This window comes from Ruegeria sp. ANG-R (assembly GCF_000813985.1).
In the GTDB taxonomy this organism is placed as follows: Bacteria; Pseudomonadota; Alphaproteobacteria; order Rhodobacterales; family Rhodobacteraceae; genus Ruegeria.
In genome coordinates, this window is sequence record NZ_JWLJ01000004.1 from 115,344 (window position 1) to 173,014 (window position 57,671).

The window sequence follows — 57,671 nt, forward strand, 5'->3', positions numbered from 1 at the left end:
GAACTGGGTGAGGTGGAGCAAAGCACCATCGCCAACGAGGCCTGCCTGCTGCTGCCCAGCCTTACGCGTATTCTGCGCACAATGGAGGCCGACGGGCAGGTCACGCGTCGCCAGGATAGCCGGGACAAGCGGCGCACTATGGTGATGATCACCGATGCGGGCCGCGAGATTCTAAAGGTAAATCTGGCAACGTCTCTGGCGATTTCCAATAGTATCGAGGCGCAGATGGGCCGGGAGAAACTGGACAAACTGCTGGATTTGCTGGACGAGTTGCAGGCCATTAAAGTCTGACCCCACCTTTGGAAGGCAGGGCCATCACAGTATCTACAGACCGGCCAATCCGGCATCCAGAGCCGACAAAATCTTGGCGACATCTTCGGATGTAACAACCAGAGGCGGCGACAGAATGATGTTGTTGCCGGACACGCGGACCATCACACCGTTTTCATAAGCCACTTTCTGCACCTGCAATGGCAGATGCTTGGCGATGGGCGCCTTGGTTTCACGATCCGAGACCAACTCCAGTGCGCACATCAGGCCCTCGCCCCCGCGCACATCGCCGATCACGTCGTACTTATCAGCCAGCCTCTTCAAACCCTCGAACAACTCATCCCCGCGGGCTGCAGCATTCTCCCAGATTCGCAGGCGATTGATTTCCGAGAGCGCGGCCAGCGCCGCCGCTGCACCCACAGGATGGCCTGAATAGGTATAACCCTGATCGACCGAGGCCTTGCCCGAGGTGTCATTTTCAAACACCTCCGCCACCGATCCCGAAATCATCGCTGCGCCGAATGGAAAATAGCCGTTGGTGATCGCTTTGGCCGTGGTCATGATGTCGGGCTGAACGCCCCAATGCCGCGCACCGCTTTCGCTGCCGGTGCGACCAAACGCGGTGATGATCTCGTCCGAGATCAGCAGAATGCCGTGTTTCGAACAGACTTCACGAACCATGGGCATGAAGCTCTTGTGTGGCGGGATCACCCCGCCCGCACCCAGAATCGGTTCCATAATGAAGGCGGCGACCGTGTTTGCGCCCTGAAACGCAATCTCGGCTTCAAGCGCTTTGACGCACAGCTGAGCCAGACGTTCGGGATCTGTCTCGTCAAACGGGTTGCGATAGGTCCACGGGGCGGGCACGTGGAAACAGCCCGGCATCATCGGTTCGTAGGCTGCGCGGAACTTCTGGTTGCCATTGACCGAAGCGGCCGCAAAATGGGTGCCATGATACCCCTGCTTCAGACTGATGAATTTGGTTCGTCCGGCTTCGCCGCGCACCTTGTGATACTGACGCGACAGTTTCAGTGCGATCTCAACCGAATCTGACCCGCCCGAGGTGAAAAAGGCGCGGGTTAACCCATCAGGGGCAAAGAACTGCGCCAGTTCGTAGGACAACTCGATGGCCTTGTCGTTACTCGTTCCACGGAACGTCGAATAATAGGGCAGCGCATTTAACTGGTCGGTGATCGCCTGCTTGACCGGCTCGCAGGAATAACCAAGATTGACGTTCCACAACCCGCCCACGGCATCGATGGCCCTGTGGCCATCCACATCGACGATGCTTACTCCTTCGCCGCCTGTCAGAATAGTCGGCGGATTGTTCCTGCTGTCCGCCGGATGCGCCATCGGATGCCAGAAATGACGGGCGTTGTTTTCCTTCAGGAAGTTTGAGTCTTTCATGTCACGTTTCTCCGGGGAAATGTCCACCGCCAATCAAGGGTGGAACTCGGTTGGAAAAGTCTCGGGCATCTGGCCGCCGAAATTTGCGGTCAGATCGCGCGAGAGGGATTGAAGTGATTTCAGGATCACGGGCAGCCGTTCACTGGTCGCGCGAATATCGGGAACGGCAATTGAGATCGTCCCGAGCGCAACTTGACTAATGCCGAAGATTGGGGCGGCAAATCCGAAAACACCCTCTTCGTAGCTGCCGTTGCTGTTGGCCCACCCCGCCCGCCGGATCAGCGCCACCTTCTCTTTGATCAGATCCGGATCTGTCAGCGTGGCATCGGTGAAACGTTCCTGCTCTTCCTGATCCAGACGGCTCAGAAGAAAAGAGGGGCCAAATCCGAGCATACAAAGCCCCGAGGCGGTCGCATTGATCGGAATAACCTCACTGGGGTCGAGACTGACGCGAACACTGTGCTGCGTCGTCTCTACAACCACAGCCGTTTGCAGAGTGTCCTTTTCGAGCAAGGTGAGATGCAGGCTTTCGCCGACGTCCAGCATCGCTGCCTGCATTTTCTGCCGCGCGCCTTCAAGACCGGGCTTGGCGATCTCACGAAGCGCCGCAAGCCGCAGCGCTGCCGGTCCGATGGTGTAGGTTTTTGTCTGCGGATTTTGTTCGATCAACCCGAATTCCTCAAGCGCACGCAGGTGACGCAGAGCCGTCGCCTTGTTCAATCCGGACAAACGCGAAATCTGACTCAGGCCGATTTCGGCCAGAGAGTTTGAGAACAGGTCTAGCATTTTCAAGGCATTAAGTGCTGTACCCATGCGATTTTCTTCCTTCCGTTGAGGTTATACTTGACAGAATGAACTTAACAAAGCAAGATTATTATTGTTAACACGGTTCAAATAATGAACCACTTACCGGGAGGTGTAAATGAAAAAGTTTTTTGCGGCAGCCCTGATGGCTGCTTCTGCAACCGCCGCAATGGCAGAGTATCCCGAGAAGCCGGTATCCTTTGTGGTTCCGTGGCCTCCGGGCGATCTGGAGGACGTTCTGACCCGGATGATCGCGGATGAGTTCCAGGCGATGTACGGTGTTCCTGCCGCGGTGGTGAACAAGCCCGGCGGCGGCGGCGGCCCCTTCCCCGGCGCAGTGGAAGTCGCGACCGCACCGGCAGATGGGTATACGGTCGGTTCCTTCGTAACAGATGTTCCGATTGGCGGGCCGGAAATCGGCATTCCAGAGCTCAGCCCGAACCCGTTCGAGCCGATTGGCATCTTCATGACCTACCCGTTCGTGATTGCAGCCAGCAAGGATGCACCATTCCAAACATGGGATGAACTGGTCTCTTACGGCAAGGAAAATGACGTGGCGCTGGGTCACTTTGGTTCGTTCCTGCCACCCACGCAGGTAACCTTCACTGCAGCGATCCAGTCGGACTTCGACTTCGCCAGCGAAGCCGCTTTTGACGCGCTGGATTGCAACACCCTGGCCTCGGGCGATGTGGACGTCATCAATACCACGTTGCAGTTGATCCTGCCCTGCATGGACAAAGTGAACGTTCTGGCCACCATCGGCAACGAACGGATCAGCCTGACGCCCGACTCCCCAACCGTAGCCGAAATTCACCCCGAACTGAATCTTGCGCTGTGGAATGGCCTGTTTGTCCACAAGGACGTACCAGCCGATGCACGCGAAAAGATCTCGGCCGCGGCCCAGAAGGCATTGCAGTCGGAGAAGGCACAGAACCTGATCGGTGAAACCGGTGTTCTGATCTACTGGCAGGACGCTGATGAGGCCCAGGCGCAGATCGAAGCCGATACGCAGACGATCGGCAAGATCACGGAAATTCTGGGCGAATAACGTTCGGTCCGGGGCGCGGAAAGAAGTTTCCGCGCCTTTTTGTCGGGTAGGGAGGAAGAGATGATCGCAAAGACGCTACAGGATATGTTCAAGCGGTATCGCCGACCGGGCGATATTGTATTTGCCGTGCTGTTCCTCGCCTTTTCGGTGTTTCTGCTCTCGCAACTTGGCGAACAGACCCAGGTGGTCAAACGGACCAAGTGGTTTGCGCAACCAGGATTGTGGCCCACAATCGCTGTGTGGTGCATGGTCGCCTTCGGCTTTCTGCACTGGCTCAGCTCGGCCATCTCCGACCGGATCGACGGCCGTTGGGTCGAGGTCGGGTTCTGGGTCCGTTCATTGGAATATGTTGCCTATTTTCTGATCTACGTACTGCTGGTGCCACAGCTTGGCTATCTGCTCTCCACTATATTGTTCGCAGTTTTCCTGACGCTGCGCTCGGGGTTTCGCGGTGCGGGCGCAATCGGCATCGCGGCACTATTCGGCTTTATCGTCACGATCGTATTCAGAGGGTTTCTGCAGGTGAAAATCCCTGCCGGTGCAATCTATGAATATCTTCCGGACTCAGTTCGCGCCTTTGCGCTGACCTATCTGTGAGGGGGCTGTCATGGAAACGCTTCTTTCCGGTGTTTCGATCCTGCTGCAATGGCAGGTCATCGTTGCCCTTCTGATTGGGTCAATCGGCGGCGTCATCATCGGTGCACTGCCCGGTGTGGGTGCTGCGGTTGCTATCGCCATCCTGTTGCCCGCCACATTTGCTTTCGAGCCCATTGTTGGCCTGACTTTGCTGTTGGGGATTTATGGATCATCCATGTATGGCGGGGCGATCCCGGCTATCCTGATCAACACGCCGGGTACCGCGGTCAATGCGCTAACCACCTATGATGGCTACCCCATGACAAAGCGCGGCCAAGGTCACAGGGCGTTGTCACTCGCCTATACGGCCTCATTTTTCGGAGGCGTATTTGCAATCATCTGCCTGATGGTGCTGTCGCCGGTTCTGGCTATGATCGCACCGCATTTCGGCAGCCGAGAGATTTTCCTGGCCGCGCTGTTAGGTATTGTTCTTGTCGTATTGGCGCATCGGGGGCAGATTTTCGCTGCCGGAATGCTGGCAGCGTTTGGCATGTTTCTGAATACGGTAGGGCTCGAACCCGTCAAATACACCCGCCGGTACACCTTCGATCAAAGCTGGCTGGCCTCGGGCATTGATCTGATCGTGGTGGTGCTGGGTCTGTTTGCGCTCAGCCAGGCCTTTCTTTTGCTTCTGGAAAAGAACCACGCTCCGAAGGATACCCATGTCAGCGGAAGTATCTTTGGCGGCTTAAAGGAGCTGCTGGGCCTGAAACGGGTCGCCACCGTATCCTCTAGCATTGGCGTTCTTATGGGTATGGTGCCGGGAACGGGCGAGTTCACCTCGCAGTTTCTGTCCTATACCTATGCCCAGAAAACGTCGAAAGACCCCGACAAGTTCGGGGATGGTTCACCCGAGGGCCTCGTGGCATCCGAGGCGGCAAACAATGCCGTTCCGGGCGCGGCGATGATCCCCCTGCTCGCTCTTGGCATCCCCGGCGAGGCCCTTACGGCGATGATGTTGTCGGTCTTCTATGTTCACAACGTGATCCCCGGCCCGCAGTTGTTCGAGAACCAGATGGATTTCGTCATGGCTCTGTACATGGCGCTGATCATTCTGAACGTGATCGTTCTGGTGTTCCTGCTGTTTTCGACAAATCTGCTTCTCAAGATCATCCAGATTCCAACGCGCTTCCTGGGTGTGATGATCCTGATTTTGGCTTTCGTCGGCGTCTACAGCCTGCGCAACTCGATTACCGACTGCGCCATAGCGGCCGGTTTCGGAGTATTTGGCCTGATCCTCAAGCGGCTTGATCTACCCATCGTGCCGATCATCCTTGGCATGGTGCTGGGCGGCATCATGGAAACCAAGCTGCGCAGCGCCATGGCGCGGGTCAAGACGCCACTGGATTTCATCGACCGGCCTATCGCAGCAATTCTGTTCGGCCTGATCGTGCTGATCCTGATCCTGCATTTCCGCACGCTGTACTTTGAGTTCAAGAACAAGCTCAGACCCGAGCCTCACGTGCCAGCCGTGGATTCCGACCACCCGAACCAACAAGGATAACTTACATGGATCAGTCTTCCATCGATGCCTTGCGCGCGCAGGAGATTGCCCCACGCGGCCACTTTATCAACGGCGCATTTCAGGCTGGGGAAACCGGTGCTCTGCACGAGGTGCAGTCGCCCATCAATGGCCAGCCTCTGACGCAAATCGCCGAGGGCAGCCCTGCGGATGTCGGCGCTGCCGTACGCTCTGCACGGACAGCCTTCGAAGATGGCCGATGGTCCCGCATGTCCCCTGCAGGACGTAAGAAGGTTCTGCTGAAGCTGGCCAATCTGATCGAATCCCGCGCGCTTGAAATCGCGGTGCTGGGTGTGCGCGACAATGGTACCGAGATCAACATGGCCTATAAGGCTGAGGCGCTCTCGGCTGCTGCCACCTTCCGGTACTATGCCGAAGCCATCGACAAGATTTACGGGCAGGTCGCTCCGACCAGCCATGATGTTCTGGGCCTGGTGCATCATGCGCCTGTCGGAGTGGTCGGAGCGATCGTCCCATGGAATTTCCCCCTGATGATTGGCAGTTGGAAAATCGCCCCTGCCCTTGCGGCGGGCAATTCCATCGTGCTGAAACCGGCGGAAAGTGCCTCGCTCAGCCTTCTGAAAATCGCCGAGCTGGCCGCCGAAGCCGGCATTCCCGACGGCGTGTTCAACGTGGTGACCGGGCGTGGCTCGGTCGTGGGCGAAGCGCTGGCCCTGTCCATGGATGTAGACATCATGGTGTTCACCGGATCGGGTGCGACGGGTCGGCGTCTGCTGGAGTATTCCGCGCGATCCAACCTTAAGCGCTGCTATCTGGAACTGGGCGGCAAGTCTCCGAATATCGTTTTTGCTGATGCCCCCGACCTTGCCGAAGCCGCCAAGGTCTCGGCGGCGGGGATTTACCGCAATTCAGGGCAGGTCTGCGTCGCGGGTTCCCGCCTGCTGGTGCAACAGGACATCTATGAGGATTTCGTAGCAGAGATCACACGCCATGCCGAAAGCTTCCGGGTCGGCGATCCGCTGGACCTGAACAGCCAGATTGGCGCAGTGCACAGCCTGCCCGAACTCGACGCCAATCTGGATTTCGTCAAAAAGGCCGAAGCCGAAGGCGCCGAACGTCGCACCGGCGGTGAACGTATACTGACGGAAACCGGCGGCTACTACATGTCACCCACCGTAATGGCCGGGGTTAAAGAAACAGATAACCTGTTCCAGAACGAGGTCTTCGGTCCGGTTCTGGCCGTAACCCCTTTCAAGGACGAGGCTGAGGCGGTCCGACTGGCCAACGCCACCGTCTATGGGCTGGCAGGAGGCGTCTGGACCTCAAACCTCAGCCGGGCGCATCGCATGGTGGCCGAGGTGAGGACCGGGGTCATGCATGTCAACACCTATGGCGGCGCGGATCTGACAGTACCGCTGGGCGGTGTACGCCAGTCCGGGAACGGGCATGACAAATCTTTGCACGCGCTCGAGAAATATTTCGATCTGAAAACCGCTTGGATAAAGCTCTGATCAGGGGATGGCCGCATGACGCTTCCTTCAAAATCCGTCGAACTTATGGAACGCAGGACCAGGCTGCTGGGGCCCAATGTCTCGACGTTCTACGACGAACCGGTGCATTTCGTGAAAGGCGAAGGTGTCTGGTTGTGGGATGCCCAGGGGCGCAAATATCTGGATTGCTACAATAACGTTCCCCATGTCGGTCATTGCAATCCGCGCGTGGTCGACGCGATCCATCGACAGGCGTCAACTTTGAATACTCACACGCGGTATCTGCACGACGGCATTCTGGACTATGTCGAGAAGCTGACCGGAACCATGGATGCGTCACTGGATACGGCCATTCTGACCTGTACCGGGTCCGAGGCAAACGACATCGCGCTGCGCATGGCCGAAGGGATGACCGGCAAACGGGGCATCATCGCCACTGACGCGACGTATCACGGCAACACCGCACTTGTCAGCCAGTTGAGCAAGTCGAATGTGCCGACCGTCGGATTTGGACTGGACCAATATTTCCGGTTTGTGGAGGCCCCCGACAGCTATCGCAATCCTGATCCGGATGGGGCGAAGTTTGCCGAAGCCGTCGCGGAACGGATCGCCGAGCATGAAAAGGCCGGAACAGGCTTTGCCGCCCTGATCGTCTGTCCCTATTTCCTGAACGAAGGCTTCCCCGATCATCCCGACGGCTGGCTGAAACCTGTAGCCGAGGTTGTGCGCAAGGCTGGTGGCCTTCTGATCTGTGACGAGGTCCAGTCGGGATTTGGTCGCACCGGCACACATATGTGGGCGCATCAGAAGATGGGCGTCGTGCCGGATATCATGACCATGGGCAAACCTATGGCGAACGGCCATCCCGTAGGCGGCGTGGCAACGCGGCATGAAATTCTTGCGACCTTCCGCAAGGGGTACCGTTACTTCAACACCTTCGGTGGCAACCCTGTATCATGCGCCGCGGCGATGGCTGTGTTGCGGGAAATCGAAGACAGGGATTTAGTCACACATGCGAAAACCGTTGGGGATCATGCCCGATCCCGGTTGGATATGCTAAAGCAGAAATATGATTTCATCGGAGACGTGCGCGGATCGGGTCTCATTTTCGGGGCCGAAATGGTTCTGGATCGCGACAGCAAAGAGCCAGCCAGCGAATTCACCGATCGGGTCATCAACGCGATGCGCCATCGTGGTATCATTCACTCCAAACTGGGGCGCCACAAAAACACTCTCAAGATCCGTCCACCTATGCCGTTCTCGGTCGAAAACGCTGATCTCCTGTTCGATACGCTGGACGACGTGCTGGCGACTACACCGCTGACCACATGAAGCAGATCGTAGAACAGGCTCTGGAACTTTGGGGGTTGGACGATGCCGCATGGTCGCTCGCGGCGGCTCGGGAGAACCACGTCTACCGGATTGAAACGCAAGCGGCCACGTACGCGCTGCGCCTGCATCGCGAGGGGCTCCGTACCGATGCAGAGCTTCGGTCAGAACTGCAATGGATGGCCGCAGTCAGAGAAAATGGTGTCCGCGTTCCTACGCCAGTGCCAACCACAAAGGGCCTTTACCTGCAGGTGATGGGCGGCATTCAGGTCGACATGCTCAACTGGTTGCCGGGTCACCCGCTGGGAGCGACGGGATCTGGTATCGACCACAAAGACCGTCTGGGGATCTTTCATACGATTGGCCGAGAAATGGCGCGGTTGCACAGGATCAGCGATGACTGGGTGCCTCCCGATGGCTTTTCACGCTGGTCGTGGGACCGGCCCGGCTTACTGGGGGATACGCCCCTTTGGGATCGCTTTTGGGAAAACCCGACCCTCAAGGCTGAGGATCGTAAATTGTTTCTCGCGTTCCGGGAGGTTGCGGATGGTGATCTGCGACAGCTGGAAAGCGGACTGGATTACGGGCTGATCCATGCCGATCTTGTCCGCGAAAATGTCATGGTTGATGAGGACCGGGTGTGGCTGATCGATTTCGATGATGCCGGATTTGGGTTCCGTCTGTTTGACATAGCAACAACGCTGCTCAAAAATCTGCGCGAACCGGATTACGATCTGCTTCACGACGCGCTGCTGGCCGGATACCGATCCGAACGGCAAATCTGCACCGACCATCTTGAGTTGTTTATGGCCCTGCGTGCCGCGACATATGTCGGCTGGATTTCATCCCGTCTGCACGAAGATGGATCTGACCTGCGCAACACAAGGTTCGTCGACACCGCCCGAGATTTATTGACCCGATACCTCGAATAGCTCGCCTGAATGGGAGGAACCAATGACCACAAAGACAATCCTGCTGATTGGCACTTACGATACCAAGGAACCTGAGATGCGGTTCATCGAAGAGGCGATCAAGGCGCAGGGTGCAGATGTGCTGACGATGGATGTTTCTGTGTTGGGCGACCCCTCCGAACCAACCGACATCTCAAAGCACGACGTTGCCGACGCGGGTGGAATGACCATCAACGAAGTTATCGCCCAGGGCGATGAAAACAAAGCCTTTCGCGTGATGTCAGCCGGTGCGGCGAAAGCCGTCGCGCAGGCATATGCCGAGGGACGTTTTGACGGGATGCAGGCAACCGGTGGCACCATGGGTACCGACCTTGCTCTGGACTGTGCGCAGTCTCTGCCTATGGGGGTGCCGAAATACATCGTGTCCACCGTCAGCTTCTCTCCGCTGATCCCACCGCACCGGTTGGCTCCGGATATTCAGATGATCCTCTGGGCCGGCGGATTGTACGGTATGAACTCGATTTGTCGGTCCTCGCTGCTGCAAGCGGCCGGGGCTGTTGTCGGGGCCGCAAAGGCTGCCGTTGCACCGGATCGCAGCAAACCGCTGATCGGAATGACCAGCCTTGGATCTTCCTGTCTTCGCTATATGAAAACCCTCAAACCGGCGCTGGAAGAGCGTGGTTTCGAAGTTGCCGTGTTTCATTCAACAGGTATGGGCGGCATGGCATTTGAGAAACTGGCGGGTGAAGGCGCGTTTGCCTGCGTCATGGATTTTTGCATGCAGGAGTTCGGCAACCTGATGGCGGGTTCCGTGGTCTCCAGCGGTGTAGACCGCGTTACCAATGCCGGACGGGTGGGCACACCGCAGCTGGTCGCCCCGGGTGCGCTGGATCTTCTTGATTTTGCCGGCTGGCAGGACATCCCCGACCGATATGCTGACCGGCCATTTCATGAGCATAACCGCTTGATAAAAAGCTCGGTCTTCAATGGCGATGAGCGCCGCGCCTGGATACGAGAACTTGCCAACCGGCTGGAGGCCGCGACTGGCCCCGTTCACTTCTTCCTTCCGGTTCGCGGGATCGAAGCCTGGGACAAAGAAGGGGAAGAGGCGCACAATCCCGAAGCGCTCGCTGATATGGTAGATGAGGTTCGCAAAGTCATGCCAGGTCGGGTTCCGACAACCGAGATGGACGCTCATATCAACGATGCGGAATTTTGCGAACGAGTTCTGGCCCAGTTCGATAAATGGGTCACGGAGGGTGTTGTCGCTAAATCGAGCTAGCCTGCAGCGCCGACTTGTTATGAGATAGACTTGGGCTGGACGCATCCACGGTGAGATCTGGTGTCAGGCCCATTCTGGCACGCACCATATACCTGCCGCAAAGTCGTTGATCACCCGCCCATTGAACAGAGTTAAATCGGGCTCTGCGGTCCGAATTCTATGAGGGTCAACTCCCCTAACCCCGGAATTGAGCCTGCAACCTAATTGCGAAATCCATCTTCCACCTCTAAGCAGCCCGGCTCATCGGGCTGAATCACAGCCAATAAGATAAACACAATTATTAAAACTAGTAGACCGCGCTCCGTCATCATGGAACTATGTCTATCGTTAGCGTTTGTATCGATTTCGTCGGCCAGCAAGGATACCATTCGATACAGTGGGTATGACATTGAAAACTGGCGATTCGACGTCAAAAATTGTAGTAGTGAGAACACCAGATATGTCCGAGAGTGCGTTTCCCATAAATTCCGAATCTCTTACCATTCCGACCGCGACCGCGAAGGAAATCGGCGCCCGCTACGCTGATGACTACCAATCAGGCAAGCCATACCATCATATTTGCATCGACAATTTTCTGCCAATGGACGTGATCGAGAAAGTGCGTGCAGATATCGCCTCGCTACCGGAAGCTGACCTTGCGTTCGACAATGCCGAGGAAAAGCTCAAGTCGCAATATAACCCCGACCGGCTGCCCAGTTACTCGAGACACCTGTTCCAAGCCTTCAATTCGCGGCCCTTCCTGCTGTTTCTGGAGGAGATGACCGGGATCAAGAAACTTATTCCCGACCCCTACTTCATGGGTGCTGGGATTCACAAGACACTCAATGGTGGACACCTCAACATCCATGCCGATTTCAACCTTCACTCGCATATGAATGTGGAGCGGCGGCTCAATGTTCTGATCTACCTTAATCCGCCCTGGAAAGAAGAATGGGGCGGTTCTTTTGAGATTTGGGACAACGACATGACCCGGAAGGTGGCGGGTTTTACGCCCACAGAAAACCGTATGGTGTGTTTCTCCACCGGATCGAACACATTTCATGGCAACCCAGAGCCGGTTAACCACCCCGAGGGCCTGCCACGACAGTCGATCGCTCTTTATTACTACACGGCGACCTGGGACGATACGCGAGTTTCACACGGCACAATCTTCAAACCGCGCCCTGGCTCCAACGACGCTTCGGATAAGCGAGATCGGCGGCGGCGGCTTTTGCATGATGTTCTCCCACCGGTTCTGCATCGTCGCATCGCTCCGCGCCTAAGACGCCTAGGTTTCTGATCCACCATATGTGATGCAAAAAAATATGAGAGTTGATGAAACTAACCTTGCGGGTATCGTGATTCTGACACCCCGCCGGTTCGGCGACGAGCGAGGGTTCTTCTCAGAAAGCTGGAATCGCCAGCGTATGATAGACGCTGGGCTCGATATCGATTGGGTGCAGGATAATCACTCCCTGTCTGCCGCTCCTGGCACAATTCGCGGCCTGCATTATCAGGCGCCTCCATATGCGCAATCCAAGCTGGTTCGCTGTGGGCGAGGTGGCCTCCTTGACGTGGTCGTGGATATCCGCAAAGGCTCAGAAACCTACGGGCACTGGCTGGGTGTCGAGTTGAGCTTCGAGAACGGTCGACAACTCTTGGTGCCCGACGGCTTTCTGCATGGCTTCGTCACTCTACAACCCAATACCGAAGTCATTTACAAGTGCTCTTGCTACTATTCTCCGGAAGCCGAAGGTGCAGTGCGATGGGACAGTTGCGGTATCGACTGGAACTTGGGCGACACAACTCCGATCCTTTCGGAAAAAGACGCTGCTGCGCCTTCGTTTTCGGAGTTCGAGAGTCCTTTTTAGTCTGATTTCCCTGCTAGCTTGGAACGCATCCAGGAGCCAACAGGCTTTTCAATCAGACGATGAGCTGCAAGCGCAAGACCAATGCTGAGAAATACATATACAGGCATAAGCCAAGCGCTGTCTGCGAATGCGCGACTACCGTTCAAGAAAAGGTCTGCTGCTAGTAGCAAAGTAATCTGTAAGGGGACATGTACTAGATAAACGGAATAGCTGATATCCCCTAACACGCGCAGGTGCCCCCCAATCGACGGCAGCATCAGATCACACGCTGCCAGAAAAAGAATCAAAGAAACACTGATGAGAATAGCCCGCACGACGTCGTTCAGCGCATCCCAAGAAATTATCACCGTGCCGCAGGCTGCAGCACAAAGCCCGAGCAAGTACACTACTTTCCAGTCCAGCCGCGCGCAAAGACCATAAAGAACTGTTCCAGCAAAGAAGTATCCTGCACACGTGAAGATAGCGAGGCGAACAATCGGCAAGCCCGGTCCGATCGCACCCATTGAAAAACCAACAATACTGCACATCAACGGAACAAGCACTGGAAGCCGTCGGATGCCTGTGAGCGCAATAAAAAAGAACGCGTATGCCGCCAGTTCCATTGAGACCGACCAGATCGGTCCATTGAAGCTCAAACCACGGCTTTGAGTGGTGAGGTTGGTAGCCATGAAAAGGTTAAGTAAGAAATGACGCAGATCGTTGTTGCCATAGACCTGCCAGTGACCCAGGGTAAAAAGGGACGCAAGTTGAAGGGTTGCAACATAAAAAAGGGTGATGGCATGCAGGGGATACAGCCGCGCGACACGCGCAGTAACGAATTCGCGTAGCGTAGCTTTTCGCGGAAGGTAGACATGAGCAAAGACAAATCCCGAAATTATCCAAAACAGCTCCACTGCCCAGTAACCGTGATCGAAGAAGATCTGCAGTATGTTTGCGAAGGGAAAGTCTTTAGTATCCGGTAGTGATGATCGATCAGCGTGATCTGCAAGATAGAAGTGGTGATAGTGGAAAATAACAATAATCAGCGCGGCAGCACCCCGCATCCCATCAATCCACTGAAAATAAGCAGGGACGGGTGACCCGGAAACTTTCGCCATGAAATCGTATCCTTATACGCGCACCAAAAAATCTTCTTCCAGCGTTAGCTCACTAACACCGTATTGCAAGTTCTTCACGGTAGCCATGTTGCGCCGTAAGATCTTTTGTGGCTCTATCCAGTTGGTTTGAGGTAAATTCCAGAGATCTCAGGCAAAACAGGAAGGCGGAAAGTATGAGTCTTTTGGCGATCCAACTGCGTGGAGATGTGGCCAGGGCACCCGCTTTCCAATCCGATGCTGCGCCTATTACAGTGAGCCAGTTATTTAACAGTAGATTAGCAGAACGACGCGAGGGAATTGTGAAAGCCGATAAGATCAACTGTTTCTTACGGGCGCGTGATAATGACCATCTCTGCAACTGAACCGGATTGGGCACGGGAAAAGCATCGCTGGGCATGGGACCCATCCCGCAGGCTTCTGGGTGCAATTCGTGCTTATCAGAAAGGCGGTGCTATACGGCGGCGTGTCGCCATCCTACGCTACCGCCTCTGGTCGACCATCACTGGCGCCGATATTCCGCTCAATACCCGGATCGGGGGCGGATTGTTATTGCCACATCCAAATGGCGTGGTGATTCACCCGAGTACGGAGATCGGGGTAAATTGCACTATTTTTCAGCAGGTCACATTGGGGGTAAACCGCAATCAGAAAGGTGCCCCAAGAATTGAGGGGCATGTGGATATCGGCCCGGGTGCGCGCATCATTGGGCCGGTGAAAATAGGAAAGCACGCCGTGATTGGTGCGAATGCAGTTGTGCTGAGCGATGTGCCTGCTGGGTCAACTGCAGTTGGTGTGCCTGCACGCATTATAAAGCACAAGGACCCATCATGAGACTTCTTGTTACGGGTGGAGCAGGCTTTATCGGATCGGCGGTGGTGCGACTGGCTGTGGCACGAGGTTATGAAGTGATCAATCTTGATGCTTTGACCTATGCCGCCTGTCTCAGCAACGTCGCAGAGGTCAAAGACAATCCGCTTTACACCTTCATAGAGGCCGACATACGCGATCATGTTGCGTTGGATCGCGCCTTTGCAAATCACGCGCCTGACGCGATTATGCATCTGGCTGCAGAAAGCCATGTGGACCGCTCCATTGACGGCCCCGGTACATTCATTGAAACCAATATCACTGGGACCTACACCCTGCTGGAGGCCACGCGAAGATACTGGGAAGAAACTGGGAGACCGGAGACCTTCCGCTTTCATCACATTTCGACCGATGAAGTCTTTGGCTCTCTTGGACCCACCGGACAGTTCACTGAAAAAAGCCCCTATGATCCACGCAGCCCCTACTCGGCCTCTAAGGCCGCATCTGATCACTTGGTTCGCGCATGGCACGAAACATTTGGCTTTCCTGTATTGCTGACTAATTGCTCTAACAACTACGGTCCATACCACTTTCCCGAAAAGCTGATCCCGGTAGTCATTCTGAATGCACTGGCAGGTAAATCCCTGCCGATCTATGGCGATGGGCTCAACATACGTGACTGGCTTTATGTCGAGGATCATGCCGACGCCCTGCTACTGGTTCTTGAGAAAGGCAAGTTGGGCAGGTCATACAATATCGGCGGTGAAAACGAGCGTTCCAACCTTGAACTGGTAAAGACACTCTGTTCTATCCTCGATGAATTGCGTCCTAAGGCACAAGGCTCGTACGCCGATCAGATCACCTTTGTCGCCGACCGCCCTGGCCACGATGCGCGCTACGCGATCGATCCGACCCGTATTCGCGAGGAGCTGGGCTGGCGGCCATCAGTCACGGTCGAAGAAGGGCTGCGCCTTACTGCTCAGTGGTATTTGGATAACGAACCTTGGTGGCGTGCGTTACAAGATCGCCAAGGTGTGGGCGAAAGGCTGGGAGACCAGTCATGACAGTTCTGGTTTTTGGGAAAACCGGTCAGGTCGCACAGGCCCTCGCCGCGCAAGCACGTGATGCGGTTTTCCTCGGCCGCGATACCGCTGATTTGTCGGATGCGACCTCCTGTTCGGCCGCAATCAAAAAATACTCACCTCAGGCAGTGATCAATGCCGCAGCTTACACCGCGGTGGATCGCGCTGAACAAGAAGAAAGACTGGCGACGGCGATTAACGGAGAAGCACCGGGCGCCATGGCTGCAACCTGCGTCGAGCTGGGCATACCATTCGTGCATATCTCTTCCGATTATGTCTTCAACGGGATTGGCGATACTCCGTTCTCACCTGAAGCGTCGACCGCGCCTCTTGGAGCCTATGGTCGGTCCAAATTGGCTGGTGAAACTGCTGTCAAAGCCGCAGGTGGTACTTATGCAATATTGCGGACGTCCTGGGTTTTTTCTGCTAGTGGCAGCAACTTTTTGAAGACCATGCTCCGGCTGTCCGAAACTCGTGACAGCCTAACCGTGGTTGCCGACCAAGTGGGCGGGCCAACACCTGCCAGTGCCATCGCCAAAACCTGCCTTGTGCTTGCGCATAGGCTGACGCCGGATAAATCTGGTATCTATCATTACTCCGGTGCTCCAGACACCAGTTGGGCTGGGTTTGCGCGCTTCATTTTTTCCAGCGCAGGTCGGGATATCGACATCCTCGACGTTTCTACTGCCGATTACCCTACCGCAGCAGAACGCCCCCTCAACTCGCGCCTGGATTGCTCGGATTTAGAGAAACAATTCGGCATTTCACGCCCTGATTGGAAGACTGCAGCAGCACAGATTGTGGATGTTCTGACCTAGGAACAACGACACAGTTTCTACCCGGGTCGGCTCACGTTACGATCCGATGGGACAACTTGTTTGAAAGGTGGATTGCATGAGCACGCGCAAAGGCATCATATTAGCCGGCGGATCAGGCACGCGGCTTTACCCAATTACGATGGGAGTATCCAAGCAACTTCTTCCTGTCTTTGACAAACCAATGATTCACTACCCGCTGAGTGTCCTGATGCTGGCGGATATTCGTGAGATCGCGGTGATTACAACGCCCGAAGACCAGTCGCAATTTCAGCGGCTGATGGGAGATGGCAGCCAATGGGGGGTTTCGTTCACGTGGATTGTTCAACCCTCACCGGATGGGTTGGCACAAGCATACCTTCTGGCAGAGGATTTCCTAGCTGGTGCCCCGTCGGCAATGGTGCTGGGTGACAACATTTTTTTTGGCCATGGCCTGCCAGAAATTCTGGCAAGCGCCAATGCAAAAGAGACCGGTGGCACGGTTTTTGGCTATCAGGTAACCGACCCGGAACGCTATGGGGTAGTTAGCTTTGATGCGGCCGGACGCGCGGTGGATATCATTGAAAAGCCCGAAAAACCGGCATCAGATTATGCTGTGACCGGTCTGTATTTCCTTGATGGCAGTGCACCGGAGCGCGCGCGGGGTGTACAGCCCTCAGCACGGGGCGAGCTGGAAATCACGTCGTTGCTGGAAACATACCTCAGGGATGAGACCCTTGCGGTCGAGCGAATGGGACGTGGTTATGCCTGGCTCGATACCGGGACGCATGGTTCGTTGTTGGACGCGGGGAATTTCGTGCGCACCCTTCAAGACAGGCAGGGGCTGCAGATTTCGGCACCCGAGGAAATCGCCTTTCGGCAAGGCTGGATCAATCGCGATAACTTGTTGGAGCACGCCCAGATCTTCGGGAAGTCCCGCTATGGTGATTTTCTGAAAAAACTTGCTGGAGAAGAACAGGGTTGAAAAACGAGCATACGTTGCGCTTCGCAAAAGCGGGCCCTGCCGATGACTGGCAAAACGTCACTAATGCGATCAGCGGAAAGGATCGCGGTAGATACCCAGCATCTGTTTAAGTATCGCCCAGAGGAAGGGTGGCTCGTGGATGATGTAGCGGTGAAAGCGTGCGCGCGGCTCCTTCGCCAATCGATAAAGCCACTCAAATCCCCAACTGGTTATCCAGGTCGGAGGTCTTTCAAAGGTACCGGATTCATAGTCGATGGTTCCACCAAGCGGTAACCACAGCTTAATGCCAGGCATTCGGTCGCGGTATTTTAGAATGAATTTTTCTTGCCGCGCACCGGCCAGACCCACAAGGCAGACGGTGGCGCCGCTGTCATTGATCGCCGCGATCATGCGTTCAATCTCTTCGGGATTTTTGTCGAAATCGAAGGCAGGACTGTCGGCCCCCACGATCATATTGCGACCGACCTTGGCATTGATATTCTCGGCGGCCTTTTCGGCGACGCCCGGTTTGCCACCGCACAAAAACACGGTCACGGAAGGATCGTCGGCGTAACGAGTGTAGAACTTCGGAAAGTAATCACTCCCCGACACCCTCTCCTGAACTGGTTTTCTCAGCCAGTGTGTGGCGAAATACATAATCTGGCTGTCGCAGGTGATCACGTCGAACTCAGGTAGCAGATCATAGAATTCCCGGTCCTGCTGCAGCTTCATTATCATGTCGACATGCAAAGTTAGCATAACGCCTTCGCGGAAGTGTTCGACGATATCGTCCATCGCTACATCATGCACCCAGGCATTAAGCATGGGCACACGTTTCATTTCACCCAGACCCGGCAGAGCGTCCACGTTGCTTCCATCCGCCATCACACAGGCCCCCCCATGTATTTGTCGACAAGCGCCTTGGTACCATTGATATTTCCTGCGGACGAAGCCCCGAAAACGATGGCTTCTACGCCCGGTAATTCGGAAATCCAGTGGATAGCCTCGTCCGCAGGAATGGCTCCACTTGCATAGACTGACATTGCCACAGCCCGTACACGGCCTGATTGAAGCGCCTCAAGATATGAGTCAAAGCCACCCGACATCCGAAAGCCGATCTTGTTGATGTTCGAACAGATAATAGGCCTTTCGATGCCTCCTCTTTCCAGCGCCTCCAGCAACATCGGCATATTCATGGTTATATAGGCAGGCTCCGCCCCATATTTTTCACGAATGTGATCATCAAAAATACGAAATGCGCGGGTAAAGCCCATGCCAAGCAGAAGGTCGGTAAAGACATTCTGGATGAAGACCACAGGTGCTTTTGTGCCCGCAAACATCTTCATTTCCATGTCGATGAGTACTTTTGCGATGCCTTCAACTTCTTTGGTAGCGAGGGCCGTTGCTCCGGTGAGCGCTGTGGCCAGCAGCCCGCCCGATGGCATGAATTCCCGCAGCGCACCTACCATCCCGTGCTCGGTGACCGCATTGGCGTATTTATGTGCGTAGGGCATGCAAGGGTAGAACTGAAAATCCGCGTACCGCGCCGGCTCTGCTTTGACCCGGTCGGCCACTTCGGCAATGCGATCATGCGTTGTGCACATGAAGGTGTGAATCCCCGCATCATAGGCGGTATCGAGCACCTGCATAACCGCATCGGTGCGCTGAAAGCGCATGGCTTGGGCGCGGGCCTTTTCTTCAGACATGTGATTGATGCCAAAGAACTGGTTGTCGCCAAACAGAAGCTTATCCATCTCTGTCTCCTTCAGCGTCCAAACCAGCTGCGTTTTTTTGCCGCCTGAGGGGCGGCAGCGCGGGCTTCGCCTACCGGTTGTCCAGTTTCGGCGTTATCGATAATCATACGCATAGTCTTGTCGGTCTCAGTAGCACTGGCAAAGCCATTTTGCGTCGCAGCTGTCTTGCCATCGCGCACCGCCAAGATAAACTCGTCAAGCTGAGCAGAATACTCCTCACCTCGCAAATAGAACCAACGGTCTTCGGTCAACTCTGTAGTGTACTTCACTGTCCAACCCGGACCATAGCCCTCAAGCCCCTCAACCGGCTTGCGCAGAAACGCCTGACATTCCTGCCGGTCGGCAAAAAGCCTGCCGTTTGTACCGATGAGGTTAATCTTGGCGGACATTTTGCGGTGACTCTCGTCCGACCAATTCACGGACAGTTGTGCCGTCGGCCCGTCATTCCAACGAAGCGTAGAGAACACCTCGTCATCTGTACTTTCAGAAAAGACTTGGCCCAGATGCGAACCGATTACCTGATCCGGTGTGCCAAAGAACCAGTTCAGGAGGTTGAGTGGGTGTGCAGCATAGTCGTAGAGGCACCCTCCCCCTTCGGATTTATCGGTGCGCCAAGTGGTCCGTTTGGGGCGCAGAACCACAGGCCCATAGGCTTCGGCCAGCACATGGGTGATCCGCCCAATTGCACCGGCTGCGATCAGGCGCTGCATTTCGGCAAAGGCACCCACATAGCGATAGTGATAACCCACCTGTGCCACCAATCCTTTTTCGGCGGCTAGCGCTGTCAGCCGTTCGCTGTCAACCCAATCAAGGCAGAAGGGTTTCTCGCAAAACACGTGAAGCCCCTTGTTCAGAGCTGCTTCAACCATTGGAGCATGTAGGCGCGAAGGGGTGGCGATTATAACTGCATCAAGCACAGTTTGCGCCAGCATCTCGTCGTAGTCTTTGTAAATGGGTGCGGAGATGTTCTTGCTAAGCACATCCACCATGAAGCCAGCCCCATCGCAGGCGATGGCTTCCACGTCAGGATGAGCATTAACCATTGCAAAGTGGCTGAGACCCATCTTTCCCAACCCCACGACGGCGATTTTTAACTTACTCAAAACTGTTAAACCCTTATCAAAATCCCGTATCAAATATAGGCGCTTGCGGGGCTCGGAACCCTAGCATTGTATTTGCCACACAAGATGCAAGCTTAATAGCGCAGAAATATGGCAGAACGCCTTTATTGTGCGCAAAATCGAAACAACAAATTATAACCGCGACTGACTGCGCCCTTTCGACTATGGAATCAGATCTAGGAACCGATCAGCAAACAGATCGTCCACACGAGGTCTGTAATGTCCGTCGGGGAGGAAACCCGACGCATCCCGGGGGTCGAAGTGCTCGGCGGTTGCCAGATAGGCAATGTTTTCGGCCTCCAACACCGGGCGTGTAATTGCGAGTATGTCGGCGTCTCGGGGATCACGTGACTGAATTAACATAACGATGGGTATCTGGTCCTCTTCACGTGCAGTCCTCGCGAACTCAGACACCATTCGGCGCAATACCGTGTCATATGGATAATGTGTTCCCGCGAGAATTTCGGCCTCTGTCTTTGCTACATGTGAAGTGCCGACTGATCGGCGCACGAGGCGCAGGAACGGCGAAGCGTCGAGTGCCCGGCCACCGAAAGTAGAGTACGCGTGAAATAGATCTTCGGACGCGAGTTGATCCCGCCATGCGGCCTGCAGCGTGGGATTGTCTGAGAGCGCGCGTTGCGCGTCGGCGCTATTGATGAGCGGCTCGACCCGGCGGAGCCCCTCACCCTCTGGCCAATAAACCGGGTAAGTGAAGGGTGCAGGCTGTTCAAAGACCCAGGTTCTGTTGCTCAGCGCCGCCATGGCAGGCACCGAAGAAGATAAGATGCCTAAAACCACAATGTCGCCCGGGCGTCTGTTTTGCCGATCATCTTGGAAAAGCGCATAAGTAAAATTAGGAGGTGCACCGGGGCCGGCATGGGAATCAGAGATCAGCCCGGGACGTTTTTCCACTGCCCGTTTGATGATGTTGTTCACAAAGGACATGCCGTAGCTGCGTATGGTCGGGGAATTATCTGCGGACCCGTCAGCGAACTTCGACACTGATTCATCAAGGATCGCTGAGCGCCAGGATACATCAAACAGATTACCACGCAGCGTCGGGTTATCCTGCCAGCGGGCCAGTTTACCGGGAACAGACCGACCATACTCGAAAAACGCGACAAGAGAGCCCAAGCGTCCGGAGGCCTCGGCATGGCGCAGAACCGCATGTACACTTAGGTCAATCAGCGCCAGAAACACCAAGGTAAGACCAATTATAAGCGCTGTTTTCTTCACCGTTAAACCCTCAGAACTGAAAATAGATGAAGGCGGATGTTTGGGTCGTGGCCCCAAATGCAAGCAGATATATCATTCCGGCATACAGTCCCGCTCGGATGATCGGATGCCAACTTGCATAGAATTTAACATTACCCGAAAGCTCAATGCACAAATCCCAGATCAGCAGAAACCCCAAGCCTACAAGCGCCGGAAAAGGTGGCTCTGGAATTGTCAAACCCGGTGGGCCATAGAAGATGCGTCTTGTGAAGTCCACGATCTGCCCGAATGACGAGGCTCGAAACAACAACCAGCCATAGCTGACGACCTGAAAGAAAAGCACGATTGCTACTATTCGTAGAACCCAACCCAAAGCGCTGCGCCGCGCACCTTCACCCACGCGCCTGTGGGGCCCTACAAAGGCACGATGGAACGCGAGCAATCCGCCCTGATACAACCCCCAAGCTACGAAGTTCCAAGCCGCTCCGTGCCAGAGGCCGCCCAGTGTCATGGTGGCCATCAGATTGCGATAGGTCTTCCAGTGCCCGCCACGATTTCCACCCAAACTGATGTAGAGATAATCGCGCAGCCAAGTTGAAAGAGATATGTGCCATCGCCTCCAGAATTCCTGAGGGTCGGCAGCAAAGTAAGGTTGTGCGAAATTCCGCATCAAACGGAACCCCAGCATCTTGGCAACCCCGCGCGCAATATCCGTATAGCCCGAGAAGTCACAATATATCTGTATCGCAAACAGCCAGGTCGCAAAAATGACATCCAGCCTTGTCGGACCCGGGCTGGCATAGATGGCATCTACCGACGGCGCGAGACCGTCCGCTATGACGACTTTCTTGATAAGTCCGATCAAACACAGCACCACACCGCGCCCGGCGCTTTCCCAACTTAAAACACGCGGCGCTGTAATATTGGGCAGCAGGTTTCTGGCGCGTTCGATAGGCCCCGCAACCAGTTGCGGGAAGAACGCTACAAACAGGGCAAAATCCAGAAAATCGCGAACCGGCTTTAGCTCACGCCTGTAGATGTCGATCGTGTAACTTAGGGTTTGGAAAGTATAAAACGAAATACCGACCGGCAGAATGATCGACAGCGTGAAAGGATCAGCCACATAGCCAAAACCCGCAAGCATGTTCTGAAAACTATTGACGAAGAAACCCAGATACTTAAAGACCGCCAACATACCAAGATTGACCGCAAGTGACACGAACAAGAGCCAACGACGTCGGGTCTCTTGCACTGTGCTGTGCATCCTGAGACCGATCAGGTAGTCAACAACGGTGCTGAGCATGATCAGGCTAAGAAAACGCCAGTCCCACGCGCCATAAAACACGTAGCTGGCCACCAGAAGCATCCGGTTCTGCACCCTATGCGGCAATATTACATATGCTAAAGAGACGACCGCGAAGAAGGCCCAGAATTTCGGTTCTGTAAAAAGCATCTACTACGCCCTATACTAAAATTAGTTTGCTCAAAACATTTAATCTGTGCTTGAGTACATGCTCGATCCCGCCAGTCTGCAGAGCTTACGGTGTTAAAGTTCAGGTTAATAATGATTTTGACAAGTTCTGGCGGCTACGTGAGTTTTCTAAGCCCACCGACAAACAATAGGGCTTATGCTTACGCAAGCCTACATGTCATTCCAAGTACTTAACGGTTTCAAAACATGTTGCATCGTCTCAAACGCAAATCCACCGCATTGCTCCTTACACTGGTCTCGGCCTGCGGACTGTCTGCCCGCTGTGGCTTACCCGATCCGATAGCCCGAGAAGATTTCGATGCACTTTATGCAACACCACTCTCCCCGCCTGAGTCACCGTTAAAAGTCTATCATCTCGGGCATTCGCTTGTAGGCAAGGACATGCCAGCAATGGTCGCGCAACTGGCCGGCGCCGGACACAGCTATAACAGTCAGCTAGGCTGGGGCGCCAACCTGCGCGAACACTGGGAACCCGATGTCCCGGTCAGCGGCTTCGATCAGGAAAACACCCATCGAGAATTTCGTGATCCTCACGAAGCCTTGGCTTCCGGGGAATACGATGCTGTCATATTGACAGAGGCACTACCTATTCGCAGCGCGATCAAATATCAGGACCCGCAGAACTATTTGCACAAATGGGCAACCGCCGCCTGGGCTGGCGACCCTGATACACGGGTGTACTTTTACGAGAGTTGGCATGAGCTTGATGTTGAAGAAGGCTGGATCGTACGACTGGATCAAGATCTGGAACGCTATTGGGAGGGTGAGATCCTGCGACGGGCTCTCGCCCATGACGACATCAGTCAACCCATATATGTGATCCCGGTAGGCCAAGTTATGGCCGCGTTTGCCCGCCGCGTCAAAGAAAACAACGTTATCGGACCCATTCACAGTCATCAGGATTTGTTTTCCGACAAAATTCACTTTAACGACTATGGGGCGTATCTTGTCGCTTTGACACATTACGCGGTTCTATATGGCCGCTCTCCCGAAGGGTTACCGTATACCCTAAGGAGGGCCGACGGCACGGCCGCAGCCTCACCAGGACCGGAAGCGGCGCTTGCGATGCAGCAAACCGTCTGGGACGTTGTTAAGGCGTATCCACCGAGTGGTGTCACAGACGCCAACCCCTGAGCTTCTCGATCCTGTCACAGCGCGGGTCTTGGCGGAGACCCAGAGATTCGAACAGCAGCGCTCGTGAGTTCTTGATGAACGCGCCGGTTTAATATGAAACCGCGACAAGTCGCCTTTTGGGCTTCGACTGATCCGCGCGGATATACAGTTGGGGAAACTGCCGGTGCCGCATAGGCGCACGCGTATCTTTCAGAGAAACGCTGCTTCTTTGCTGGCAGGGCGCGAGGTGTAAAGCTCAGCCCTGTTCGGGTCATCCAGTCCATTCTGCGCCGCATCGATCCCGACAAAGGCTGTGCGCCGGTCTGGCGCTCCTCGTTATGGTTTTCTCGTTTGAAGAGAACTGGATGGGTCAGGCGCCCCAGTTTCTTGATAATCTAAATGTACTTATCTGCCAAACTCACGATAAGAACTTCATATCAACCCGTGCCTTTCAGCCCGGTCCTGATCACGTAAACCAATGCTGCCGCGAACAGGGCTGCCATGGCGTACCAGGTCAGCGCATAGGCGAGATGAGAGTTACGGAAGCTGATCACAGTCATCCCTCCTCGCGGCCAGTCACCCGGTCCGGTCAGAGGATCGGCGTCAAGGAAGTACGGCAAAGCACCATCAAGCCCACGAGCGGCTGACATGGCCTGCGTGTCACGCGATACCCAACGATCTGCATCGGGCCTGTTGCGCTCCATCACGGTGCCGCCGGGGGCATCGGGCCGCAACAAGCCTTCGACCGGCGTCGCCGGTGCAGCCCATTGACCGGGGTCTTTGAGATCGGGTGGCACATAACCCCGATTCACCCAGAGGATGCCAGCCTCGACCTTCATCGGGGACATGACCCAATACCCCGGTCCGATCTCAGTGACGGCTTTGACCAGTATCGGGGCCACATCCAGAAAATCTCCATCCACTGAGACCCGGAGGTAGGCGTGCCGCTCAGGATCAAACTGCGCCGGGAGGTCCGCCGGGTCGCCGAACGCTCGTTCATCGACTGCTGTTATCAGGTCCTGCTTCCATGCCAAACGACGTATCTGCCAGTTGCCCAGCAGTAAGAATACGGCAATCAGTGCTACCGAAAGACCCAGCAGCACGACCGTGATCCAGAGAGGCCGCCGAGCCGCAGGGTCTTCGCTCATGGCAGGTTGCGGACCCGCTCGATCTGCTCATGGGCCGGCATCATGTTCTCATCAAGATTGAACATCACCCAGATAGACCCCGCCATGACGATGACCAAAAGTAACACCGTCAGACCCAGAGACATCACTTGCCAACCAGCCTCGACCTTCAGCGAGACGTGCAGGAAATAATGGATGTGAACCAGCATCTGCGTCGCACCCAGTGTGAAGATGATGGCTATGGCCCAGCCCGTGCTGTCCATAACATCACCCAACACGATCCAGAACGGGATGAGGGTCAGGACCACCGACAACAGAAAGCCAACCATGTAGGATTTGAGAGTGCCGTGGCCACCTTGTGCATGATCGCTCATAGCAGGACCCCCGTCAGGTAAACCAAGGAAAAGACACCGATCCAGATCAGATCCAGGAAGTGCCAGAACAACGACAGGCACATGACCCGGCGTTTGTTTTCATGTGACAAACCATGCTGCCCCAACTGGATCAGCAGCACGATCAGCCAGATACTGCCACCCAGAACGTGCAGACCGTGCGTTCCGACCAGCACAAAGAATGAAGACAGGAACGCACTGGCCATCGGCGTGGCACCGATGTGCCACAGATGGGTGAACTCTTTGAGTTCCAAGTACAGAAACCCTGCCCCGAACAATCCGGTGATGATCATCCAAAGTATCGTGCCACGCAGATCGTTCATGTCCATTCGCAACACAGCGAAGCCGAACGTGATCGACGAAAACAACAGTGCGAAGGTCGCGACCAGGATCAACTCGATCTCGAACAGATCCGCCGGGGCGGGCCCCGCTGCATAGTTCTGACCCAACACCGCATATGTGGCGAAGAGGATACCAAAAATCAGGCAGTCGCTCATCAGATAAATCCAGAACCCCAGCATGGTCCCGGTTTCGTGGTGATGCTCTCCGTGGTCGTCCCCATGATGCGGGTCTTCGATCACGAAGAACTCTTTTGGCGTATCGCTAGATGTACCCGTCATTATTCCGCAGCCCCCGCCAGCTGTTGAGTCCGCTGGTTCTCGATCTCGCGCACCTCATCCGCAGGGACGTAATAGTCGCGGTTATAGTTGAACGTGTGCCCGATGCCATAAAGCAGCGTCGCAGCAAAGCTGAGGGCAGCAAGCCACCAGACATGCCAGACCAGCGCAAAGCCCATGACAGTCAGCAACCCGGCCATGACGACACCCGTAGCCGTATAGCGCGGCATGTGGATCGGCACATATCCTTCGGTCGGTCGCACATACCCTTCACGCTTCATCTGGGCGAACGCATCCAGATCGTGAACGCGCGGGGTGAAGGCAAAGTTGTAATAGGGCGGCGGCGATGAGGTCGACCATTCCAGCGTCCGCCCGTTCCAGGGGTCGCCCGTGGTATCTCGCAGCTGATCCCGTTTTTTGATCGAGACAAGGATTTGAACGATGAAAGCTCCGATCCCAGCGGCGACAAACAGAGCGCCCACAAGGGCGACGATGAAATAGACGGAATAGAACGTCGTTTCGAACTGGCTCAGACGGCGGGTCACACCCATCAGACCCAGTACGTAGAGCGGCATGAAGGCAAGGTAGAAGCCAATCAGCCAGCACCAGAAGCTAACCTTGCCCCAGAACGGTTCCAGCTTGAAACCAAATGCCTTGGGCCACCAGTAGATGATGCCCGCAAAGATACCGAACACCACACCGCCGATAATCACGTTATGGAAATGCGCGATCAGGAACAGCGAGTTATGCAGGACGTAATCCGCAGGCGGTACCGCGAGCAGAACGCCCGTCATACCCCCGATCACGAAGGTCAGCATGAAGCCCATGACCCACAGCATCGGAGTCTCGAACCGGATGCGGCCCTTATACATGGTGAACAGCCAGTTGAATATCTTGGCCCCGGTCGGGATCGAGATGATCATCGTGGTGATCCCAAAGAAGGCGTTCACGTTGGCCCCTGCCCCCATGGTGAAGAAATGGTGCAGCCAGACGATATAGCTGAGCACCATGATCACGCAGGTCGCATAGACCATCGATGTGTAGCCAAACAGCCGCTTGCCGGTGAAGGTGGGGACAATCTCGGAAAAGATGCCGAAGATCGGCAATACCAGAATGTATACTTCGGGATGTCCCCATATCCAGATGAGGTTCACATACATCATCGGATTGCCACCCAGATCGTTGGTAAAGAAATGGGTGCCCAAATAGCGGTCAGCGGTCAGCAGCGCCAGTGTGGCTGCCAGCACCGGAAAGGTCGCGACGATCAGGATATTTGTGCACAGCGAGGTCCAGACGAAGACCGGCATCTTCATCAGGGTCATCCCCGGTGCACGCATCTTGATGATGGTGACGACTAGGTTGATCCCGGACAGCGTCGTCCCGATCCCGGCAATGTTCAGCGACCACAGGTAGTAGTCCATTCCCACACTGGGGCTGTATTCCAATCCCGAATACGGGGCATAGGCCAGCCAACCAGCGGTCGAGAATTCGCCCACGAACAACGACAACATGACAAGTATTGCGCCCGAAACCGTCAGCCAGAAGCTGAGGTTATTGAGAAACGGAAACGCCACATCGCGGGCGCCGATCTGCAACGGCATGACATAGTTCATGAAACCGGTGACGAAGGGCATCGCCACGAAAAAGATCATGATAACGCCGTGGGCGGTGAAAATCTGATCGTAGTGGTGGGCGTTCAGGTAACCTTCGCCCCCGCTGGCGGCAATGGCCTGTTGGCCCCGCATCATCAGCGCATCAGCGAAACCACGCAGCAGCATGATCAGACCCAGAACCATATACATGATCCCGATCTTCTTGTGATCGATGCTGGTAAACCACTCCTTCCACAGATAGCCCCATAGCCGGAAATAGGTCAGCGCTCCAACGACGGCCAGACCTCCCAGAGCGACCACAATGAAGGTGTAAAGGATGATCGGTTCGTAAAAGGGAAACACGCCCCAGGACAGCTTGCCAAAAACCGGATCGACGCCCGAGACGTGGGCGATACCATCAGCAGCTTCATGAGATAGCGACATCGCGTTATCTTTCCGTTTCTTATTCGTTTCAGATCAATTTGCAGCCGCCGGGGGCACCAGCGTCATTGCCGTAATGATTTCATCCTCGCGGATGCGCATTTCGGGGCGGATCATCGCCATCAAGGCACCCGGATCGTCAGCCGAACAGATGCCGCGGAACAGTTCGCGGTTCCACAACCCTTCAAGGCCACCTCCGCCAAGCGCATCCACCATCATCATGTCATTGAGACACAGCGAGTCGTCATCGATACAAAGATTGACGATCTTATCCCAAAGGCCGTCTTCGACCGAGTCGTAATACGTTACGGGATGCGCGATGCTGGGCTGGTTCAACTCGGCGATGGTCTCGCGATCCAGAGCGGTGCCCTGCGCACGTACCTGCCCAACCCAGCTGTCAAAATCCGCCTCATCCATCCCGTGAAACTTGAAGTGCATCTGCGAGAAGCCCGCGCCGCTATAGTTGGCCGAGAAGCCCTTGTAGACACCCGGTTCGTTGATGATGGCATTCAACTCGGTCTGCATCCCGGACATCGCATAAATCTGACCTGCCAGCGCAGGTACAAAGAACGAGTTCATCACGGTGGTCGAGGTAATTTCAAACTTGATCGGCCGGTCTACAATGGCGGCGACTTCGTTGACCGTGGCAATCCCCTGTTCAGGATAGATAAACAGCCATTTCCAATCCATGGCTGACACCTGAATGACCATGGGTTCGACGCTCGGATCAATCTCCTGCCCATCGGATAGACGCCGGAGCGGTTCAAACGGGTCGAGCCGATGAGTCGCAACATAGGTCAGCCCGGCAAGGCAGATGATGATGGCAAGCGGCACGGACCAGATGATGATCTCAAGGCTGGTAGAGTGATCCCAGTCAGGCTCGTAGGACGCGTTCTTGTTCGATTCGCGATATTTCCAAGCGAAGAACACGGTAAGTGCCATGACGGGCACAATGATGATGAGCATCAGGACCGTCGAATAAAGAATCAAATCCGCCTGTTGGGCCGCAACATCGCCAGACGGATTCAGAACAACCAAATCGCACCCGGACAGGGCAAAAAGTGATAACAGGGCTGTAACGGGCATCAAACGCTTCATTGTTTTGCGTCTCTTCGCTCGGTTTTTGACTGAAAAATTGCTAGGCTGGCGAGACAAATTACATACCTCCGCGTGCGCGGCCTCTTGTGCAGGTTTTTCTTCCGTGCTGCAATGCGACAAAAGATGACCCACGCAAATACCTTTGGCCTGACGCTCCGGAAACCATGGGTCGAAACAGGAGTATAGCATGTCCAGCGTTGACAACCCACAGCGGCATACCGCGACAATCGACGAAGTCATAACCACGGTCGTTATGGCGCGAGTAACTGATTTCTTTGGTTTTTTTGTCTATGCTATCGCGTCAGCACTGGTATTTCCAAAATTGTTTTTTCCGATGCTCGATCCGCTGAGCGGCACTCTGGCATCATTTGCGATCTTCTCACTGGCCTTTCTGGCGCGCCCTGTTGCAAGCCTTGCGGGCCGGACCTTGCAATATAAAATCGGCCGTGTCGGCAAAGTCACCCTGGCGCTTTTTCTGCTGGGCACATCCACCGTCGCTATCGGCTTGCTGCCCGGATACGAAAAAATCGGCTGGCTTGCGCCTGTATTTCTGGCGGTGTTGCGTATCCTTCAGGGTCTGGGGCTGGGCGGCGCCTGGGACGGGCTGACGCTGCAACTCCAAAACGCGGCGCCTGAGAACCGCAAAGGTCTCTATGCGATGGTGCCTCAACTGGGCGGCCCCATTGGTTTTGTGGTCGCCGCATCCATCTTTTTCGTGCTGAACGGCTTTCTGACCGATGAGGAATTCCTGAAATGGGGATGGCGCTTTGCCTTCTTCGCCGTGATGGCGGTGAATGTGGTCTCGCTATACGCTCGTGTCCGGCTGTTGAATGCGGATCTGGGTGTCGATCCCGAGGTGATTACCTCGGCCCCCCTGCCCGAGCTGGTAAGGAATGAGGGCGGAACCATCTTCCTGTCAGCCTGTCTGCCATTGGCCAGCTACGCACTATTCCACATGGTCACTGTCTTTCCACTGGCTTTCGCCGCGATCTATGAGCGGTTCGAGGTCACCGAGGTTCTGACAATCCAGCTGATCGGTGGCGCGCTGGCGATTCTGGCTGTGATTGCTTCGGGCCTGCTGGCCGACCGCTTCAACCGTCGCGCGGTAATTGGGGCCAGCACCCTGCTGATCGCGATCCTGAGCCTGATGATCGGAACACTGGCCCACCATCCGTACATCTTTATTCTGTTTGGCTTCATGATCCTCGGGCTGGCATATGGCCAAGCGGGCGCCGTGGTTCCAAAACGCTTTCCCAAGAAATACCGGTATTCAGGCTCGGCAATGGCAACCAATCTGTCATGGATTATCGGGGCGGCCTTCGCACCATTGGTCGGTATCGGCCTGACAGCGCTGCTGGGATTGTGGGCAGCAGGGCTTTATCTGCTGTCCGGGGCGGTCGTCACATTTTCCGCGCTGTACCTGCTGAACCGGCGCGGCTTGATGGAACACGCCGACTAGAACAATCGCATGGGCCGGTCCGCCGGATCGGCGACCGGCCCGATGCCTTTAAAAATGTGCGGAGTTGGTGTTCGCGGGTTTGGCTGCGGGTGGCGCAAACCGGGTCAGATCAATCCCTTCGACCGCGGCCTTGTATTCTTCCATTCGGGGAGTACGCCCAAGAATGGCGGAAAGCACCACGACGGGCGTTGACGCCAGCAGCGATTCACCTTTCTTTTCCTCGGAATCCTCGACGACACGGCCCTGGAACAGACGGGTAGATGTCGCCAGAACGGTATCGCCTTTTTCGGCCTTTTCCTGGTTGCCCATGCACAGGTTGCAGCCCGGACGCTCCAGATACAAAGTGTTCTCATACTCGGTTCGGGCCGCTGTCTTGGGGAACAGATCATCGAACTCAAAGCCCGAATACTCCTGAAGAATGCTCCACTCACCCTCTTCCTTCAACTCGTCGACGATGTTGTAGGTCGGAGCCGCAACAACCAAAGGCGCTTTGAATTCGACCTTGCCGTTTTGCTTTTCGAGGTTTTTCAGCATCTGCGACACAATGATCAGATCGCCCTTGTGAACCATGCAGGACCCGACAAAGCCCAGATCCACCTTCTTCTCGCCTTTGTAGTAAGAAACGGGCCGGATCGTGTCATGCGTATAGCGTTTTGAGACGTCCGCATTGTTAACATCCGGATCGGCAATCATGGGTTCGTTGATCTCGTCCAGATCAACCACCAGCTCGGCGAAATATTCAGCATTATCATCGGGTCGCAGCGCAGGCACCGCGCCGGATCTGACCTCGGCAATGCGCGCATCAGCTTTGTCGATCAGACCCTGCAGCGTTTGCGCCTCGTTATCCATACCCTTTTCGATCATGATCTGAATGCGGCTTTTGGCGATTTCCAGAGACTCGATCAGAGTATCGTCTTCGGAAATACAGATCGACGCTTTCGCCTTCATCTCGGCGGTCCAGTCGGTAAAGGTGAACGCCTGATCCGCCAAAAGGGTTCCGATATGCACCTCGATTATGCGCCCCTGAAACACGTTATCGCCGAATTTCCGCAACATCTGCGCCTGGGTCGCATGAACGACATCGCGGAAATCCATGTGATCGGCCATCTGACCTTTGAAGGTAACCTTCACGGATTCAGGAATTGGCATGGTCGCCTCACCCGTGGCCAGAGCCAGGGCAACAGTGCCCGAATCCGCCCCGAAGGCGACGCCTTTGGACATACGTGTATGCGAGTCACCTCCGATGATGATCGCACGGTCATCCACGGTGATGTCGTTCAGAACCTTGTGAATCACATCCGTCATCGAGTGATAGACGCCCTTGGGATCACGCGCGGTGATCAGACCAAAATTATTCATGAACGCCATCAGCTTCGGGATGTTGGCCTGCGCCTTCTTGTCCCAGACCGAGGCGGTATGACAGCCGGATTGATAGGCGCCGTCCACAGTCGGAGAAATAATGGTCGCCGCCATCGATTCCAGCTCCTGAGAGGTCATCAAACCGGTCGTGTCCTGCGACCCCACAATGTTCACCTTGACCCGAACATCAGAGCCGGCGTGCAGAACAGTTCCATCAGCCACGCCTACGGCATTCCTGTTAAAGATTTTTTCGACCGCTGTCAGACCCTGCCCTTCACGTGAAATCTCTTTGGACGGTGCAAAAGCGGATTTCAGTTCAACTCCCAGCGTCTGCGCCGCAAATGTTTGAAGCTTCTTGCCAAACACGATGGCATAGGACCCACCGGCCTTGATGAACTCGACCTTCTGCGGGGTGAATGAGGACGCGATCTCGACCAGTTCGTTATCGCCCGAAGCGTCATAGAGCTTTTTGTCCTTGGTGTTAATCGTCAGAACCGTCCCGGTTTCAACCGAGTACTTCTGTTCAAGGATCGGGCTGTCATCATTGTTGAGGATCGGATTGCCCTGTGAATCGACCTTCTTGATCCAATTCTTCAGATCGATCCCGATCCCACCGGTTACCCCGACGGTGGTCAGAAAGATCGGGGAAATACCATTCGTGCCCGCCACGATCGGGGCAATGTTTACGAAAGGCACATAGGGGCTGGCTTGTTTACCTGTCCAAAGCGCCACGTTGTTGACGCCCGACATCCGGGACGAGCCGACGCCCATCGTACCTTTCTCTGCAATCAGCATCACGCGTTTGTCCGGATGCTGGCGCTGCAGTTCCTGAATCTCGTCCTGAGCTTGCTTCGAGATCAGGCACTTGCCGTGCAATTCCCGGTCCGAGCGTGAGTGCGCCTGATTGCCCGGCGACAACAAATCGGTCGAAATGTCGCCTTCGGCGGCGACATAGGTTACGACTTTGATCTCTTCGTCGATATCGGGCAGCTTGGTGAAGAATTCGGCCTTGGCATAGCTTTCCAGGATATCGCGCGCGATGGGATTGCCCGCAGCGAAGGCCTCTTGCAGGCGACCCGTATCAGCTTCGTACAAGAAGACCTGCGTTTTCAGCACCTCAGCTGCCTGTGCCGCAATCCCCGGATTGTCACCCAAAGCCAGATCAAGGAGAACCTCGACCGAAGGGCCGCCTTTCATGTGCGACAACAGCTCAAAAGCAAACGGCACCGATATCTCTTCGACCGTTGCATCGCCGAGAATGATTTCTTTAAGGAAACGCGCCTTCTCACCGGCAGCGCTGGTTGTGCCGGGCAGCGTGTTATAGATGAAATAATTAAGTGAATCCGCCCGATGCGCATGATCGACGTCCTTGATCTGCGCAACGATTTCCTTGACAAGCGCACCGTCATCAATCGGCTTGGGGTGCAGGCCTTGAGTTTTACGGGATTCAATTTCATCAAGATATTCAGTGTACAGGCTCATGGCTCATTCCGGCATTTTGTTGCTCGATTGCTAGGGTTCTGCGATGGGTTGAACACCCGACAATCCTGTTTGTATGCGGCGGTATACTATAACTGAAAAACTTGCAAGCCTTACACCTGTGGCGGGATGTCCCGCCCTGTGCGGATGCATTACCAAAGGCAATAGCCTCAGCGCTATACCGGCCTCAGCAACACAATCGGCTATCTCATGTGGTCGGGTGAGTGATCAAAGGTTACGAAACATATGAATTGACCACAATACGAGATCAGCTAGCTCTAAGCAGCCTTATATCTATGTTTTAGGTTTCTTTTCTGACATCGCCCAGCCCATACCGGAATCACCGGCGCCCACCGTAGCGCTCACCTTTGGGCCGTGCCGTTGGTCCCCGACCACCACCACCTCGCACCAGTCTTTCAGCGGAAAGCTTCGCCTAGTTTCGGGCCAGCTTTGTCAGCGGAAGGTGCATTACGACTGATCAGCTTGGTGGGCTTCGGGACCATCTGGGAAGAAACAACCCAGACTAAACCGACATTCCCCATTTTGAAACGGATCACGTCAAATAGAACATCCTCCACCATTCACATGCAGAACCCAGCGACGCCTAGCAGTCGATAGAGTGCCCTGCGTTGGGCGATGGACACTCGAACTCGGTCTGTCGCAGACGTGGATGTGTGACGTGCTTTGCTGTGGAAGCGACTACCTAAAAATTCGGGATGCCGTTACCGAATGGTAGCAGACGACAGCCTGAAACCCGGTGTGTCCTTGACGGGGGCGGGCTCTCGATCATCTGACAAACTGACCGAATGAGGGGCCAGCCGCGCGGCCACCTCATTCAGGCCTGGCGCAAAGCACCTTCTGGCGCTGCAGTTTCAGCCTCAATCGCACGGTCCAATACGCGTCTGAACATTTTGGCACCTGCATCCAGACCCAGATCGATATGCGGCGTCCGGGCGTTTTTCATGCCCTTATGCACGTCTTCCAGCACATACTTGTCCTCAAGAAACGCCATCCGGGCGCCGTCATTCATGAACTTCGAAACCTCCGCATTGTTCGGATCAGAGTTGCGGTGCTGGAACCAGAAGTATCTGGTCTGATCCTCGTTGATAGGGGTCATAAAATTGTACGAGATGTTTACGAAGGTTTCGTCAACCGGGTCCTTCTCATAGCCACCGGTGCCGACAGGCGTGTATACGGATTTATTCAACCCGATTGCGGGAAGACACATCTCGTAGTGCTGCAAGCGGTCGCAATCTCCATCAAACGCGACCAGTTTGGAATAGTAGGGCGACGGCGGTTTATTCTCGATCCAGCGCGAAACGATCACACCTCGACCCGTCTTTTCAACATTCAGCGGCTCCTCATCCGTCCCCGCCCCAGCAAATGAGGAGACGTGGACCCAGGCCACGTGGCTGGGATCGAGCAGGTTGTCGCAAACCCAAAGGTAATGGCAATCAATATCCATCACCCCGCCATCCGTCAGGCCCCAGCTGGCGTCATCAAAGTTGTCGATCGGGAAAATCAGGTCCGGATCGGCCAGTGCGGGATCTCCCATCCAGATCCAAAGCAAGCGATAGCGGTCGACGACGGGGTAGGACTTCACCACCGCGCGCCGCGGGGTCATCCCACGCTGGGTCGGACTGTCGATACACTTGCCCGAGCAGTCGAATGTCAGCCCATGATAACCGCATTCAACCAGATCACCCTTCAGGTTGCCCTTGGAAAGCGGGAGCTTGCGATGCGGACAGGCATCCTCAAGCGCCACGGGCGTGCCGTCCTGCCGCCGATAGAGCACAATGTTCTCGCCCAGATAGGTCTCGGGCTTCAGTTCGCGCCCGACATCTGTGCTCCAGGCGGCAACATACCAGCAATTCCTGAGGTACATGATTTGCTCTCCTATTTAACCAGGTGGCTGGGGCCATTATGGCAGGGTCAGGACAATACGCCATGTTGGTTTTGTAATGATATATATAAGGCAGGCTAATTCGGCTGCTCCGCCGGTGGCGGCAGATCGGGCTGCGACATAGCCTCGGCCTTGATCCATTTCAGGAACTCGTTGACTTTCTGGCTGTCTTTGGCCTCAGGGCGTCGCACCAGCCAGTACGATAGCGGCGATTGCGTCAGTTGCCGGAACGGGCGCACCAATCGGCCGTCGCACAGCGCATCGATAACCAATGGTTCACGCCCCAGCGCAACACCCAACCCTTCTATCGCAGCCTGTATAACCATATTCGCCTGGCCCAGACGGCGCGTACGTATTCCGGATGGCAGGATCAAGTTGGTCCGACGTGCCCAAAACTCCCACGTTGGGCTCGATGCGCCATGGTGCAGGTTTTCATCGACCAGCAGGGTGTGCTTCGAAAGATCCCCGATGTCCTGCAATTGAGGCAACAGCGCAGGTGCACATACAGGAAACAGCCTTTCCTGCATGAGCAAATCCACCTCAAGCCCAGGGTATTCACCAAGGCCGTACCGAATGCCGATATCGGATTCCGCGCCGGAAAACGGATAGAATCCGGTATCTGTCGCAATCGAAATGGACAAGTCCGGATTGGCCAGATCAAAGCTCAAGAGCCTCGGGAACAGCCAGTTGAACGCAAAGCCAGGCAGGCAAGAAATCACGATCGTCCGGTCGGTTCGCGTTCGGTCGCGCAGTTGAGCACACACATCCGAAATGCGTCCCAATCCATCTGCGATTGCCAACGCCAGTTGTTCACCGTCACGGGTTGGCCGTGAACGTCGCGCACCGCGCACCAGCAAATCCCGACCCAGCCATTCCTCCAACGACCTTACGTGCTGACTGACCGCACTTTGACTGACCCCCAATTCCTCGGCAGCCGGAGAAAAACCAGAATGGCGCACGACCGCCTCGAAGGCGCGCAACGCGGAATACGGCAGGTTCAGGATCATATTAGTCACCCTAATGTCAGCCATTATTACTTTCAAATGGATTAGCAGCAGACACGGGCCGTAAATTTGAAAAACCAGACACTCGGGAGATGTCGATGTCCGACATGACGCCAGAGCGGGGCGCTTACAATCTGTTGGTCAATTGCGCCCGCGCGACAGCGGGTGACAAGCTGTTGATTGCCTATGAACCACCTGAGTTTGGTTACTTCGATGCCGACAGCGTGGATGTTGTCAGCCGTGCCGCCGGTCAACTGGGACTACGGGTCGATACCATCGACGTGGGCTTCACCCCCGACAATCCGCATTTGTCGCCCGAGCTTCTCGCCCGGTTCGACGCTGCCGACATCATACTTTTTCTCGCCCGGCTTGGAGACCAGTTGCGTTTCGCTGACATGCCGCAGGGTAAAAAAGTCATTGTCAGCTTTGCACTGACCAAAGAGATGCTGGGGTCGGGCTTTTCCAATGGGCACCACGCCGCGTTCATGGAGCTTAAGGCCGGCATCAACGCAATACTGGATGCATCCGAGGGCGTAAGGATCACCTGCCCGCTGGGCACCGATGTTCGCGGTCGCCCGGTGATGAACCTGCAACCATCTGGCGACACTTCGATCCTGCGCTTTCCGATGTCCGTCTTCACGCCGGTTCCGGCCCACAGTTTTTCCGGCCGGGTGGCAATCAGTTTCCTGACGGGAGCAGGTTCGAAATATTACGATGACTATACGATCGAATTCGATCGCCCCGTTTTCGCGATAATGGAGAACGGCCGGTTGCTCCGGTTCGATGGCGATCCCATCAACGCCGCCCGGGCCGAAGCGCACTACGACCGGGTTGCCGGACAATTTGGTATCGACCGCAATTTCGTGCACTCCTGGCACGCAGGTATACATCCGGGTTGTGGTTACCCATGGGACATGCGCGACAATTATGAGCGCTGGGGCGGGTCCGCTTTCGGCAACCCGCGCATCCTTCATTTTCATACCTGCGGCGCTTATGCACCCGGCGAAATCAGCTGGAATGTCATCGACCCGACTATTGTGATCGATGAAGAGACTTATTGGAACACCGGTGTATTCCACGCTGAACAGCTACCCGGTGGGCGGTCAATTCTGGATCGACACCCCTGCGCGGCCACTTTGTTTGAAAACCCCGATCTGGATATCGGGCTCCGCGCGGTAGGCTGATCATTCCCAACTTGATCGAACCGCACTCTGTCAAAATAGTCCTGTGTTAATAGGATCTGTCCGAGTTGATCCTATGGTGTGGAGCACTCCCGTCTCCGGCGCCGGGATATGCGAAGACGGACAGTTCTTCGCACCGCTGGACGGTCAGATTGATATTCTTGAGGGCATGAACTTATCCGGCTTGGTGACCTCGTCATTCGGGCAGGCTGGGTCACGCCGAACCTGTCGTTACGCCGGTCAAACCTGATGGCTGACCTTTGGAGTTATGCGCGCACCGCATGAACAAGGAAAATGTGCCTAGATGTTATGCGAGTGCCCTCATACACAACCCGTCATCATGCACACATAGACATGAGGCAGTCAGCTGGAACTTCGACAGGGTGGAGTGAACTGGCAAAGCTTCGGCCTTCTCACATCCGTTGCTCGCCATTCAATCTGGTTGCTTAATGTGCAATATTCGTAAATGAAAAACTCGACAGGCAGCTTCATGCCGCCAGAAGTCTGAACAACAAATGTGAGAGGAATGTGAATGTCCGCCTGGATTCGGATGATATCTGACGAAGATGCCGACGAGAACCTGAAGGCTACTCTGGATCTGGCACGAACACCGCACGGAACCGTGGACAATGTGATGCGTGTGCATTCGCTGCGGCCCAACACCATGAAAGGCCACGTCATTTTGTATCGGGCTTGCCTGCACGACGAGGCCAATTCGGTGCCCGTGTGGTTTCAGGAAGTCATCAGCTCTTATGTATCCACGCTGAACGCCTGCCCCTACTCCTATGCCAACCACTGGGCCAACGCCCGGCATCTGATCGGTGATGACGAACGCGCCGATGCCGTCGAGGCCGCGCTGAAAACGCATCGTCCGCAAGATGCGTTTGAAGATGCCCAGTTGGCGGCGCTGAATTACGCGGAAAAGCTGACGCGGTCACCGGGCGCTATGACAGAGTCTGATGTAAGCGCCCTGAAAGATGCGGGCTGGGAAGATGGTGAAATCCTCGAAATCAACCAGATCGTGGGGTATTTCAACTATGCCAACCGATTGTTGAATGGTCTGGGTGTCACAACAGACGGAGACATCGTGGGTTACTACGCCGACGAATAACAGGATGTATACATGCAGGATGAAACGCCGGGCAGACAGATTGACCGCGCAATCGGCGCCTCGCTGAGAGAACTGCGCCAGAGCCGGAAACAATCCGCCCGTAGACTGGCCGAGCAGTCCGGCATTTCGGCGGCCATGGTAAGCCGCATCGAAAACGGGCTGGTCTCTCCTTCCATTGACACACTGGCCGCCCTGTCCGAGGCGCTCGAAGTGCCCATCGTTTCCCTGTTTCGCGAAGCGCGAACGGATCACACGGACTATACCCTCGTGCGACATGGGCAAGGGCTGAAATCCACGCGACTGGCGAGCGGGCATTCGCACGACTACGTAAACCTTGCGTTGCATTCACGCAAAGATCTGCGCTTTCAGGCCCGCCGCGTAACTTTGCTGCGGGATGAAGGGCGCCCGCCTACCTATGTCGGCCACGGCGTCGTTTTTGTTCAGGTTCTCGAAGGACAGGCCATCTATCGTTACGGCGAATCCCGGTTCACCTTGTCGGTAGGCGACAGCATCAGCGTCGATGCCGAACTGAACCACGGCTTCGAAGAGGTTTTGACCCCCGAGTTCGTCTTTCTGACCGTTCAAGCCGAGCGCCCTTAAGGGTTCGATGACATGGCCATCCCGACCGAAATTGATCTGACACGCGGACCGATCTCAAGCCATTTTCGAACGTTGGCAATACCCGGTGCGGTCGGGATGCTCTTCAATACGCTCTATAATGTCGTCGACATGTTCTTCGCCGGGCTTCTCTCGACCAGTGCTCAGGCGGGGCTGGCGCTTGGATTTCAGGCGTTCTTCATTGCCATATCGGTCGGTGTCGGACTGGGCGCGGCAATGAGCGCGCTTGTCGGTAACGCTCTGGGAGCCGGAGATAATCGTGCAGCGCGGCGGTTTGCGGCGCAAGGGATGATCTACGGTTTCATCGCAGCATGTTTATTGGCGCTGGCCGGGCTCTGGTATGGTCCGGCGCTGATACATCTGGTTTCGGAACCGGGGCCGTACCGTGACGCAGGCTTGCGCTATTTCTACTGGCTGTTGCTGGCGCTGCCTGGCTTCCTGCTGGCCTTCGGGTGCAATGGCATTCTCCAGGCACATGGAGATGCCGTCTCGATGCAACGCGCACTGATTGTTGCATTCTTCGCCAATATCGGCCTGAACCCCCTGTTGATCTACGGAATTCCGGGCCTGATCCCCGGCATCGGTTTTGACGGCCTCGCTGTATCGACGGTGATCAGTCAGACAGGCGTAATGGTGTTTCTGGTCAGACAGGTCCTGAGGCGCCGCAGGATGAGGCGAATGCGGATTCGAAACTTCATCCCCCGCCTGTGGCGGTTCAGGGAAATCTCGGTCCAGGTCCTGCCTACGGCCACATCGTTCATCGTGATGCTGCTGTCAGGTTTCGTCATGCAGTTCGCATTGAAAATCTTCGGAGAGCACGCAATCGCAGGCTTCGGAGTCGCCATTCGCCTCGAGCAGATTCTGCTGCTGCCAGTTTTGGGGGTCACAGGTGCCCTGCTTCCTATCGCGTCTCAGAATTTCGGAGCGCGCAATTACGAAAGAGTACGTGAGGCCCTGTTTTATTGCTGGAAAATCGGGTTTGTCATGACCGCCATCGCGGCACCCATCTTGTGGGGTTTCGGGCGTCCTTTGCTGGCCTTGTTCACAGACGATCCCGAAGTCATCCGAGTGGGGCTCAGCTATCTTCGCGTCGACAGTCTGATCCTCCCGTTCTACATGATGCTGTTTTCGATCAATTCGTTGCTGCAAGCCCTCAAGCGACCAATCTGGACCGTATGGATCAGCCTTTACCGTCAGGGCTTTGGCGTTGCGTTCTTCGTCTGGGTTTTTGTGGGTCTGCTCGGATTCAACGAAATCGGTGTCTGGTTTGGAACGGCTTGCGCCGTTATTACCGGCTGGATAATCGGACTTCTGGTGGCCTCTTATGTTGCCCAGAAAGAGTTGGGCGGACTTTGGCTCAGGTCGAGAACCGATCCGGGCTGAAAGTTTGAATATCGATGTCCGGCATCCTTCCCGCGATCACGTCCGCAATCAACCGGGCTGTTGTGGACCCCAGTGTCAGGCCCAGCTGCCCGTGGCCCGTAGCGAAAGTGACATTGGCCAGACGCCTGCTGCGGCCAATGATCGGGCGCGTGTCCGGCGTAAACGGGCGGCGGCCCATACGACGTTCGGCCCGCTCAGCCCTCAGACCAGGCAACACCCGGTGCGCGCGCCCAACCAGCACATCCGCACGGTTCCAGTTGGGCTTTGCACCCAGATCCGCAAACTCCACCGTGCCAGCCACGGCCAACGCATCTTGGTAGGGTGTGATACCGAACCCGCCCTTGGCATAGAACACCGTGTGACGCAGATCGACCCCGCTGTCTTTTAGCGCGGTCGAGTATCCAATCACCCCTTCCATCCGCAGAGGAACACCCAGCTTGTCTGCCAACGACTTCGAATGCGTTCCGGCCGCGATGACGAAATCATCGGCACTGATCATGCGCCCGTCCCGAAGTCCTACGCTTTTGACCTGCTGACCGTCACGCACAAAGTCGACCGCTTCTCCCGATTCAATCGTTCCGCCCCGGCTAGAGAAGGTTTGCATCATGGTTTCGACCAACAGCCTTGGATCAGTCACAAAACTCCAGTCCCGCAACAGGGCGGCATGTCTGAAGTCGGACGCGATAGCAGGGTCGATCTCATGCGCTTCCTGACCTGTTACTTCGTCGATGGTACATCCCAGTTCGCGCGCCAGATCAAATGCCCCGCGCATCGTCGCTCGGTCGTTATCGTCATCGAACAGCTTAATCACGGGCCGCTCGACCAGAAGTTCCGGGTGGCCGATATCTGCAAGCTGAGCCTTGAAATCAGCCGTGGCCGCAAAGGTGAGGCGCGCCAGATCAGATGCAATCGCACGCATTCTCGAACGGCGCGCATTGGCGGCAAACCGTGCAAACCAGGGCAGCAACTTGACCGCAGAGCCCGGGCGTACTGACAGCGGCGCCTCGGCATCCAGCAACCAGCCCGGGACCTTCATCAGCATCCCCGGTTGCGACAAAGGCACGATCTCACCCACCGCGATACATCCGCAGGACGCCCAGCTCGCGCCCTCTCCTACCGGCCCCGGCTCCACGACCGTGACCTCGTGCCCCTGAGACTGCAACGTCAACGCACAGGATATTCCGACAATGCCCCCGCCGATCACAACGACCTGAGTCATTCCCGGAACCTCTAGACCAGTTCGCGCAGTTGCGCCATCAAGTCGGCAGTGACGCGAACACCATCCGCCTGTGTGGCGGCGCGGTTCTGCAATCGGCCATCCCCCGGCACGCGAGCATTCCCATTGCCTTCAATTTCAGCGCAGACGCGCTGGACATAGTCCTCGAACGCAGCATTGCCGAAACGCGCCGGGTCAATCGCGATGAGCGTGTTGCCGCCCTTGATATTCAACGCACCATGAGCTTCGCGGCTGGCGTTGTCGACCGACAAAGTTCCACCAGCCAGAGCCGCCCCGAGAATTTCGATCAGGAATGCAATCGCTGCGCCCTTGTGTTCACCGAATGGCAGCAAGCTGCGGGTTTCCAGAATGGCGCTGGGGTCTTGGGTCGGTTGCCCGTCCGGATCGAGCCCGGCGGGGCGAGGCAAATCATGCCCCTCCGCGGCAGCCATCCTGATATCCATCAGGGCAACCATTGACGACGCCTGATCCCAAACAACCGGCTCAGCCCCCGGACGCGGGCAGGCAAACGACATCGGGTTGGTGCCAAAAACCGGCCGAATACCACCTTGCGGAACCACCATAGAGAGTGAATTAACAACGCCCAGTGCCACCAGCCCGGCCTCGGCCAACGGACCGGTATCGAAGCGTAATGCCCCCAGATGGTGGCAATTGGCGCAAGTGAACGCCGCGATCCCGTTTTCGCGCACCATCGCGATCAGTTCATCCCGAGCCTTTGCCGCCGTGATCTGGTAGTACCCGTTGTCGCCATCCCCACGCAGAACACCCGGCGCGACCCGCTCGATCCTCGGGTCGGCTGTGGGATTGGCATAACCGGACGAAAAGCTCTGTGCATACACCGGGAGCATTCTTAATCCGTGGCTGCGCGGCCCGTCGCGTTCGGTCATCCGCACAAGCTCGGCCATGACCTCGCTACCTTGCTCACCCATACCCGCCGCGACAAAGACGGATCTGGCCAACTCCTTTACCTCGTCGAGCGAGAGCGTAGTCGTCGCGTTGTCAGTCATCTGCTTGATCCTGTCCTTGGGGTGCGGCGACGGGCACGTCAGCGCCCGCGTTCCGATCTGCTCAGGCGCTGTATTCTACCCGCTTTTTAGCGACGAACTCATCCAACGCGCCCCGTTGATCGTCTGGCATCGACGGCTGTACGTAGGTGTTCAGCATACGCTGCGCCTCTTCCGTACCGACGGTTTCTGCGGTTTTCGAGCCTTCTGCCTCCCACTGTTCAAAACTGTCGTTGTTCTGCAAGTGGTTCATATGCATCGGGTTCTCGCGTGTGTGGTCGGTGCCCAGAAAATGCCCGCCGGGACCGATTTGGTCAATGTCGCCCAGCAGCGCATCAAGGTTTTCGTCCTGCAGGCCGCTGAAGAAGCGATGGAAATTCTCCAACTGCAGCGTGTCCTGCACCCATTTCGAGTAGCTGACCCCCAGCGCGCCCTCCAGAAAGCCTGCAGAATGCACGATGTAGTTCGCCCCGCCCAGCAGCACCGGCCACATGGTATTTGCGGTATCGAACGCGGCTTGCATGTCGGGCGATTTTGATCCCGTCCACATGGTGCAGGTCCGCCAAGGCACGCCGTAGAACCGCGCCATCTGGCCCACCAGGAGGTTCATCAAACCCGGTTCGGGAGATCCCATCATCGGTGCGCCTGTCTTCATCGACACACCCATGATCGCCACGCCCAGCACCATCGGTGCGCCACGGCGGATGATCTGACTATAGGCCATTCCGGCAAGGCTCTCGGCAATCAGCAACGCAACCCCGCCTTGCGGGCTGGCGGGTGTGCTGGCCCCGGCCAGAACAAAGGGCGACAGCAGGCAGGGCTGGTTGGCGGCGGCATAAACGCGCAGGCTTTGCAGCATGGTCTCGTCCCAGACCAGCGGCGTGTTGCAGTTCAGCAGGGCTGCCATCACCACATTGTTGTCGACAAATTCCTCGCCAAACACGATCCGTGTCATTTCAACCGAGTCTCGTGCCGCCTGTTCTGAGAGAACCGAACCTTTGATCGGTTTATCGGTCAGTGTCAGCGCGGCATGAACCAACTCCAGATGGCGTTGCGGGACGGGAACATCCTGCGGCTCAACCGGCAAAATACCCGGCACCATCATCGACTGGCTCATCTGACTGAGTTTGAAGAAGTTATGCGCATCCTCAAGCATCGAGGGGCGGCGCACGCCATCCAGACCGTAGACAAACGGCGCACCATACGCGTTGGCAAACACCGAATGCTGATTGCCCACCCGAAGCGAGCGTTCCGGATTGCGTGCAGCATAGCCCCACTCTGAGGGCACGGCCGAGATCAGGTCCATCAGCATCTCGCGTCCGATGCGCACCCGTTCACCCTGCACATCCGCGCCGTATTTCTTCCAATCCGCCAAGGCGACGGGATCGCGGAACTCGATCCCTGTGGTTTCAAGTATCGTCATGGCCGCGTTGTGGATTTTCTCAATACCTTCCGGGCCGAGCAGATCAATCGGACCGACTTTGCGGTTCAGCGTCGACAAATAGACAGGGGGCGGGTTGGTACGAGCCTTGACCCGCGCGGCACGTCCTCCGCCACGACCTGATCGTGCTTTCACTTCTGCCATCTCAAATCCTCCGGATCAGGCGCGCGCACGGGCGCTGGTGGGGTCAACGGCGCAGGTATCGATCACTTCGGCCTCGCGCATTTCGTTGTGGATGAGCACCTGCATTTTGGTGCCGGGTGCCGTCATGCTCTGCGGCACCAACGCCATCGCAATGTCGTGGTTGCAGTAATAGGAGAATCCGCCCGATGTGACCCGCCCGATCAGCTTGCCGTCGGCATAGACACCTTCGTCGAACATCACCGAGGTGTCGCAGAATGGGAGCTTCAGCGTGACCAGTGTGCTGTATCCGCCCTCTTCCTGCTGCTTCTGCAGGGCAGCTTTGCCGATAAAATCGCGTTCGGCTACTTGCCCGCCGATCTTTTCGGACATAACCACGAACCGGCCCAGATCGGCCTCATAGGGCGTCATGTCTTTGCAAATCTCGCGATTGATGGCGCGATAGGATTTTTCAAGGCGCATCGATTCCAGCGCTTCAAGACCAAACGGCTTCACACCGGCCTTCAAAAGCAAATCGACGAGGTGGCGATTGTATCCGACCGGGTGATGCAGTTCCCATCCCAACTCACCGGTATATGAGACGCGTAGCAGATGCACACCTTTGGCATACCCCACTTCACCCATCTGCGCCGACAGCCACGGGAAAGCCTCGTTCGATAGATCGTTATCGGTCAGCGGTTGCAGGATGTCCCGCGCCTTAGGCCCGGCCAGGGCGATGACACCAAGGTGCTCTGAGATATCTTCCAGAATGACCGAACCATCCTTCGGCAGCACGCGCTGCAACTGATCCCAGTTATAGGCGCGCCAGTTCGGAGTGGAGATCAGGTAGAAATCGTTCTCGGCATAGCGCACGATGGTGTATTCCGCATCCATGCCCCCCTTGTCGTTCAACATCAGCGAGAGGGTCATACGACCGATCTTCGGCAATTTGTTCGCCATCAGGCTATCCAGCCACTTTGCGGCACCCGGTCCACGCACGGTGAATTTGGTCATCGGAGACATCTCGATGAAACCAGCCTCTTCGCGGGTGCGGCGCACCTCTTCCTGCACCAGTTCCATATGGTCGGTCCGGCGGAAAGAGTGTTCGGGGATCGCCTCGGCTGGCGATTTGGCAAACCAGCGCGGGAATTCGTAGCCGTTGAAACTGGTCCAGACTGCGCCATGGGCGGTCAGCAGATCATAGGACCCCACGGTTTTCATCGGGCGCGCCTCGGGGAAGTCTTCACCTGGAACATGTGCATCCATGTGGGTGCCCCAGGTTTCGCGCACCTTGTCCATGGTCCAGCGTTTGGACGCGTAATCCGAGAACCGGCGCGGATCGAGTTCCGACATATCCATCCCCGGATCGCCATCAACAATCCATTTGGCCAGACGGTTGCCAACGGTGCCACCCCACAGGATGCCGCCCGGCATCCCTTCGGCCAGCCACAGGTTCTCGTGCCCTGGTGCGGGACCGGCCAGAGGCAGCTCGTCCGGTGTCATCTGGAATGGGCCACGAGTATTGGCCTTGATCCCGACCTCGCCCAAGGTCGGCACCCGCTCGATGGCGCGCTCCCATTGGGTTTCCACGGCATCGAAATCCTCGGGCAACAGATCAGCACCGAATTCCGGCGGCACGCGGTCTTCGGCGAACAGTTTTAGGTCCTTGGTGAATTCATACGGCCCGAACTGGATACCGCCCACATCTTCGCGGAGATAAGCCCCGTAGTCCTCGTCCCGCAGGATCGGGAATTCGGGCAGGCCCTGCGCGCGGCGCTCTTTCAGCAGCGGCACGGTCTCGGTCGTCCAATACTGGTGAACGATCGGAATACAGGGCAGATCCAGCCCCACGCGGCGGGCATTCTCACGCGCATAGTTTCCGGTCGCAAAGATCAGGTGCTCACATGTGATCTCACCCTGGTTGGTCGTCACTTTCCAATGGCCATTGTCCAGTTTCTCATAAGCCTGCGCCTCGGTGTTCTGATAAACCTTGGCACCTGCATCACGGGCGAGTTTGGCCAACGCCATGGTGATATCGGCCGGATTCACATAGCCATCTTCGGTATGCAGAATTCCGCCGCGAATGTCTTCGGATTGGTTCAAAAGGGGATGAACTTCGGCGATCTCTTCCGGCGTCAGCAGTTTGCACGGCACCCCGGCGGCTTCAGCGATCGAGATGTAGGACTGGAACTCGTCCCAGCGCTTTTCGGTATTGGCAACCCGTAACTGACCAACTTTGCGCAGGCCAACCGAGGCACCCATCTTTTCCTCAACCTCGGTGTAGATGCGAATTGTCTCCATCGTCATCTTTGACACATTGTGCGAGCGTACGAATGTCACCAGCAGTCCAGCCGCGTGCCACGTGGAGCCCGATGTCAGAGTCGTGCGTTCCAGCATGACCGCATCAGAGCATCCATGTTCCGTCAGCCCGTACAGGATCGATGCCCCAACGCACCCGCCCCCGACAACCACGACCTTCGCATGTGACTTCATTCTGCAACTCCTTCTGTTCGCGCCGCGATCAACCGGGGATCGATGTGTATGACTGTAGGTCGAAACGTGGGGTTTGCGCTATCCGGCACTAAGGGCCCGGCTTTTCCTATCACTGGCACCCCGCTCACGTCTCAAACGGTTGTCGCGCATTTTCACCGGGAACCGCTGGCAAGCAATTGCAAAAAGATTCACGCTGCATAAGATGAACTAATCCAAATATGCATGAACAGCGCGTATATTATCGACCATTTACAACACTGGGGGTCAAACCATCTTGCTCAACCGGCCATACGACCTTCCTCCCGTAAGCTCTCTGATCAGCTTTGAAGCCGCTGCGCGGCATGTCAGCTTCAAGACCGCTGCCGAAGAGCTCAACGTCACCCCTGCCGCTATCAGCCATCAGGTCAAGGCATTGGAGAACGAGCTGCAATGCGCGCTGTTTCTGCGTCATCATCGCGGCGTGGAGTTGACCGAAAGCGGCGCCTATCTTCTGGTGGCGCTACAACGTGGTTTCGAGGGCATCAGCGAGGCCCTTGGACAGTTGCGCCGTCAATACGACAGAAAAGGGGTAACAATCCGCTCGACAACAGCGGTCAGCTCGCTCTGGCTTACCCCTCGTTTGGCCCAGTTCTGGAAGCAATACGGGCACGTTTCCGTAACGCAGGTTGTAACGGATCTTGGGGTCGACACTTCGAAATGCGATCTGAGCATTCATTACGGCGATACCAGCCGCGAAACGGGCATCTTCAAGACACTATTCCACGACAATATCATGGCCCTCTGCAGCCCGAGGTTTGCCGAGAAGAACCCCATTGAGCGGGTCGAGGATATTGCAAGGGTGCCTCTGATCCACCTGGACGCCCCGGATACCGGCTGGACGGACTGGCGGGCGTGGACCCACAAACTGGGGTATGAGGGACCGTTGAACTCTGCGCATCGGGTGAACAATTACACAATTGCCCTTCAGGCCGCGCAAGACGACATGGGGGCGGTTCTGGGGTGGGAGGGATTGACCTCGGAACTGATCGCTTCGGGAAAACTGGTCAGGTTGTTACCGCAGGCCATTTCCTCGCAATTGGACTTCTATGTAAAGTTGCACAACACCTCATCCGACCGGGCAAAACTTGTGTTCAAATGGCTCGGCGAGGCAGCCGACGGAAGGGTTTGAAGATCGTTTTCATCTGATCTGGTACGATCAAACGTCCAAGCATTCCACCCTATCGCTGTGTTTTTGCAGTTCTGAAAAGAAGCAGGAACACAAAAACTGACCCGATTGACGTCGTCACGATCCCGACCGGCAACTCCTGCGGCGCAAGAAGAAGCCTGCTCAGGATGTCCGAGCCGGTCAGCAAGGCCGCACCAACGATTGCGGCCGTGGGCAGAAGCTGGCTGTGCAACGGCCCCGCGATACCCCGGGCAATATGTGGCACCATCAGGCCGACAAAGCCGATTACCCCGGCCACGGAAACAAATACCGCCGTCGCCAAAGCCGCAGTAAAAAACATGCTGAACCTCAGGCCCCGAACCGGGACACCGAGGGTCGCTGCGGTCAGGTCACCGGTCAACAGCGCATCCAGCCAGCGGCTGCGATACAGCGAATGGCTCAGGATCAGCAACAACCCGACGCAGACAAGCGGGAATGTCTCCCAGCGGGCCAGGCCCAAACCGCCCAGCATCCAGAAGATGACCGAATGGGCCGCACGGCTGTCGCCTGCAAAAATCAGATAGTTGGTAATGGCCGAGAACAGAAACGATACCGCAAGTCCTGCCAGGATCAGCTTCTCGGGCGCGCTTGTGCGCAAACCGTGGACCAGCGCCAACACGATGCCCGAAGCGACAAGCCCGCCGCAAAAAGCTGCCAATGGAAGTGTCCAGAACCCCAGAATATCTCCGGTCACGGTGATTACGAACACGGCCCCGGCTGCAGCCCCGGAGGACAGGCCGAAGAGGAATGGATCGGCCAGATCGTTGCGCGTCGTGGTTTGCAGCACCACTCCAACGATACCAAGACCGGCACCGATAACGGCCGCAAACAGTGCGCGCGGCAGTCTGAGGTCGAACACGATCCGATGCAGGGGCGACATCTCTCCGTCGTCCAAACCCGTACCTCGCAGGATCGCGGTGAATGTGTCGGACACGGGGATCGAAGTTGTGCCATAGATCGTAGAAACCAGCAAAAGGGCGGCCAGAACGGCCGCCCCAAGCAGGAGTGTCAGGCCCAATCGGCCCATATCAGTTGAGACCCGGATGCATCGCCTGCGCCATCTTCGAGATCGCTTCGATATTTGCCGGCCCCGGGGTCAGCTCTTCATAACGCAAACCGATCCAGCGCTCGTTTTTGACGGCGTCGGTCTGCGACATCACAGGATGCTCCTGCAGAAACTTGAAGGTATCCGCCGCGCCATTTCCGGTCTGATAGTCCAGCAGCACCAGGAATTCCGGGTTCGAAGCGGCCACCGCTTCCCAAGAAGTGCGTCCCCAGCTTGTGTCCATATCATGGGTGACGTTTTCACCCCCTGCGGCGGCGATCATCGCGTCGGGAATGGCAAACTTGCCAGCAGTGAACGGGGCGTCCGCCGGGCCGTCCAGCAGGAAAACGCGCGGCTTGGGCAGATCGGCTGTCTGCGCTTCAATCGCAGCAAGTTCATCCTTCCAGCTATTCACCAACGCCTCAGCCTCGTCTTCAACCTGCATAACCTCTCCAAGCCGCAGCACGTCGTCGAACAAAAGGTTCATGCTGGCCTCGGGGCGGTCTTTGTCCAGATGCACGCAGCTTTCGGTCAGGATCATGGTCTTGATCCCGAAAGGCGCAAGCGTGTCCGGCGTCACATCACCACCCGGTTTCATTCCGTAATACCAGCCCGCAAAGAACAGATCAGGTTCAACAGCGACGAGGTTCTCGACGGTCGGGTATTTTGGCGCAAGCTCGGGGATATCACCGCGCTGAGTGTCGAATTCCGGGCTGGTCTTGTACCAGCCGGTGATGCCGGTCAAGCCGACAATCTTGTCCTGCAGACCCAGCGCAAAAGCCATGTCGGTCATGTTCATGTCATGCACCACCAGACGCTCCGGTGGTGTCTCAAAAACCAACGGTTCGCCGCAATTGTCGACCGTCAACTCTTGCGCAGCAGCGCCGCTTGCCATGGCTGTAGCCAGTGCCACGGACCAGATGTGTTTCATTTCAAAGTGTTCCCTTGGTTAAGTTGAGACTGTAGTTCTTCGAATATCGAGCGCTGGAATGACCCGGCCTTCGTGGTGAAAGCAGAGATAGTCGACGCCAAACGTTTCGCGCACCCGCTCGGATGTCAGCACCGCGTCTACTGGCCCAAAACCGGTCATTCGGGTGGATTTCATCAATGCGACATGGGTGGCGAATTCAGGGATCATGACCAGATCATGGACGATCATCACAACGGTGATGCCGAGTTCGGCAACCAGCGAAAGCATCCGCCCCTTTGCATCTGGGTCCAGATGGTTGGTTGGCTCGTCCAGAAACAGCAAGGACGGATTCTGCGCCAGAGCCCGCGCGATATGGGCGCGTTGGCGCTCGCCACCGGACAATTGGGCCATCCGCTTGTCTGTCAGGTTCGCAAGGCCGGTCATGTTCAGAATCCGGTCGAGCTCATTGGCGTGGGCTTCGGCCGAGCGATCCGCACGAATGGGTATTTGCCCCAGCGCAACATAGTCGCGCAACGTCAAGCGCCCGTCAGGCAATTCCTGCTGACCGACCACGGCAATCATACGGGCGCGCTGTTTGGCAGAGAGCTGTTTCAGGCTGCGCCCTTTGATCCGAACATCGCCAAGCGCCAGCGACTCGGCGCCACACAACAGATTGAGAAGGGTCGTTTTCCCTGCTCCGTTAGGACCGGCGATGGCAAGAATGGACCCCTCGCCCAGCTCGAAGGACACGCCTTGCAGCAAGACATCCCCGTTGAGCGCGTAATACTCGAGGTCTTCGGCAATTAGAAAAGGGGGCGCGATCATAATGATACCCCTTGCTCGATCCGCGGCATACGCGAGAGGGTCTTTGTGAACAATGCCTGCGGGCGGTCCGTCGCATTTGTCCATCCATCCGCGCAACGCAGATACTGTTCGGCAAATTCCACTACTGCATCTAGGTCTTCATGTGTCGCGATGTCGCCGAACAGGTATTGAGCCTTGCCCGGCGCTTGAAAGCCGATGGTGGTCGGTCGGTCGCAGCCTGCCATGCAATTGACCATGCGAATTGCAAAGCCGTCCGGCAATCGGCCCGCCAATGTCCTGATTGCCAGATCGGTGGAATCTGAACCCCGACAGTTTGAGCAAACAAGAAGGAAATGATCATGTTTCTTAGTCATCACGCCCTCGCCTACAATGGCATCACTATCAATGCAATGTTATAACGTATCATATCAAGTATCCTACGCCATAATTCCAAAGCGCCCCGGCTCTGCAGGTCTTGCAATCGATTTCTGAGAGATCAGCCGCCACTCGCATAATCCACTCCACTTGTTGCCAAGCGCATGCGGAAGCTGCCGGTTATGTAAACACGCTTAAGACGTGCCATCAAAGCCTCCTTCCAGGACGCCCCGTCCCGGGTTGGTTGAACATCTGATGGCAGGTCTCCTGACTTGCGGGTCTAAGCTTGGCCAACCTTCCCGATCCTTAGGATCAGTGGCTGTTTGACCTCGCTCACCGCTTACAGTTGCGGGGGCAGTTACGGATTTGGCGCCAGTTGGCAATCCTCACCGTATTCCCTTTTCATCCCTCGGGCGCACCATCGGGAACCATCAAACGACTGAGTGCCCGAGATCGCAGGATACGTCAACATCAAAGTCATGATGGACCTCCTTTGGTGAACAGACGCAGTTCGACAAATAAAAATGTCTTAGGACGGATCGAATTTAATTTGACGCCGACCGAAAACGGCTTGCGACTGCGATCTTGGCACCACAAAAGTCACGAGCGGAATTCCATAAAGCTGCGTAATCCGGCTGTGCTGAACGAACGGCCGGTAGGCATAAAGACTGCGCGCCGTTTTGCCTGCAACACGAGATCGATACTGCGCGCCCTCCAACTGGACGGACCGCAAACGGACGCGGCGTGAACTCTGCTAACCGTTAAAGTACTTTGTTTTCAAAGGTTAAATTAAATACTAAATTTTTAGTTTGACAGGGTGGCGACAAATCGCTGATGGTAATCTCCATCCGGTTACCACCGGGCAAGCAAAATTTTTGGGAGGAAAGAGATGCGGAGACATCTACTTTCCGCAGTGGCGGCGGCTGCCGTCATTGCGGGGCACGGTCCTGTTTGGGCCGACGAAGCCGCAGCACAACGTTGGATTGACGATGAATTCCAGCCATCGACCCTGTCGAAAGACGAGCAGATGGCCGAAATGCAATGGTTCATTGACGCGGCCAAACCCTATGAGGGTATGGAAATCAATGTCCTGTCCGAAGGCATTCCGACGCATTCCTACGAATCCGAGGTTCTAGCCAAAGCGTTTGAGGAAATTACCGGCATCAAGGTCAATCACCAGATCCTCGGCGAAGGCGAAGTGGTACAGGCCGTTCAGACCCAGATGCAGACCGGTCGGAACCTCTATGACGGCTATGTCAACGACAGCGATCTCATCGGCACCCACTCGCGCCTGCAGCTGGCCTACCCGCTGACGGACATGATGGGCGGCGACTGGGCGGCAACAACCTCGCCGACATTGGACCTGGATGACTTCATGGGCATTCAGTTCACCACCGGCCCGGACGGCAAGCTCTATCAGCTGCCGGACCAACAGTTCGCGAACCTCTACTGGTTCCGTAAGGACTGGTTCGATGATGAAGCCAACAAAGCCGCGTTCAAAGAAAAATACGGCTATGATCTGGGCGTTCCGGTCAACTGGTCAGCCTATGAGGACATCGCCGAATTTTTCACCAATGACGTGAAAGAGGTCGACGGTGTGGCAATATACGGCCACATGGACTACGGCAAGCGCGCACCTGACCTTGGCTGGCGCATGACCGACGCTTGGCTGTCGATGGCAGGTGCGGGCGATAAGGGTGAGCCGAACGGTGTTCCGGTCGACGAATGGGGCATCCGCATGGAAGCGGGCACTTGTAACCCTGTTGGTGCCTCCGTTTCTCGTGGCGGTGCCGCAAACGGTCCGGCCGCGGTCTATGCGATCCGCAAATGGGATGAGTGGCTGCGGAATTATGCGCCTCCGGGTGCGGCGTCTTACGACTTCTACCAGTCGCTGCCGGCGCTCAGCCAAGGCAACGTGGCCCAGCAGATCTTCTGGTACACGGCCTTTACCGCAGACATGGTGAAGCCGAAGTCCGAGGGCAACAACACCGTGGATGACGAAGGCACACCGCTTTGGCGGATGGCACCCAGCCCGCACGGCCCTTACTGGGAAGAAGGCCAGAAGGTTGGTTACCAGGACGTGGGAAGCTGGACTTTCCTCAAGTCCACGCCGATGGATCGTGCTCAGGCGGCCTGGCTCTATGCTCAGTTCGTGACGTCCAAGACGGTTGATGTGAAGAAGTCCCATGTGGGTCTGACCTTTGCCCGCGACAGCTCGGTCAACCACGAGTCGTTCACCGAACGCGCACCAAAGCTGGGTGGTCTGGTCGAATTCTACCGTTCGCCTGACCGTGTGGCATGGTCGCCGACCGGCATCAACGTGCCGGACTATCCGAAGCTGGCCCAGATCTGGTGGCAACAGATCGGTGACGTGAACTCGGGCGCCTTCACTCCGCAGGAAGCGATGGATCGTCTGGCCGAAGAGATGGACATCACCATGGCCCGGATGCAGGCCGCGGATGAAAGCGCCGGTGTCTATGGTGGTTGCGGCCCACGTCTGAACGAGCCGCAGGACGCCTCGTTCTGGCTTGAGAAAGAAGGCTCGCCCAAGGCCAAGCTGGAAAATGAAAAGCCGCAAGGCCAGACCGTCAACTATGACGAACTGGTTCAGCGCTGGCAGTCTCAGTAAGCCATTAAAATCCGGGGGTGCCGGTTGCGGCATCCCCAACTCAAAGACCAGTGCCCGGCACTGACGGATCGGAACTCACGGACATGATCGAACTACAAGACGCCACCAAACGGGTTGGCAATGTCATCCATATCAAGCCCACGAACCTTACGCTGCAAACCGGCCATTTCAACGTGCTGTTGGGCGCGACCGGTTCGGGCAAGACCTCTCTGATCAAGATGATGGCCGGGCTCGACCCGATCGCGTCGGGCAAGGTTTTGATGGACGGGCAGGATGTCACCCGACTGAACACACAGAAACGTCAGATCAGCCTGGTGCACCAGTTCTTCGTGAACTACCCCCATATGACGGTTTTCGACAACATCGCCTCGCCGCTACGTGTGGCGGGCATGGCCAAATCCGAGATCGAAGGTCGCGTTGAAGAAGCCGCCGACCTGTTGCAACTGCGTCCGATGCTTGATCGCCGTCCGCATGAGCTGTCGGGCGGGCAACAGCAACGGACGGCGCTGGCCCGCGCTATCGCCAAAGAGAGCCGGGCCGTGTTTCTGGATGAGCCTTTGGCAAACCTCGATTACAAGCTGCGTGAAGAGCTGCGCGAGCAACTGCCCGATCTGTTTGCGGGACGAGGGGCTGTTGTTGTTTACGCAACATCGGAGCCGGAAGAGGCGCTCTTGCTGGGGGGCTATACGGCCCTTATGGAAGACGGTCGCGTCACGCAATTCGGCCCGACCACCGACATCTATCGCAACCCCGAGAATATTGCCGCCGCGCGTGTGTTCTCTGATCCTCCGATCAATGTCGCCCGGATCACCGTGTCCGACGCGCAAGCACATCTGGCCGGAGGCGGTGGCTGGACCGTTTCAGACATGGCCGATGGAGACTACATGGTCGCCGTGCGCCCGCACCGGGTGACTCCGTTCAGAACATCCGAGGCGGACGTCGAACTAACCGGGCGCGTGATCGTGACCGAGCTGTCCGGCTCGGACTCCAGCGCTCATTTTCAACATGGCGATGAGGATTGGGTCTCCCTGGCAACGGGCGTTTACCCGTATCAGGTCGGCGAAGATCACAGTTTCTACATGAACCCGGCCCATTGCCGGTACTTCGGCCAAGACGGCAAAAGGGTGGCCTGACATGGCACAGATCAAGCTTTCAAACCTCCGCCATAGCTATTTCCCGACGCCCAAAGGCCCCGAGGACTATGCGCTGAAAGAAATCGACGTGACCTGGCGTGACGGAGGGGCCTATGCGTTGCTCGGCCCTTCGGGCTGCGGCAAATCCACATTGCTGAACATCATCTCGGGCCTGCTAACGCCCTCGGAAGGGCAAATCCTGTTCGACGGTCAGGACGTTACGGACTTGCCCCCCGACCGGCGCAACATCGCACAGGTGTTCCAGTTTCCCGTGATTTACGACACGATGACCGTCGGTGAGAATCTGGCATTTCCTCTGAAGAACCGTGGTGTTGACAGCGCTACTATCAAGCGCCGGGTCGACGAGATCGCCGAAATGCTGGACGTCGCGGATATGCTGGACATCCGTGCCTCGGGTCTAAGCCCTGACAACAAGCAGAAAATTTCGATGGGGCGCGGGTTGGTGCGCGACGACGTGAACGCGGTGATGTTCGATGAGCCTCTGACAGTGATTGATCCACATCTGAAATGGAAGCTGCGATCAAAGCTGAAAGAGCTGCATCAGCGGGTCAAAGCAACGATGATTTACGTAACACACGACCAGACCGAGGCGCTGACCTTCGCGGATGAGGTCGTGGTGATGCAGGAAGGCGAGGTTGTGCAGATCGGCACCCCGGTTGAATTGTTCGAACGGCCTCAGCACACGTTTGTCGGCCACTTTATCGGCTCGCCCGGTATGAACGTTCTGCCCTGCGAGACGAATGGAGACCGCGCTGTGTTCGAAGGCCATGAGGTCATTCTGGAAGGACCGACCCAGGGTGAGGGAGGCCGCACCGATCTGGGCATACGCCCCGAATATGTGGACTTTGGCGACACCGGCATTCCGGCACATGTAACCAAAGTGTCGGACATTGGCCGCCACTATGTGGTCAGTGCAATGGTCGGCAACACGGCCCTCAAGGCAGTCACCGAACATGACGTGCCCGAACCGGGCTCGCAGGTATTTCTGCAATTCAAACCCGAACATTCCCGCGTCTACCGCGACGGCTGGATCGCAACCGAGGAGCGGGCGCAATGAGAACCGAAAACCAAAAAGCATGGTTCTTTGTCCTGCCGGTTCTGGCGCTGGTCGCGTTCAATGCGCTGGTGCCGATGATGACGGTCGTCAACTACTCGGTGCAGGAAACCTTCGGCAACAATCAGTTCTTCTGGGAGGGTCTTGGCTGGTTCGAGCAAATCCTGCGGTCCGACCGGTTTCAGGCCGCATTGGGACGGCAGTTCCTATTCACTGCGCTTATCCTGATCATCGAAGTGCCTCTGGGCATCATCGTGGCGTTGTCAATGCCGCGCAAAGGCTTCTGGGTGCCGGTCTGTCTGGTTCTTATGGCGCTGCCGATGCTGATCCCGTGGAACGTGGTGGGCTCGATGTGGAACATCTTCACCCTGCCCCAGATCGGCCTGCTGGGATACTTCCTGAATGACGTGCTGGGCGTCAACTATGACATGACTCAGCAACCGATTTCGGCGTGGATTACCGTCGTGGTCATGGACGTCTGGCACTGGACATCACTGGTCGTTCTGCTGTGCTATGCGGGGCTCGTATCGATCCCGGACGCCTATTATCAGGCCGCCAAGATCGACGGCGCCAGCCCGTGGTCCGTGTTCCGCTATATCCAATTACCCAAGATGAAGACCGTTCTGACAATTGCCGTTCTGCTGCGGTTCATGGACAGTTTCAACATCTATACCGAACCCTTCGTCCTGACCGGGGGCGGCCCCGGCAACTCGACCACCCTGCTGTCGATTGACCTTGTGAAGATCGCGCTGGGGCAGTTCGACCTCGGCCCCGCAGCCGCGATGAGCCTGATCTACTTCGCTATTACGCTGCTGGTCTCTTGGGTCTTCTACACTCTGATGACAAAGGATGACGCGCAATGAAGAAGCGGTCTCTTATCCCGATCCTCTATATCGCGTTCCTGATGCTGCCGATCTATTGGCTGGTGGCGATGTCCTTCAAGACCACGAACGAGATCCTTTCGGGCTTTTCGCTGTTCCCCCAGACCTTCACCCTGGAGAACTATGTCACCATTTTCACCGATCCGACATGGTACTGGGGTTACATTAACTCCATCGCCTACGTGACGCTGAATACCGTACTGTCGGTCTGTGTTGCGCTGCCTGCGGCCTATGCGTTCTCGCGCTACCGGTTCCTGGGCGACAAACAGCTGTTTTTCTGGCTGCTGACCAACAGGATGGCTCCGGCTGCGGTGTTCGCGCTGCCGTTCTTTCAGTTGTATTCGTCCATTGGCCTGTTCGACACATATCTGGCCGTGGCGCTGGCGCATACTCTGTTCAATGTCCCGCTTGCGGTCTGGATTCTGGAAGGCTTTATGCGCGGCATCCCCAAAGAGCTGGATGAGACGGCCTATGTCGATGGCTATTCTTTCCCGCGCTTCTTCGTGACGATCTTCCTGCCCAACATCAAAGCGGGCGTGGGTGTGGCAGCGTTCTTCTGTTTCATGTTCTCATGGGTTGAAATGCTGCTGGCGAAAACCCTGACTGC

General features: G+C 56.3%; 50 protein-coding genes and 1 riboswitch (2 of these 51 cut by a window edge). Of the genes, 26 read left to right on the forward strand and 24 right to left on the reverse strand.

The genetic code is table 11. The annotated features are described in order from the left end of the window. A protein-coding gene (gene hpaR, locus RA27_RS12435) for a homoprotocatechuate degradation operon regulator HpaR (protein ID WP_039539288.1) crosses the window boundary here: on the forward strand, positions 1–291 show its 3' portion. 150 nt of this gene lie to the left of the window's left edge; only the last 291 of its 441 coding nucleotides appear in the window; its start codon lies off the left edge, out of view; its stop codon occupies positions 289–291. A 33-nt stretch (positions 292–324) separates the two neighbouring features. On the opposite strand, the gene RA27_RS12440 is transcribed toward hpaR, so the two are convergent. Both RA27_RS12440 and RA27_RS12445 read right to left on the reverse strand, forming a co-directional pair. Next, complete coding sequence (locus RA27_RS12440) at positions 325–1,677, reverse strand: aminotransferase class III-fold pyridoxal phosphate-dependent enzyme (RefSeq protein ID WP_039539290.1); 1,353 nt, start codon at positions 1,675–1,677, stop codon at positions 325–327. A gap of 33 nt (positions 1,678–1,710) precedes the next feature. Next, positions 1,711–2,490, reverse strand: coding sequence for an IclR family transcriptional regulator (locus RA27_RS12445; RefSeq protein ID WP_039539292.1), 780 nt, complete (start codon positions 2,488–2,490; stop codon positions 1,711–1,713). A gap of 109 nt (positions 2,491–2,599) precedes the next feature. On the opposite strand from RA27_RS12445, the gene RA27_RS12450 reads away from it, so the two are divergent. The 9 genes from RA27_RS12450 to rfbC all read left to right on the forward strand — a co-directional run bounded on the left by RA27_RS12450 (position 2,600) and on the right by rfbC (position 12,510). Next, a complete protein-coding gene (locus RA27_RS12450) occupies positions 2,600–3,529 on the forward strand; it encodes a tripartite tricarboxylate transporter substrate binding protein (RefSeq protein WP_039539294.1) in 930 nt (309 codons plus the stop codon). 60 nt (positions 3,530–3,589) lie between these two features. Further along, positions 3,590–4,126, forward strand: coding sequence for a tripartite tricarboxylate transporter TctB family protein (locus RA27_RS12455; RefSeq protein ID WP_039539295.1), 537 nt, complete (start codon positions 3,590–3,592; stop codon positions 4,124–4,126). A gap of 10 nt (positions 4,127–4,136) precedes the next feature. Further along, complete coding sequence (locus tag RA27_RS12460; RefSeq protein WP_039539297.1) at positions 4,137–5,669, forward strand: tripartite tricarboxylate transporter permease; 1,533 nt, start codon at positions 4,137–4,139, stop codon at positions 5,667–5,669. 5 nt (positions 5,670–5,674) lie between these two features. Continuing rightward, on the forward strand, positions 5,675–7,159 hold the full coding sequence (locus RA27_RS12465) for an aldehyde dehydrogenase (protein WP_052265278.1): 1,485 nt from the start codon (positions 5,675–5,677) through the stop codon (positions 7,157–7,159). 15 nt (positions 7,160–7,174) lie between these two features. Further along, positions 7,175–8,470 carry an aminotransferase class III-fold pyridoxal phosphate-dependent enzyme gene (locus RA27_RS12470; RefSeq protein ID WP_039539298.1) on the forward strand — a complete coding sequence of 432 codons (1,296 nt, stop codon included), beginning with the start codon at positions 7,175–7,177 and terminating at the stop codon, positions 8,468–8,470. Further along, positions 8,467–9,399, forward strand: a complete 933-nt coding sequence (locus RA27_RS12475; RefSeq protein ID WP_039539300.1) for a homoserine kinase — start codon at positions 8,467–8,469, stop codon at positions 9,397–9,399. Before RA27_RS12470 ends, RA27_RS12475 begins: the two co-directional genes overlap by 4 nt. Before the next feature lie 22 nt (positions 9,400–9,421). Continuing rightward, on the forward strand, positions 9,422–10,660 hold the full coding sequence (locus RA27_RS12480; RefSeq protein ID WP_039539302.1) for a Tm-1-like ATP-binding domain-containing protein: 1,239 nt from the start codon (positions 9,422–9,424) through the stop codon (positions 10,658–10,660). Positions 10,661–11,099: 439 nt separating this feature from the next. Continuing rightward, positions 11,100–11,939, forward strand: a complete 840-nt coding sequence (locus RA27_RS12485) for a 2OG-Fe(II) oxygenase (protein WP_039539304.1) — start codon at positions 11,100–11,102, stop codon at positions 11,937–11,939. Positions 11,940–11,964: 25 nt separating this feature from the next. Further along, complete coding sequence (rfbC, locus tag RA27_RS12490) at positions 11,965–12,510, forward strand: dTDP-4-dehydrorhamnose 3,5-epimerase (protein WP_039539306.1); 546 nt, start codon at positions 11,965–11,967, stop codon at positions 12,508–12,510. On the opposite strand, the gene RA27_RS12495 is transcribed toward rfbC, so the two are convergent. After that, entirely contained in the window at positions 12,507–13,607 is a 1,101-nt protein-coding gene (locus RA27_RS12495; RefSeq protein ID WP_039539308.1) for an acyltransferase, read from the reverse strand. The genes rfbC and RA27_RS12495 overlap by 4 nt on opposite strands. A gap of 342 nt (positions 13,608–13,949) precedes the next feature. Between RA27_RS12495 and RA27_RS12500 the strand changes: the two genes are divergently transcribed. The 4 genes from RA27_RS12500 (at position 13,950) to rfbA (ending at position 17,275) form a co-directional block, all read left to right on the forward strand. Beyond that, on the forward strand, positions 13,950–14,438 hold the full coding sequence (locus tag RA27_RS12500; protein ID WP_039539310.1) for a serine acetyltransferase: 489 nt from the start codon (positions 13,950–13,952) through the stop codon (positions 14,436–14,438). Next, complete coding sequence (rfbB, locus tag RA27_RS12505) at positions 14,435–15,478, forward strand: dTDP-glucose 4,6-dehydratase (protein ID WP_039539312.1); 1,044 nt, start codon at positions 14,435–14,437, stop codon at positions 15,476–15,478. The genes RA27_RS12500 and rfbB overlap by 4 nt, the downstream gene beginning before the upstream one ends. After that, positions 15,475–16,314, forward strand: coding sequence for a dTDP-4-dehydrorhamnose reductase (rfbD, locus tag RA27_RS12510; protein WP_039539314.1), 840 nt, complete (start codon positions 15,475–15,477; stop codon positions 16,312–16,314). The genes rfbB and rfbD overlap by 4 nt, the downstream gene beginning before the upstream one ends. 76 nt (positions 16,315–16,390) lie before the next feature. Further along, a complete protein-coding gene (rfbA, locus tag RA27_RS12515; protein WP_039539316.1) occupies positions 16,391–17,275 on the forward strand; it encodes a glucose-1-phosphate thymidylyltransferase RfbA in 885 nt (294 codons plus the stop codon). A 69-nt stretch (positions 17,276–17,344) separates the two neighbouring features. On the opposite strand, the gene RA27_RS12520 is transcribed toward rfbA, so the two are convergent. The 5 genes from RA27_RS12520 to RA27_RS12540 form a co-directional block, all read right to left on the reverse strand. Then, positions 17,345–18,139 carry a WecB/TagA/CpsF family glycosyltransferase gene (locus RA27_RS12520; protein WP_052265279.1) on the reverse strand — a complete coding sequence of 265 codons (795 nt, stop codon included), beginning with the start codon at positions 18,137–18,139 and terminating at the stop codon, positions 17,345–17,347. Continuing rightward, a complete protein-coding gene (locus RA27_RS12525) occupies positions 18,139–19,008 on the reverse strand; it encodes a hypothetical protein (protein ID WP_039539318.1) in 870 nt (289 codons plus the stop codon). Before RA27_RS12525 ends, RA27_RS12520 begins: the two co-directional genes overlap by 1 nt. A gap of 11 nt (positions 19,009–19,019) precedes the next feature. Next, entirely contained in the window at positions 19,020–20,111 is a 1,092-nt protein-coding gene (locus tag RA27_RS12530) for a Gfo/Idh/MocA family oxidoreductase (protein ID WP_206539993.1), read from the reverse strand. A gap of 180 nt (positions 20,112–20,291) precedes the next feature. Then, positions 20,292–21,365: a hypothetical protein gene (locus tag RA27_RS12535; protein WP_039539321.1), complete on the reverse strand. Its 1,074-nt coding sequence runs from the start codon at positions 21,363–21,365 to the stop codon at positions 20,292–20,294. A 10-nt stretch (positions 21,366–21,375) separates the two neighbouring features. Further along, positions 21,376–22,797, reverse strand: a complete 1,422-nt coding sequence (locus RA27_RS12540) for an MBOAT family O-acyltransferase (protein ID WP_039539323.1) — start codon at positions 22,795–22,797, stop codon at positions 21,376–21,378. Positions 22,798–23,022: 225 nt separating this feature from the next. On the opposite strand from RA27_RS12540, the gene RA27_RS12545 reads away from it, so the two are divergent. Further along, on the forward strand, positions 23,023–23,970 hold the full coding sequence (locus RA27_RS12545) for a hypothetical protein (RefSeq protein ID WP_082025118.1): 948 nt from the start codon (positions 23,023–23,025) through the stop codon (positions 23,968–23,970). Positions 23,971–24,386: 416 nt separating this feature from the next. Here RA27_RS12545 and RA27_RS12550 read toward each other — a convergent pair whose 3' ends face one another. Genes RA27_RS12550 through cyoA form a run of 5 tightly spaced genes read right to left on the reverse strand, consistent with a single transcriptional unit; the run spans position 24,387 to position 29,204 of the window. Continuing rightward, the gene (locus RA27_RS12550) at positions 24,387–25,097 is read right to left on the reverse strand and encodes an SURF1 family protein (protein ID WP_039539325.1); all 711 of its coding nucleotides are present in this window, start codon (positions 25,095–25,097) and stop codon (positions 24,387–24,389) included. Continuing rightward, positions 25,094–25,450: a cytochrome o ubiquinol oxidase subunit IV gene (gene cyoD / locus RA27_RS12555; protein ID WP_039539326.1), complete on the reverse strand. Its 357-nt coding sequence runs from the start codon at positions 25,448–25,450 to the stop codon at positions 25,094–25,096. Before cyoD ends, RA27_RS12550 begins: the two co-directional genes overlap by 4 nt. Then, a complete protein-coding gene (gene cyoC, locus RA27_RS12560) occupies positions 25,447–26,049 on the reverse strand; it encodes a cytochrome o ubiquinol oxidase subunit III (RefSeq protein ID WP_052265292.1) in 603 nt (200 codons plus the stop codon). The genes cyoD and cyoC overlap by 4 nt, the downstream gene beginning before the upstream one ends. A 38-nt stretch (positions 26,050–26,087) precedes the next feature. After that, positions 26,088–28,121, reverse strand: a complete 2,034-nt coding sequence (gene cyoB, locus RA27_RS12565) for a cytochrome o ubiquinol oxidase subunit I (protein ID WP_052265282.1) — start codon at positions 28,119–28,121, stop codon at positions 26,088–26,090. Positions 28,122–28,154: 33 nt separating this feature from the next. Then, positions 28,155–29,204 (reverse strand): ubiquinol oxidase subunit II, encoded by a 1,050-nt coding sequence (cyoA, locus tag RA27_RS12570; protein ID WP_241484064.1) that lies wholly within the window; start codon positions 29,202–29,204, stop codon positions 28,155–28,157. Positions 29,205–29,403: 199 nt separating this feature from the next. Between cyoA and RA27_RS12575 the strand changes: the two genes are divergently transcribed. Continuing rightward, complete coding sequence (locus RA27_RS12575; RefSeq protein ID WP_052265283.1) at positions 29,404–30,675, forward strand: MFS transporter; 1,272 nt, start codon at positions 29,404–29,406, stop codon at positions 30,673–30,675. Positions 30,676–30,723: 48 nt separating this feature from the next. Here RA27_RS12575 and RA27_RS12580 read toward each other — a convergent pair whose 3' ends face one another. The 3 genes from RA27_RS12580 to RA27_RS12590 all read right to left on the reverse strand — a co-directional run bounded on the left by RA27_RS12580 (position 30,724) and on the right by RA27_RS12590 (position 36,423). Continuing rightward, positions 30,724–33,516 carry a bifunctional aconitate hydratase 2/2-methylisocitrate dehydratase gene (locus RA27_RS12580; RefSeq protein ID WP_039539332.1) on the reverse strand — a complete coding sequence of 931 codons (2,793 nt, stop codon included), beginning with the start codon at positions 33,514–33,516 and terminating at the stop codon, positions 30,724–30,726. Between the two features lie 832 nt (positions 33,517–34,348). Beyond that, the gene (locus RA27_RS12585; RefSeq protein ID WP_039539335.1) at positions 34,349–35,398 is read right to left on the reverse strand and encodes an aromatic ring-hydroxylating dioxygenase subunit alpha; all 1,050 of its coding nucleotides are present in this window, start codon (positions 35,396–35,398) and stop codon (positions 34,349–34,351) included. Between the two features lie 95 nt (positions 35,399–35,493). Continuing rightward, positions 35,494–36,423: a LysR substrate-binding domain-containing protein gene (locus RA27_RS12590; protein ID WP_039539337.1), complete on the reverse strand. Its 930-nt coding sequence runs from the start codon at positions 36,421–36,423 to the stop codon at positions 35,494–35,496. A gap of 95 nt (positions 36,424–36,518) precedes the next feature. Here RA27_RS12590 and RA27_RS12595 point away from each other — a divergent pair, with 95 nt between their 5' ends. The 4 genes from RA27_RS12595 (at position 36,519) to RA27_RS12610 (ending at position 40,713) form a co-directional block, all read left to right on the forward strand. Then, positions 36,519–37,604: a hypothetical protein gene (locus RA27_RS12595; protein ID WP_241484065.1), complete on the forward strand. Its 1,086-nt coding sequence runs from the start codon at positions 36,519–36,521 to the stop codon at positions 37,602–37,604. A 529-nt stretch (positions 37,605–38,133) separates the two neighbouring features. Continuing rightward, positions 38,134–38,712, forward strand: coding sequence for a peroxidase-related enzyme (locus RA27_RS12600; RefSeq protein ID WP_039539342.1), 579 nt, complete (start codon positions 38,134–38,136; stop codon positions 38,710–38,712). Between the two features lie 12 nt (positions 38,713–38,724). Then, positions 38,725–39,312: a helix-turn-helix transcriptional regulator gene (locus RA27_RS12605; protein ID WP_039539345.1), complete on the forward strand. Its 588-nt coding sequence runs from the start codon at positions 38,725–38,727 to the stop codon at positions 39,310–39,312. Positions 39,313–39,324: 12 nt separating this feature from the next. Continuing rightward, positions 39,325–40,713, forward strand: a complete 1,389-nt coding sequence (locus RA27_RS12610) for an MATE family efflux transporter (protein WP_039539348.1) — start codon at positions 39,325–39,327, stop codon at positions 40,711–40,713. Here RA27_RS12610 and RA27_RS12615 read toward each other — a convergent pair. The 4 genes from RA27_RS12615 to RA27_RS12630 form a co-directional block, all read right to left on the reverse strand. Continuing rightward, complete coding sequence (locus RA27_RS12615; RefSeq protein WP_039539351.1) at positions 40,688–41,932, reverse strand: FAD-dependent oxidoreductase; 1,245 nt, start codon at positions 41,930–41,932, stop codon at positions 40,688–40,690. The two genes, RA27_RS12610 and RA27_RS12615, sit on opposite strands and share 26 nt — an antisense overlap. Positions 41,933–41,943: 11 nt before the next feature. Continuing rightward, positions 41,944–42,957 (reverse strand): Ldh family oxidoreductase, encoded by a 1,014-nt coding sequence (locus RA27_RS12620; RefSeq protein WP_039539353.1) that lies wholly within the window; start codon positions 42,955–42,957, stop codon positions 41,944–41,946. A 61-nt stretch (positions 42,958–43,018) separates the two neighbouring features. Then, a complete protein-coding gene (locus RA27_RS12625; protein WP_039539356.1) occupies positions 43,019–44,539 on the reverse strand; it encodes a trimethylamine methyltransferase family protein in 1,521 nt (506 codons plus the stop codon). A gap of 15 nt (positions 44,540–44,554) precedes the next feature. Further along, positions 44,555–47,008, reverse strand: a complete 2,454-nt coding sequence (locus tag RA27_RS12630; RefSeq protein ID WP_039539359.1) for an FAD-dependent oxidoreductase — start codon at positions 47,006–47,008, stop codon at positions 44,555–44,557. Between the two features lie 274 nt (positions 47,009–47,282). Between RA27_RS12630 and RA27_RS12635 the strand changes: the two genes are divergently transcribed. Then, the gene (locus tag RA27_RS12635) at positions 47,283–48,176 is read left to right on the forward strand and encodes a LysR substrate-binding domain-containing protein (protein ID WP_039539362.1); all 894 of its coding nucleotides are present in this window, start codon (positions 47,283–47,285) and stop codon (positions 48,174–48,176) included. Positions 48,177–48,225: 49 nt separating this feature from the next. Here the strand turns inward: RA27_RS12635 and RA27_RS12640 are convergent, their stop codons facing one another. The 4 genes from RA27_RS12640 to RA27_RS12655 are packed head-to-tail and all read right to left on the reverse strand — an operon-like array spanning position 48,226 to position 51,345. Then, complete coding sequence (locus RA27_RS12640; RefSeq protein ID WP_039539364.1) at positions 48,226–49,239, reverse strand: iron ABC transporter permease; 1,014 nt, start codon at positions 49,237–49,239, stop codon at positions 48,226–48,228. Position 49,240: 1 nt separating this feature from the next. Then, a complete protein-coding gene (locus RA27_RS12645) occupies positions 49,241–50,188 on the reverse strand; it encodes an ABC transporter substrate-binding protein (RefSeq protein WP_039539367.1) in 948 nt (315 codons plus the stop codon). An 18-nt stretch (positions 50,189–50,206) separates the two neighbouring features. Further along, complete coding sequence (locus tag RA27_RS12650) at positions 50,207–50,992, reverse strand: ABC transporter ATP-binding protein (RefSeq protein WP_052265284.1); 786 nt, start codon at positions 50,990–50,992, stop codon at positions 50,207–50,209. Next, positions 50,989–51,345 carry a DUF1636 domain-containing protein gene (locus tag RA27_RS12655; protein ID WP_039539370.1) on the reverse strand — a complete coding sequence of 119 codons (357 nt, stop codon included), beginning with the start codon at positions 51,343–51,345 and terminating at the stop codon, positions 50,989–50,991. The genes RA27_RS12650 and RA27_RS12655 overlap by 4 nt, the downstream gene beginning before the upstream one ends. A gap of 240 nt (positions 51,346–51,585) precedes the next feature. After that, a riboswitch (cobalamin riboswitch) is annotated at positions 51,586–51,794 on the reverse strand. A gap of 441 nt (positions 51,795–52,235) precedes the next feature. Between RA27_RS12655 and RA27_RS12660 the strand changes: the two genes are divergently transcribed. The 5 genes from RA27_RS12660 to RA27_RS12680 form a co-directional block, all read left to right on the forward strand. After that, positions 52,236–53,975, forward strand: a complete 1,740-nt coding sequence (locus RA27_RS12660) for an ABC transporter substrate-binding protein (RefSeq protein WP_039539372.1) — start codon at positions 52,236–52,238, stop codon at positions 53,973–53,975. An 83-nt stretch (positions 53,976–54,058) separates the two neighbouring features. Beyond that, entirely contained in the window at positions 54,059–55,108 is a 1,050-nt protein-coding gene (locus RA27_RS12665; protein ID WP_039539994.1) for an ABC transporter ATP-binding protein, read from the forward strand. A gap of 1 nt (position 55,109) precedes the next feature. Then, on the forward strand, positions 55,110–56,186 hold the full coding sequence (locus RA27_RS12670; protein ID WP_039539375.1) for an ABC transporter ATP-binding protein: 1,077 nt from the start codon (positions 55,110–55,112) through the stop codon (positions 56,184–56,186). Then, positions 56,183–57,046 (forward strand): sugar ABC transporter permease, encoded by an 864-nt coding sequence (locus RA27_RS12675; protein WP_039539378.1) that lies wholly within the window; start codon positions 56,183–56,185, stop codon positions 57,044–57,046. The genes RA27_RS12670 and RA27_RS12675 overlap by 4 nt, the downstream gene beginning before the upstream one ends. Next, positions 57,043–57,671, forward strand: partial view of a carbohydrate ABC transporter permease gene (locus tag RA27_RS12680; RefSeq protein ID WP_039539381.1) — the 5' portion only. 169 nt of this gene lie beyond the right edge of the window; the window shows 629 of its 798 coding nt (coding positions 1–629); its start codon is at positions 57,043–57,045; its stop codon lies off the right edge, out of view. Before RA27_RS12675 ends, RA27_RS12680 begins: the two co-directional genes overlap by 4 nt.

Coding starts and splice junctions, on each gene's coding strand:
- RA27_RS12450 (WP_039539294.1), top strand. CDS start 2,600: ATGAAAAAGTTTTTTGCGGCAGCCCTGATGGCTGCTTCTGCAACCGCC.
- RA27_RS12640 (WP_039539364.1), bottom strand. CDS start 49,239: ATGGGCCGATTGGGCCTGACACTCCTGCTTGGGGCGGCCGTTCTGGCC.
- RA27_RS12475 (WP_039539300.1), top strand. CDS start 8,467: ATGAAGCAGATCGTAGAACAGGCTCTGGAACTTTGGGGGTTGGACGAT.
- RA27_RS12615 (WP_039539351.1), bottom strand. CDS start 41,932: ATGACTCAGGTCGTTGTGATCGGCGGGGGCATTGTCGGAATATCCTGT.
- RA27_RS12660 (WP_039539372.1), top strand. CDS start 52,236: ATGCGGAGACATCTACTTTCCGCAGTGGCGGCGGCTGCCGTCATTGCG.
- RA27_RS12460 (WP_039539297.1), top strand. CDS start 4,137: ATGGAAACGCTTCTTTCCGGTGTTTCGATCCTGCTGCAATGGCAGGTC.
- RA27_RS12585 (WP_039539335.1), bottom strand. CDS start 35,398: ATGTACCTCAGGAATTGCTGGTATGTTGCCGCCTGGAGCACAGATGTC.
- RA27_RS12605 (WP_039539345.1), top strand. CDS start 38,725: ATGCAGGATGAAACGCCGGGCAGACAGATTGACCGCGCAATCGGCGCC.
- RA27_RS12600 (WP_039539342.1), top strand. CDS start 38,134: ATGTCCGCCTGGATTCGGATGATATCTGACGAAGATGCCGACGAGAAC.
- RA27_RS12500 (WP_039539310.1), top strand. CDS start 13,950: ATGACCATCTCTGCAACTGAACCGGATTGGGCACGGGAAAAGCATCGC.
- RA27_RS12595 (WP_241484065.1), top strand. CDS start 36,519: ATGTCCGACATGACGCCAGAGCGGGGCGCTTACAATCTGTTGGTCAAT.
- RA27_RS12440 (WP_039539290.1), bottom strand. CDS start 1,677: ATGAAAGACTCAAACTTCCTGAAGGAAAACAACGCCCGTCATTTCTGG.
- RA27_RS12575 (WP_052265283.1), top strand. CDS start 29,404: ATGTCCAGCGTTGACAACCCACAGCGGCATACCGCGACAATCGACGAA.
- rfbB (WP_039539312.1), top strand. CDS start 14,435: ATGAGACTTCTTGTTACGGGTGGAGCAGGCTTTATCGGATCGGCGGTG.
- RA27_RS12630 (WP_039539359.1), bottom strand. CDS start 47,008: ATGAAGTCACATGCGAAGGTCGTGGTTGTCGGGGGCGGGTGCGTTGGG.
- RA27_RS12545 (WP_082025118.1), top strand. CDS start 23,023: ATGTTGCATCGTCTCAAACGCAAATCCACCGCATTGCTCCTTACACTG.
- RA27_RS12650 (WP_052265284.1), bottom strand. CDS start 50,992: ATGATCGCGCCCCCTTTTCTAATTGCCGAAGACCTCGAGTATTACGCG.
- cyoB (WP_052265282.1), bottom strand. CDS start 28,121: ATGTCGCTATCTCATGAAGCTGCTGATGGTATCGCCCACGTCTCGGGC.
- RA27_RS12470 (WP_039539298.1), top strand. CDS start 7,175: ATGACGCTTCCTTCAAAATCCGTCGAACTTATGGAACGCAGGACCAGG.
- cyoA (WP_241484064.1), bottom strand. CDS start 29,204: ATGCCCGTTACAGCCCTGTTATCACTTTTTGCCCTGTCCGGGTGCGAT.
- RA27_RS12455 (WP_039539295.1), top strand. CDS start 3,590: ATGATCGCAAAGACGCTACAGGATATGTTCAAGCGGTATCGCCGACCG.
- RA27_RS12580 (WP_039539332.1), bottom strand. CDS start 33,516: ATGAGCCTGTACACTGAATATCTTGATGAAATTGAATCCCGTAAAACT.
- RA27_RS12495 (WP_039539308.1), bottom strand. CDS start 13,607: ATGGCGAAAGTTTCCGGGTCACCCGTCCCTGCTTATTTTCAGTGGATT.
- RA27_RS12480 (WP_039539302.1), top strand. CDS start 9,422: ATGACCACAAAGACAATCCTGCTGATTGGCACTTACGATACCAAGGAA.
- cyoD (WP_039539326.1), bottom strand. CDS start 25,450: ATGAGCGATCATGCACAAGGTGGCCACGGCACTCTCAAATCCTACATG.
- RA27_RS12620 (WP_039539353.1), bottom strand. CDS start 42,957: ATGACTGACAACGCGACGACTACGCTCTCGCTCGACGAGGTAAAGGAG.
- RA27_RS12550 (WP_039539325.1), bottom strand. CDS start 25,097: ATGAGCGAAGACCCTGCGGCTCGGCGGCCTCTCTGGATCACGGTCGTG.
- RA27_RS12485 (WP_039539304.1), top strand. CDS start 11,100: ATGTCCGAGAGTGCGTTTCCCATAAATTCCGAATCTCTTACCATTCCG.
- RA27_RS12665 (WP_039539994.1), top strand. CDS start 54,059: ATGATCGAACTACAAGACGCCACCAAACGGGTTGGCAATGTCATCCAT.
- RA27_RS12675 (WP_039539378.1), top strand. CDS start 56,183: ATGAGAACCGAAAACCAAAAAGCATGGTTCTTTGTCCTGCCGGTTCTG.
- rfbA (WP_039539316.1), top strand. CDS start 16,391: ATGAGCACGCGCAAAGGCATCATATTAGCCGGCGGATCAGGCACGCGG.
- rfbD (WP_039539314.1), top strand. CDS start 15,475: ATGACAGTTCTGGTTTTTGGGAAAACCGGTCAGGTCGCACAGGCCCTC.
- RA27_RS12520 (WP_052265279.1), bottom strand. CDS start 18,139: ATGGCGGATGGAAGCAACGTGGACGCTCTGCCGGGTCTGGGTGAAATG.
- RA27_RS12590 (WP_039539337.1), bottom strand. CDS start 36,423: ATGATCCTGAACCTGCCGTATTCCGCGTTGCGCGCCTTCGAGGCGGTC.
- RA27_RS12525 (WP_039539318.1), bottom strand. CDS start 19,008: ATGGATAAGCTTCTGTTTGGCGACAACCAGTTCTTTGGCATCAATCAC.
- RA27_RS12655 (WP_039539370.1), bottom strand. CDS start 51,345: ATGACTAAGAAACATGATCATTTCCTTCTTGTTTGCTCAAACTGTCGG.
- RA27_RS12670 (WP_039539375.1), top strand. CDS start 55,110: ATGGCACAGATCAAGCTTTCAAACCTCCGCCATAGCTATTTCCCGACG.
- rfbC (WP_039539306.1), top strand. CDS start 11,965: ATGAGAGTTGATGAAACTAACCTTGCGGGTATCGTGATTCTGACACCC.
- RA27_RS12465 (WP_052265278.1), top strand. CDS start 5,675: ATGGATCAGTCTTCCATCGATGCCTTGCGCGCGCAGGAGATTGCCCCA.
- RA27_RS12445 (WP_039539292.1), bottom strand. CDS start 2,490: ATGGGTACAGCACTTAATGCCTTGAAAATGCTAGACCTGTTCTCAAAC.
- RA27_RS12610 (WP_039539348.1), top strand. CDS start 39,325: ATGGCCATCCCGACCGAAATTGATCTGACACGCGGACCGATCTCAAGC.
- RA27_RS12645 (WP_039539367.1), bottom strand. CDS start 50,188: ATGAAACACATCTGGTCCGTGGCACTGGCTACAGCCATGGCAAGCGGC.
- RA27_RS12540 (WP_039539323.1), bottom strand. CDS start 22,797: ATGCTTTTTACAGAACCGAAATTCTGGGCCTTCTTCGCGGTCGTCTCT.
- RA27_RS12625 (WP_039539356.1), bottom strand. CDS start 44,539: ATGGCAGAAGTGAAAGCACGATCAGGTCGTGGCGGAGGACGTGCCGCG.